58 protein-coding genes (1 of these 58 running past the window's edge) are annotated in these 55,976 nt (G+C 65.2%); 26 read left to right on the top strand and 32 right to left on the bottom strand.

Annotated elements, in window-relative coordinates; translation table 11 throughout:
* Positions 1-475 carry the 3' portion of a HEAT repeat domain-containing protein gene (locus tag QZ408_RS05540; RefSeq protein WP_292490224.1) on the top strand. The gene continues 308 nt to the left of window position 1, outside the view, so only the last 475 of its 783 coding nucleotides appear in the window; the start codon falls outside the window, past its left edge; its stop codon occupies positions 473-475.
* 951 nt (positions 476-1,426) lie between these two features.
* Entirely contained in the window at positions 1,427-2,353 is a 927-nt protein-coding gene (locus QZ408_RS05535; RefSeq protein WP_292490487.1) for a HEAT repeat domain-containing protein, read from the top strand.
* An 8-nt stretch (positions 2,354-2,361) separates the two neighbouring features.
* On the opposite strand, the gene hisD is transcribed toward QZ408_RS05535, so the two are convergent.
* Positions 2,362-3,612: a histidinol dehydrogenase gene (gene hisD / locus QZ408_RS05530; RefSeq protein ID WP_292490223.1), complete on the bottom strand. Its 1,251-nt coding sequence runs from the start codon at positions 3,610-3,612 to the stop codon at positions 2,362-2,364.
* A 165-nt stretch (positions 3,613-3,777) separates the two neighbouring features.
* Between hisD and QZ408_RS05525 the strand changes: the two genes are divergently transcribed.
* The 7 genes from QZ408_RS05525 (at position 3,778) to QZ408_RS05495 (ending at position 10,018) form a co-directional block, all read left to right on the top strand.
* Positions 3,778-4,764, top strand: coding sequence for a substrate-binding domain-containing protein (locus QZ408_RS05525; protein ID WP_292490222.1), 987 nt, complete (start codon positions 3,778-3,780; stop codon positions 4,762-4,764).
* A 218-nt stretch (positions 4,765-4,982) separates the two neighbouring features.
* Entirely contained in the window at positions 4,983-5,957 is a 975-nt protein-coding gene (locus QZ408_RS05520; RefSeq protein WP_292490221.1) for a substrate-binding domain-containing protein, read from the top strand.
* A gap of 72 nt (positions 5,958-6,029) precedes the next feature.
* The gene (locus tag QZ408_RS05515) at positions 6,030-6,725 is read left to right on the top strand and encodes an ABC transporter permease (RefSeq protein ID WP_292490220.1); all 696 of its coding nucleotides are present in this window, start codon (positions 6,030-6,032) and stop codon (positions 6,723-6,725) included.
* A gap of 4 nt (positions 6,726-6,729) precedes the next feature.
* On the top strand, positions 6,730-7,812 hold the full coding sequence (locus QZ408_RS05510; RefSeq protein WP_292490219.1) for an ABC transporter ATP-binding protein: 1,083 nt from the start codon (positions 6,730-6,732) through the stop codon (positions 7,810-7,812).
* Between the two features lie 60 nt (positions 7,813-7,872).
* Positions 7,873-8,046: a hypothetical protein gene (locus QZ408_RS05505; protein ID WP_292490218.1), complete on the top strand. Its 174-nt coding sequence runs from the start codon at positions 7,873-7,875 to the stop codon at positions 8,044-8,046.
* Positions 8,047-8,109: 63 nt separating this feature from the next.
* Positions 8,110-8,976, top strand: coding sequence for an ABC transporter permease (locus tag QZ408_RS05500; protein WP_292490217.1), 867 nt, complete (start codon positions 8,110-8,112; stop codon positions 8,974-8,976).
* Entirely contained in the window at positions 8,963-10,018 is a 1,056-nt protein-coding gene (locus tag QZ408_RS05495) for an ATP-binding cassette domain-containing protein (protein WP_292490216.1), read from the top strand. The genes QZ408_RS05500 and QZ408_RS05495 overlap by 14 nt, the downstream gene beginning before the upstream one ends.
* Here QZ408_RS05495 and QZ408_RS05490 read toward each other — a convergent pair.
* The 11 genes from QZ408_RS05490 to QZ408_RS05440 form a co-directional block, all read right to left on the bottom strand.
* Positions 9,999-10,253: a SemiSWEET transporter gene (locus QZ408_RS05490; protein WP_292490215.1), complete on the bottom strand. Its 255-nt coding sequence runs from the start codon at positions 10,251-10,253 to the stop codon at positions 9,999-10,001. The genes QZ408_RS05495 and QZ408_RS05490 overlap by 20 nt on opposite strands.
* A 69-nt stretch (positions 10,254-10,322) precedes the next feature.
* Positions 10,323-11,468 (bottom strand): putative sulfate/molybdate transporter, encoded by a 1,146-nt coding sequence (locus QZ408_RS05485; RefSeq protein ID WP_292490214.1) that lies wholly within the window; start codon positions 11,466-11,468, stop codon positions 10,323-10,325.
* A gap of 62 nt (positions 11,469-11,530) precedes the next feature.
* Positions 11,531-12,463: a mechanosensitive ion channel domain-containing protein gene (locus QZ408_RS05480; protein ID WP_292490213.1), complete on the bottom strand. Its 933-nt coding sequence runs from the start codon at positions 12,461-12,463 to the stop codon at positions 11,531-11,533.
* Between the two features lie 39 nt (positions 12,464-12,502).
* On the bottom strand, positions 12,503-13,387 hold the full coding sequence (locus QZ408_RS05475; RefSeq protein WP_292490212.1) for a mechanosensitive ion channel domain-containing protein: 885 nt from the start codon (positions 13,385-13,387) through the stop codon (positions 12,503-12,505).
* 295 nt (positions 13,388-13,682) lie between these two features.
* Positions 13,683-14,285 (bottom strand): CDP-alcohol phosphatidyltransferase family protein, encoded by a 603-nt coding sequence (locus QZ408_RS05470; RefSeq protein WP_292490211.1) that lies wholly within the window; start codon positions 14,283-14,285, stop codon positions 13,683-13,685.
* The gene (locus tag QZ408_RS05465) at positions 14,282-14,794 is read right to left on the bottom strand and encodes an adenylate kinase family protein (RefSeq protein ID WP_292490210.1); all 513 of its coding nucleotides are present in this window, start codon (positions 14,792-14,794) and stop codon (positions 14,282-14,284) included. Before QZ408_RS05465 ends, QZ408_RS05470 begins: the two co-directional genes overlap by 4 nt.
* Positions 14,791-15,849 (bottom strand): histidinol-phosphate transaminase, encoded by a 1,059-nt coding sequence (gene hisC, locus QZ408_RS05460; RefSeq protein ID WP_292490209.1) that lies wholly within the window; start codon positions 15,847-15,849, stop codon positions 14,791-14,793. The genes QZ408_RS05465 and hisC overlap by 4 nt, the downstream gene beginning before the upstream one ends.
* Positions 15,833-16,957 carry an acetylornithine/succinylornithine family transaminase gene (locus tag QZ408_RS05455; RefSeq protein ID WP_292490208.1) on the bottom strand — a complete coding sequence of 375 codons (1,125 nt, stop codon included), beginning with the start codon at positions 16,955-16,957 and terminating at the stop codon, positions 15,833-15,835. Before QZ408_RS05455 ends, hisC begins: the two co-directional genes overlap by 17 nt.
* Positions 16,958-16,961: 4 nt before the next feature.
* Positions 16,962-17,879, bottom strand: a complete 918-nt coding sequence (gene guaA / locus QZ408_RS05450; protein WP_292490207.1) for a glutamine-hydrolyzing GMP synthase — start codon at positions 17,877-17,879, stop codon at positions 16,962-16,964.
* Positions 17,880-17,889: 10 nt separating this feature from the next.
* Positions 17,890-19,479 (bottom strand): glutamine hydrolyzing CTP synthase, encoded by a 1,590-nt coding sequence (gene pyrG / locus QZ408_RS05445; RefSeq protein WP_292490206.1) that lies wholly within the window; start codon positions 19,477-19,479, stop codon positions 17,890-17,892.
* 140 nt (positions 19,480-19,619) lie between these two features.
* Positions 19,620-20,030 (bottom strand): PaaI family thioesterase, encoded by a 411-nt coding sequence (locus QZ408_RS05440; RefSeq protein WP_292490205.1) that lies wholly within the window; start codon positions 20,028-20,030, stop codon positions 19,620-19,622.
* A gap of 124 nt (positions 20,031-20,154) precedes the next feature.
* Here QZ408_RS05440 and QZ408_RS05435 point away from each other — a divergent pair, with 124 nt between their 5' ends.
* Together QZ408_RS05435 and QZ408_RS05430 are read left to right on the top strand one after the other, a co-directional pair.
* Positions 20,155-21,333, top strand: a complete 1,179-nt coding sequence (locus QZ408_RS05435) for a hypothetical protein (RefSeq protein WP_292490204.1) — start codon at positions 20,155-20,157, stop codon at positions 21,331-21,333.
* 217 nt (positions 21,334-21,550) lie between these two features.
* A complete protein-coding gene (locus QZ408_RS05430; protein ID WP_292490203.1) occupies positions 21,551-22,846 on the top strand; it encodes a PAS domain S-box protein in 1,296 nt (431 codons plus the stop codon).
* A gap of 16 nt (positions 22,847-22,862) precedes the next feature.
* Here the strand turns inward: QZ408_RS05430 and QZ408_RS05425 are convergent, their stop codons facing one another.
* On the bottom strand, positions 22,863-23,648 hold the full coding sequence (locus QZ408_RS05425; RefSeq protein WP_292490202.1) for an MBL fold metallo-hydrolase: 786 nt from the start codon (positions 23,646-23,648) through the stop codon (positions 22,863-22,865).
* Positions 23,649-23,745: 97 nt separating this feature from the next.
* Between QZ408_RS05425 and QZ408_RS05420 the strand changes: the two genes are divergently transcribed.
* Positions 23,746-25,122 carry a P-loop domain-containing protein gene (locus QZ408_RS05420; protein WP_292490201.1) on the top strand — a complete coding sequence of 459 codons (1,377 nt, stop codon included), beginning with the start codon at positions 23,746-23,748 and terminating at the stop codon, positions 25,120-25,122.
* A gap of 158 nt (positions 25,123-25,280) precedes the next feature.
* On the opposite strand, the gene QZ408_RS05415 is transcribed toward QZ408_RS05420, so the two are convergent.
* The 4 genes from QZ408_RS05415 to QZ408_RS05400 form a co-directional block, all read right to left on the bottom strand.
* On the bottom strand, positions 25,281-26,360 hold the full coding sequence (locus tag QZ408_RS05415) for an ABC transporter ATP-binding protein (protein ID WP_292490200.1): 1,080 nt from the start codon (positions 26,358-26,360) through the stop codon (positions 25,281-25,283).
* Positions 26,361-26,366: 6 nt separating this feature from the next.
* On the bottom strand, positions 26,367-27,068 hold the full coding sequence (locus tag QZ408_RS05410; protein WP_292490199.1) for an ABC transporter permease: 702 nt from the start codon (positions 27,066-27,068) through the stop codon (positions 26,367-26,369).
* Positions 27,069-27,132: 64 nt separating this feature from the next.
* Positions 27,133-28,065 (bottom strand): substrate-binding domain-containing protein, encoded by a 933-nt coding sequence (locus QZ408_RS05405; protein WP_292490198.1) that lies wholly within the window; start codon positions 28,063-28,065, stop codon positions 27,133-27,135.
* A gap of 265 nt (positions 28,066-28,330) precedes the next feature.
* Positions 28,331-29,137: a uridylate kinase gene (locus QZ408_RS05400; protein ID WP_292490197.1), complete on the bottom strand. Its 807-nt coding sequence runs from the start codon at positions 29,135-29,137 to the stop codon at positions 28,331-28,333.
* 92 nt (positions 29,138-29,229) lie between these two features.
* On the opposite strand from QZ408_RS05400, the gene QZ408_RS05395 reads away from it, so the two are divergent.
* Together QZ408_RS05395 and QZ408_RS05390 are read left to right on the top strand one after the other, a co-directional pair.
* Positions 29,230-29,463, top strand: coding sequence for a hypothetical protein (locus QZ408_RS05395; RefSeq protein WP_292490196.1), 234 nt, complete (start codon positions 29,230-29,232; stop codon positions 29,461-29,463).
* A 49-nt stretch (positions 29,464-29,512) separates the two neighbouring features.
* Positions 29,513-29,872 carry a hypothetical protein gene (locus QZ408_RS05390; RefSeq protein ID WP_292490195.1) on the top strand — a complete coding sequence of 120 codons (360 nt, stop codon included), beginning with the start codon at positions 29,513-29,515 and terminating at the stop codon, positions 29,870-29,872.
* Between the two features lie 1,136 nt (positions 29,873-31,008).
* Here QZ408_RS05390 and QZ408_RS05385 read toward each other — a convergent pair.
* From QZ408_RS05385 to nifS, 8 genes are all read right to left on the bottom strand, one after another.
* Positions 31,009-31,494: a TspO/MBR family protein gene (locus QZ408_RS05385; RefSeq protein ID WP_292490194.1), complete on the bottom strand. Its 486-nt coding sequence runs from the start codon at positions 31,492-31,494 to the stop codon at positions 31,009-31,011.
* Between the two features lie 116 nt (positions 31,495-31,610).
* The gene (locus QZ408_RS05380; RefSeq protein WP_292490193.1) at positions 31,611-33,977 is read right to left on the bottom strand and encodes a PAS domain S-box protein; all 2,367 of its coding nucleotides are present in this window, start codon (positions 33,975-33,977) and stop codon (positions 31,611-31,613) included.
* Positions 33,978-34,555: 578 nt separating this feature from the next.
* Positions 34,556-34,834: a DUF1894 domain-containing protein gene (locus QZ408_RS05375; protein ID WP_292490192.1), complete on the bottom strand. Its 279-nt coding sequence runs from the start codon at positions 34,832-34,834 to the stop codon at positions 34,556-34,558.
* Positions 34,813-35,286 carry a DUF1890 domain-containing protein gene (locus tag QZ408_RS05370; protein WP_292490191.1) on the bottom strand — a complete coding sequence of 158 codons (474 nt, stop codon included), beginning with the start codon at positions 35,284-35,286 and terminating at the stop codon, positions 34,813-34,815. The genes QZ408_RS05375 and QZ408_RS05370 overlap by 22 nt, the downstream gene beginning before the upstream one ends.
* A complete protein-coding gene (gene fdhD, locus QZ408_RS05365; RefSeq protein WP_292490190.1) occupies positions 35,283-36,032 on the bottom strand; it encodes a formate dehydrogenase accessory sulfurtransferase FdhD in 750 nt (249 codons plus the stop codon). Before fdhD ends, QZ408_RS05370 begins: the two co-directional genes overlap by 4 nt.
* Positions 36,032-36,349: a divalent-cation tolerance protein CutA gene (gene cutA / locus QZ408_RS05360; protein ID WP_292490189.1), complete on the bottom strand. Its 318-nt coding sequence runs from the start codon at positions 36,347-36,349 to the stop codon at positions 36,032-36,034. Before cutA ends, fdhD begins: the two co-directional genes overlap by 1 nt.
* 25 nt (positions 36,350-36,374) lie before the next feature.
* A complete protein-coding gene (locus QZ408_RS05355; RefSeq protein ID WP_292490187.1) occupies positions 36,375-36,566 on the bottom strand; it encodes a hypothetical protein in 192 nt (63 codons plus the stop codon).
* Positions 36,566-37,765 (bottom strand): cysteine desulfurase NifS, encoded by a 1,200-nt coding sequence (nifS, locus tag QZ408_RS05350; protein WP_292490186.1) that lies wholly within the window; start codon positions 37,763-37,765, stop codon positions 36,566-36,568. Before nifS ends, QZ408_RS05355 begins: the two co-directional genes overlap by 1 nt.
* Positions 37,766-37,880: 115 nt before the next feature.
* Between nifS and QZ408_RS05345 the strand changes: the two genes are divergently transcribed.
* The 5 genes from QZ408_RS05345 (at position 37,881) to QZ408_RS05325 (ending at position 43,385) form a co-directional block, all read left to right on the top strand.
* The gene (locus QZ408_RS05345) at positions 37,881-39,029 is read left to right on the top strand and encodes an LL-diaminopimelate aminotransferase (protein WP_292490185.1); all 1,149 of its coding nucleotides are present in this window, start codon (positions 37,881-37,883) and stop codon (positions 39,027-39,029) included.
* On the top strand, positions 39,026-40,318 hold the full coding sequence (gene lysA, locus QZ408_RS05340; RefSeq protein WP_292490184.1) for a diaminopimelate decarboxylase: 1,293 nt from the start codon (positions 39,026-39,028) through the stop codon (positions 40,316-40,318). The genes QZ408_RS05345 and lysA overlap by 4 nt, the downstream gene beginning before the upstream one ends.
* 2 nt (positions 40,319-40,320) lie before the next feature.
* Complete coding sequence (locus QZ408_RS05335) at positions 40,321-41,604, top strand: OB-fold nucleic acid binding domain-containing protein (protein WP_292490183.1); 1,284 nt, start codon at positions 40,321-40,323, stop codon at positions 41,602-41,604.
* 108 nt (positions 41,605-41,712) lie between these two features.
* On the top strand, positions 41,713-42,687 hold the full coding sequence (gene radA / locus QZ408_RS05330; protein ID WP_292490182.1) for a DNA repair and recombination protein RadA: 975 nt from the start codon (positions 41,713-41,715) through the stop codon (positions 42,685-42,687).
* Positions 42,681-43,385, top strand: coding sequence for a phosphoglycolate phosphatase (locus QZ408_RS05325; protein WP_292490181.1), 705 nt, complete (start codon positions 42,681-42,683; stop codon positions 43,383-43,385). The genes radA and QZ408_RS05325 overlap by 7 nt, the downstream gene beginning before the upstream one ends.
* Here the strand turns inward: QZ408_RS05325 and QZ408_RS05320 are convergent.
* From QZ408_RS05320 to QZ408_RS05310, 3 genes are all read right to left on the bottom strand, one after another.
* Positions 43,361-43,618 (bottom strand): PRC-barrel domain-containing protein, encoded by a 258-nt coding sequence (locus QZ408_RS05320; RefSeq protein ID WP_292490180.1) that lies wholly within the window; start codon positions 43,616-43,618, stop codon positions 43,361-43,363. The genes QZ408_RS05325 and QZ408_RS05320 overlap by 25 nt on opposite strands.
* A 1,041-nt stretch (positions 43,619-44,659) precedes the next feature.
* A complete protein-coding gene (locus tag QZ408_RS05315; protein ID WP_011844756.1) occupies positions 44,660-44,869 on the bottom strand; it encodes a histone family protein in 210 nt (69 codons plus the stop codon).
* 144 nt (positions 44,870-45,013) lie between these two features.
* Complete coding sequence (locus QZ408_RS05310; protein WP_292490178.1) at positions 45,014-45,892, bottom strand: CBS domain-containing protein; 879 nt, start codon at positions 45,890-45,892, stop codon at positions 45,014-45,016.
* Between the two features lie 48 nt (positions 45,893-45,940).
* On the opposite strand from QZ408_RS05310, the gene QZ408_RS05305 reads away from it, so the two are divergent.
* Entirely contained in the window at positions 45,941-46,921 is a 981-nt protein-coding gene (locus QZ408_RS05305; protein ID WP_292490177.1) for a GTPase, read from the top strand.
* Here the strand turns inward: QZ408_RS05305 and QZ408_RS05300 are convergent.
* A complete protein-coding gene (locus tag QZ408_RS05300) occupies positions 46,854-47,765 on the bottom strand; it encodes a presenilin family intramembrane aspartyl protease PSH (RefSeq protein ID WP_292490486.1) in 912 nt (303 codons plus the stop codon). The genes QZ408_RS05305 and QZ408_RS05300 overlap by 68 nt on opposite strands.
* 57 nt (positions 47,766-47,822) lie before the next feature.
* Between QZ408_RS05300 and QZ408_RS05295 the strand changes: the two genes are divergently transcribed.
* The 5 genes from QZ408_RS05295 to QZ408_RS05275 all read left to right on the top strand — a co-directional run bounded on the left by QZ408_RS05295 (position 47,823) and on the right by QZ408_RS05275 (position 52,137).
* The gene (locus tag QZ408_RS05295) at positions 47,823-48,137 is read left to right on the top strand and encodes a hypothetical protein (RefSeq protein ID WP_292490176.1); all 315 of its coding nucleotides are present in this window, start codon (positions 47,823-47,825) and stop codon (positions 48,135-48,137) included.
* A 48-nt stretch (positions 48,138-48,185) separates the two neighbouring features.
* Positions 48,186-49,187 carry a flap endonuclease-1 gene (gene fen, locus QZ408_RS05290; protein ID WP_292490175.1) on the top strand — a complete coding sequence of 334 codons (1,002 nt, stop codon included), beginning with the start codon at positions 48,186-48,188 and terminating at the stop codon, positions 49,185-49,187.
* A gap of 412 nt (positions 49,188-49,599) precedes the next feature.
* Positions 49,600-51,099: a DUF2193 domain-containing protein gene (locus tag QZ408_RS05285; RefSeq protein ID WP_292490174.1), complete on the top strand. Its 1,500-nt coding sequence runs from the start codon at positions 49,600-49,602 to the stop codon at positions 51,097-51,099.
* A 16-nt stretch (positions 51,100-51,115) separates the two neighbouring features.
* On the top strand, positions 51,116-51,325 hold the full coding sequence (locus QZ408_RS05280) for a DUF2180 family protein (RefSeq protein ID WP_292490173.1): 210 nt from the start codon (positions 51,116-51,118) through the stop codon (positions 51,323-51,325).
* A gap of 68 nt (positions 51,326-51,393) precedes the next feature.
* Positions 51,394-52,137, top strand: a complete 744-nt coding sequence (locus tag QZ408_RS05275) for an MIP/aquaporin family protein (RefSeq protein ID WP_292490172.1) — start codon at positions 51,394-51,396, stop codon at positions 52,135-52,137.
* On the opposite strand, the gene QZ408_RS05270 is transcribed toward QZ408_RS05275, so the two are convergent.
* Genes QZ408_RS05270 through QZ408_RS05260 form a run of 3 tightly spaced genes read right to left on the bottom strand, consistent with a single transcriptional unit; the run spans position 52,134 to position 55,021 of the window.
* On the bottom strand, positions 52,134-53,777 hold the full coding sequence (locus tag QZ408_RS05270; protein ID WP_292490171.1) for a thiamine pyrophosphate-dependent enzyme: 1,644 nt from the start codon (positions 53,775-53,777) through the stop codon (positions 52,134-52,136). The genes QZ408_RS05275 and QZ408_RS05270 overlap by 4 nt on opposite strands.
* On the bottom strand, positions 53,758-54,006 hold the full coding sequence (locus QZ408_RS05265; protein WP_292490170.1) for a rubredoxin: 249 nt from the start codon (positions 54,004-54,006) through the stop codon (positions 53,758-53,760). Before QZ408_RS05265 ends, QZ408_RS05270 begins: the two co-directional genes overlap by 20 nt.
* Positions 54,007-54,064: 58 nt before the next feature.
* Positions 54,065-55,021: a slipin family protein gene (locus QZ408_RS05260; protein ID WP_292490168.1), complete on the bottom strand. Its 957-nt coding sequence runs from the start codon at positions 55,019-55,021 to the stop codon at positions 54,065-54,067.
* Positions 55,022-55,119: 98 nt separating this feature from the next.
* Here QZ408_RS05260 and nfi point away from each other — a divergent pair, with 98 nt between their 5' ends.
* Positions 55,120-55,848 (top strand): deoxyribonuclease V, encoded by a 729-nt coding sequence (gene nfi, locus QZ408_RS05255; protein WP_292490167.1) that lies wholly within the window; start codon positions 55,120-55,122, stop codon positions 55,846-55,848.
* The last annotated feature ends 128 nt before the right edge of the window (positions 55,849-55,976 follow it).

Genomic DNA, 55,976 nt, shown 5'->3' with positions numbered 1-55,976 from the left:
GGTGCCCGGGGAAGAGGCCGGGGAGGGGCTGACACAGATTGACCTTCTCGCCGGTCCTGAGGGCATACCGCCTGAAAAGAGGACCCTCCGGCACAGGGGAGGCATTACGCAGCACGACCTCCTCGCCGGTCCTGAGGGGATTCCGCCCGAGAAGAGAACCCTCCAGCACAGGGTCCTGGCACAGCATGACCTCCTTGCCGGTCCGGAGGGTGTGAAGGAGCATGAGGCCCTCTTCCCCGAAGCCGGGAGAGCGGGTGTTGAGGAGGAGGCCCCACCGCCCGAGATGAGGCGGGAGTTACGACGTACGTATGCGGCAGCCATCCTCGGCGAGATCGCTGATCCCCGGGCGGAGGGTCCCCTCACCCGGTCGCTCTCAGACGACGACCCGGTCGTCCGGAAGGCGGCCGGGGATGCGCTCGTGAGGTTCCGCGAGAAGCGGGGTGAGGCAGCGCCCGTGCCGCCGGCGTCCCGGTGATGCCGGGGCACACTCCTGTTTTTTCGGGTGTGCGTGTGCTACGATACTGCGCGAGGGGAGTATTTCCAGACCCGATTGGCTCTGAAGAATCCTCGTGGAGAGGGTAGCGATAGATGGTATAATAAGGGAGCCCCTCATAAGTTAGACACCTTAGGCACCGGGGTGCAGCCATGACCCTGGACTCCTGTAGACCCATCGGCGGCGTGCCTGTGATATCTCCGATGCGGAGATTCTCGAATTCTTCAACGCACAAGAAAGCAGCCGCCGGGCGTAAGACCGATTCCGGGCGATACCGGTGACGGCGACTACGGGAGGCCGGGTCGACACCCCCACGACACCGGTCTGCCGTTCTCCTACGAATTTCGTCGGGATGGCGGCGGCTTGCCTATACAAAGCAGCGAACCCTGAGGAGGTCCTGGAGATCTCCGGATCTCCCTCCCGGGTTTGAGTGATTATACAATGATAGCAGAAACAGCAGAAAACCACGTCATCTTCTACTGTGGTCGATGTCAACACCGATGGACTGAAGAATTTACCAATGAACCGATCGGGTGCCCGATCTGTGGAAACTACAGCACAATTGGACGCACCGAACCGAGACATAGACGGAGGAGATGGTAATTGAAGTTGTCCGGGGCCCGGACGGCGATACCGTCAGAAAACAACCCGGATGCCTGAACCCCTACTACCTCTTTTGAAGATATCTCCCTGCAGCGCCCCCAACTCCGGGAGGGGCGGCAATCCTGGCAGCAGCGGATTGCTCGTCCTGTCCGTCGCCTCCATGCCGCCTGAAACCTCACAGATCCCACACTCCCCCCTTCACGTGAGGCAACCCGCGGTGCGTGAAATATGAGGTGTGTCTGAGTACGACCCCCTGTCGACCATCTCACAAAAGTTATTATATCGACCAACCGCCATACACCGGGCCCGGAGGCGAATTGGTTGCAGAGAGTGGGTAATCCAGCAGAAGAGAGACGGTTCAACATCGATCTCCTGAGGGCGGAAGAGAATATCGACGGCCTGATCGAGGCGCTCGGGAGCGAGGACAGCCTGACCCGCCAACGGGCCGCCCTGGCGCTCGGTGATGTCGGGACGGAAGCGGCGGCCGGCCCGCTCATCCGGGCGCTCGGGGACCCGCTGACGGCGGTGCGGGAGGCGGCGGCGGACTCGCTCGCCATGCTCGGCCCCCCGGCGGTCGGGCCGCTGGTCGAGCTCATCGAGGACCCGGGGGCGTCGGGGAAGTACGAGGAGACGGCGGCGGCCGGTGGCCCGGTGAGCGTAACCGGGCCCGGCGGCCGGACCTGGGAGGTCGAGACCCGGCGAGACCTCCGGCGGGTGTATGCCGCCGCTATCCTTGGCGAGATCGGCGACCCTGCCGCGGTAGGACCCCTCATCCGGGCGCTGCGTGACGCAAACGACGACCTCCGGTGCCAGGCGTCCGGGGCGCTCGCAAAGTTCGGGAGGGAGGCGGTGGAGCCGCTTGGCGCGGCGCTCGCTGACCCGGACCCGGATGTCAGGATCGTCGCGGCCGGCGTCCTCGGTGATACCGGGGAGGCGGCTGCGATCGAGCCCCTCGTCGGGGCGCTCCGTGACGAGAACGGCGACGTCAGGGGGGCGGCGGGAGGCGCCCTCGTCCGGCTGGGCGGCGCAGCGGTCGACCGGCTCATCGCCGCGACGAAGGACGCCGACCGCAATGTCCGGCTCTACGCGGCGGGGGCGCTCAAGTACATCGGCGACCCGCGGGCGATCGCTCCCCTCCGGGATCTCGCCCGCAGCGGCGATGCGGAGGAGAAGGGCGTCGCAGAGGACGCGATCGCAAAGATCCGGATGGTCCAGGGTGAGGCCGCGCCGGAGCCTTCAGCGCCGACGTCGCGGTGAGGTATCTCTTACCCCTTTCTCCTCACCCGCACCGACTCTGCGTGGGCGTGAAGCCCTTCCGCATCGGCGATCGTCTCCACGACGTCGCCGATGGCCTCAAGGCCCTCCCGCGTGATCACCTGGACCGTCGCGCGCCGGCAGAAGTGGTTCACGTCGAGGCCGGAGTACAAACCGGCATAACCTGCCGTCGGGAGGACGTGGTTTGTTCCCGAGGCGTAGTCGCCGCAGGCCACCGCCGCGTAGGGACCGACGAAGATCGACCCGGCGCTCCTGACCCGGGTGAGGACGGCGAGCGGGTCGGCCACCTGGATCGAGAGGTGCTCGGGGGCGATACCGTCGACCGTCGCCACCGCCTCGTCGATATCGGCGGTCACGATGTAGCCCGAGTGGTCGAGCGCCTGCGCGATGATATCGCGCCGCGCCGCACCCGCCGCCATCCGCTTCACCTCAGCCCCAACCGCACCGGCGAGGGCCGCGTCGGTCGTGACGAGGACGCAGGCGGCGTTCGGGTCGTGCTCCGCCTGGGCGAGGATATCGGCCGCGATGAACGTCGGGTTTGCCGTGCTGTCGGCAAGGATTGCGATCTCGCTCGGGCCCGCGGGGAAGTCGATCTCCGCCTCGTCCCGGAGGAGCATCTTCGCGGCGGTGACGTAGACGTTGCCCGGGCCGACGATCTTTTCCACCCTTGGAACCGTCTCCGTCCCGAGCGCCATCGCCGCGATCGCCTGGGCGCCGCCGACCCGGTAGATCTCGTCGACCCCGGCGATATCGAGCGCAACAAGCGTGATCGGGTTGACCGGCGGCGGGGTGCAGCAGCAGATCTCCCGAACGCCGGCGACCTTTGCCGGGATCGTGCACATCAGTGCCGTCGAGGGGTATGCCGCCCGCCCGCCGGGGATGTAGGCTCCCACCCGGGATAAGGGGGTCGTCCTGACGCCGAGGGTGATCCCGGGCTCCATCTCCTGCAGCCAGAGGTCGCGCCCGCGCTGCAGCTCGTGGAACCGGCTGATCCGCACCTCGGCCTCAGAGAGGCTCTCGATGAGTTGCGCGTCCACCTGGTCGTAGGCCGCCTCCCGCTCCTCGTCGGAGACGGCGAGCCCGGAAAGATCGATCTTATCAAACTTCTTTGTCAGGTCGATGAGGGCCGCGTCCCCCTCCGCCCGCACCCTCCCGATGATCTCGGAGACCGGTCCCTTCACCCTGTCGATGTCCGACCGCCGTCCGGCGATCCAGGTTTCGATATCCAGCGCCTGCCACATGAGGAAAAAGGTCGGCGGCCCGAAGCGTTAAGGTTTCGACACCCGGGCCCGTGAGGGCGAATGCCCCTTCCGCAGGCGGCAGGTACGCCGGGGATGCTTGACAATTTCTATTTGTCAATTATTATACAAAACAATAAATATAACTTCGGTCCATCCCGGCCCCGTATGCGATCGAGATCGTGGGTGCCCCTCGTGGGCATCATGGTAGTGTTGCTTGCCGCATGTGCCGTCTCTGTCCCGGCACAGGAGGCAGCAAACCCCGGCGTGCTCCGGATAGCGACGACGACGAGCCTGTACGACACCGGCCTCCTTGATGCACTTGAGATGATGTACGAGAACACGTCCGGCGTGGACGTGCAGATCACTGCCCAGGGCACAGGCCAGTCGCTCGACACCGCACGCCGCGGTGACGTCGATCTCGTGCTCGTCCACTCACCGTCGCTTGAGCAAAAGTTCATCGACGAAGGCTACGGCATCAACGAGCGGTGCTTCGCCTACAACAGTTTCCTGATCGTCGGGCCGGAGGCCGACCCGGCGGGCATCAAGAATATGACTCCTGAGGAAGCGTTCAAGGCGATCTACATCGCCGGCACGAACAAGACGCCGGACGTGTTCTTCGTCTCCCGCGGCGACAACTCGGGCACGCACAACCGGGAGCAGCAGATCTGGGCGGCCGCCGGCTACAACTACACAGACGACATCCAGGACTCCGGGCCCTGGTACGTCGAGACCGGGAGCGGCATGGGGGAGACCCTGACCATCGCGAACCAGAAGGGTGGCTACACGCTCACCGACATCGGGACGTACCTTGCCTTTAAGAGCCAGCTCAACCTTGTCGAACTCGTCACCGAGGGCGACCAGCTCCTCAACCGCTACAGCGCAATCGCGGTCAACCCCGCGAAGAACCCGGGCGTCAACATCGATGAGGCGAACAGGTTCATCGACTGGATAACCTCAAACGAGACCAAGGAGTTCATCGGGAACTTCGGCGTCGAGGAGTACGGCCAGCCGCTCTTCGTCCCGCTCTACCCGCCCGAGTGCACACAACCGCCGTTCAACTGCACCACCTGTTCAGGACCGGGGAACGTGACGACGACCGGAAACGTGACAACGACCGGAAACGTGACGACGACCGGAAACGCCACGGCGTGAACCGGGACCGTTCGTACCGTATTGCGGGATCCGGGGCGCGAGATCTCTGCCGCCTGCCGAAAGACTGATGCGGGCGGCTGATGCGCCTCGTTCTTCCGGGGGCAGGCGGCTTGCGGGCATGCAAAACACTTCTCCCCGCCCGGAGCCTCTACGGTCCCGGGGATGCGCCGGATGAGAGGATAACTATTTATGATCGGTGGTCGTGCTAACGCGCTGCTATGAAGACGAACGTTGCCATTCTATCGGCCGGTGCCGTCTCGATCCTGTTCATCCTCGCCCTCGCTATCGGATGCACGGGAACGGCGCCGGGCGGAAACGAGACGCCGAACGCCACGACGACCGCACCCGCCGCCGGGGCGAACGTCTTGAAGATCGCCACCACGACGAGCCTTGAGAACACCGGGCTCCTCGCGGAACTCGAACGGGTCTACGAGAACGAGACCGGGATGGACCTCCAGTTCATCGCCCAGGGGACGGGCCAGTCCCTCGACACCGCCAGGCGCGGTGATGTCGATCTCGTGCTCGTCCACGCCCCGGCGCTTGAGCAGCAGTTCATCGACGAAGGCTACGGCATCGACCCGCGCTGCATCGCCTACAACTACTTCATCATCGTCGGGCCGAAGGAGGATCCGGCAGGCATCAAGAACATGAGCGCGGTGGAAGCATTCAGGGCGATCTACATCGCCGGCACGAACAAGACGGCGGGCGTGGTCTTCGTCTCCCGCGGCGACAACTCGGGCACCCACGCCCAGGAGAAGGCGCTCTGGAAGGAGGCGGGCTACAACTACACAGAAGACATCCTTGACTCCGGGGCCTGGTACGTCGAGGCCGGCAAAGGTATGGGCGACACCCTGATCCTCGCAAACGAGAAGAAGGCTTACGTCCTCACCGATGAAGGGACCTACCTCTCGTTTGCGGACCGACTTAGCCTGGTGCCGGTCATCACTGAGAGCACTGAACTCATGAACCGCTACAGCGCAATCGCGGTCAATCCCGCGAAGTACCCGGGCGTGAACGCCAGGGGAGCCGCGGACTTCATCAACTGGCTCATATCCGACGAAGGGAAGCAGCTGATCGGCGACTTCGGGAAGGCCGAGTTCGGGAAACCGCTCTTTGTGCCGCTTTACGCGCCCGAGTGCACACAGCCGCCGTTCAACTGCACCTGTGCGGAGCCGGTGCCCACGCCCGCGTGAAGCCGGGTATCAGGGGAGGACAGGGGGAGACGTGGATGAGGTGATCGGCAGGGTGACGGAGGGTGAGGGGACGTGGTGAACGGGAGCCCGATCGTCGAAGGGTTCATCGAGGCCATCAACCTCATCGTCACCTTAAACCCGCAGGTGGTCGAGATCACCATCCGGTCGCTCTACGTCTCCCTCACCGCCACCTTCTTCGCGTCGCTAGTCGCCCTGCCGCTCGGGGCGCTGATCTACTTCTACGAGTTCCGGGGGAAGCACGCGCTCGTCTCCACGCTGCAGACGCTGTACGCGCTCCCGACAGTCATCGTCGGCCTGATCATGTTCCTCCTCCTCTCGAACATCGGCCCCTTCGGGTTCCTCCGCCTCCTCTACACTCCCGGAGGCATGATCGCCGCCCAGACGGTCCTCATCATTCCTCTCCTCATGGGGCTGACGGTCTCGGCGCTCTCCGGGATCGACCGCGACAAACGCTACACGATCACTGCGCTCGGCGCAAGCAGGCTCCAGACGGTCACGACCGTCATCGCAGAGGCCCGGTTCGCGGTCATGTCCGGCGTCCTCCTCGGGTTCGGGCGGGCGATCTCGGAGGTGGGGGCGGTGATGATCGTCGGCGGCAACATCCGGGGTGCCACCCGCGTCCTCACCACCGCGATCGCGCTCAACACATCGATGGCAAACTACTCCATGTCGATTGCGCTCGGGATCATCCTTCTTTCGGTGGCGCTCGGGGTGAACGTCGTTCTCTCCCTCGTGCAGCGGCGGTGATACCATGGCAGTCATTGAGGCACACAACATCCGGAAGTCGTACGGCGACCTGGAGGTCCTGCACGACGTCGACATCTCGGTGCGGGAAGGGGAGATCCTCGGGCTCATCGGCCCGAGCGGCTCGGGAAAGAGCACGCTTCTCCGGATCCTCGATCTGATCGAACCGCCGAGCGGCGGGGAGCTCTCGGTCTTCGGGATCGACGTGGTGGCGGAGCGTGACCGCTGGCTCGACCTCCGCCGCCGTATGGGGATGCTCTTCCAGAGGCCGATCGTCTTCAACGCATCGGTCTACGACAACGTCGCGATGGGGTTGCGCTACCGGGGGGCGTCGGGGGGCGATATCGACCGGAGAGTACAGGAGGCCCTCGAGGCCGTTGGGCTCTCCCGCTACATCAGGAGCCGGGCGGCCGATCTCTCGGGCGGCGAGCAGCAGCGGGTTGCTCTCTCCCGGGTGCTCGTGACGGACCCCGAGATCCTCTTCCTCGATGAACCGACGGCAAACCTGGACCCGACATCGACCGCCACCATCGAGAGGATCGTGGCCGATCTGAACCGCGAGGCCAAGACGACCGTCCTGATCAGCACGCACGATCTGGCGCAGGGGCAGCGGCTCGCCCACCGGATCGGGGTGATGATCGAGGGGACGGTCGCCCAGACGGGCTCACCCCATGCGATCTTCCACGAGCCCAGGAGCCAGAAGATCGCCCGGTTCGTGGGCGTCCAGAACATCATCCCCGGCCGGGTCGTCTCCCGGGAGGGGGGCCTCACCACGGTGGCGGTGAAAGAGCGGCGGCTCGTCTCGACGACACCGCCGCCCGGCGAGGAGGTGCTCGCGGTCATCCGGGGCGAAGACATCTCCCTGCACCGGCGGGAGCCGGGGTATGAGGAGGCGGAGAACCTCTTCCCCGCCAGGGTCGCGGCCATCGAGCCCATGGCGCCGTTTGTGAACGTGACCGTGGACTGCGGGTGCGACCTTGCCGCACTGGTGACGGCGCGGAGGGCGGAGGCCCTCGAACTCGCGGAGGGCATGCAGGTCTGGGTCTCCCTCCAGGCGAAGGCGGTCCACCTGATCCCCCGCGAAGGGTGAGGGTGTTCCCGGCACAGAGGGCCGATACCGTTACGTCGGGCTGCCGTTACCAACTCTGGTGTGAAACTGCGCGAGTTCAGTGGAAGGGCCGCTGCAGGGGTCCGGGTGCCGGTCCTCTGTGCCGGGAGCCTGACCGGGCCGTTTGAGGCGGAGCACCCCGGCGTCACCGCGGTCATCGAGCCCGGCAGGGATGCTGCTGCCGGGCTCAAGCCGCTCGTTCTGGTGAAAGCCTGAAAAGCCCGCTCCCTTTTGCGAAGCAGTTATTCACGGGCGCGTGCAACCCATATCCAGGAAGATATGGCGACGAAGACCGGGACGTTCTCCGGCGACGCGGAGATCGTCTCGTGGAGAGGGGACCGGGGACGGCAGGTAGACCGGTGCATCGCCTGGTTCTCCATCATGGGAGCGGCGATCGTCGGGCTCACGGTGCTTGCTATCGCAAACATCGCGATGGCGGAGCTCGCCGACCCCGCCCACCTCCTCGAGGTGGCGGCATCGCCCGTGGTGATCGGGTCCATCCTCCTCACGTTCCTTGCGGGGGCAAATGCCGTCCTCCTCCTCGTCCTCTTCGGGACGCCCCTCGCCTACGTCCTCGCCCGGTCCCGCCCCTCCCGCCTCAAGGGCATCGTCGAGAGCATCGTCGACCTCCCCCTCATCCTGCCGCACACCGTAGCGGGCCTGCTCGTCTACCTCCTCTTCATGCGCCGGGGATGGCTCGGCGCGCCGCTTGCGGAGATCGGACTCGCCTTCGAGGACGCTTACCCGGGCACGGTCGTCGCGATGCTCTTTGTCGCCTCCCCGTTCTTCATCAACACCATGCGGGAGGGGTTCGAGAAGGTGCCCGTCCACCTTGAGAACGTCGCCCGCACGCTCGGCGCCGGCACGTTCACCACCTTCCGGACGGTCACGCTCCCCTTAAGCCTCCGACACCTGTACAGCGGGGCTATCTTCGCCTGGGGACGGGCCATCGGGGAGTTTGCCGGGGTCGTCATGATCGCCTACTACCCGTTCATCATATCGACGCTGATCTACTACACGTTCACGACCGAAGGCATCCGCGTGAGCCGGAGCATCGCCTTTGTGGTTATCCTGGTCAGTCTCGCGGTCTTCTACCTCCTCCGGCGGATGACGCGGCTCATGGGGAGGTACGATGATCGCGTTTGACCGCGTCTCACTCACGCTCGGGTCGTTCCGCTTGAAGGATGTCAGCATGACGATCGGGCAGGGCGACTACTACTTCATCGTCGGGCCGTCGGGCGCGGGGAAGACGGTGCTCCTTGAGGCGATCGCGGGCCTTCATTTGCCCGAGCACGGCCGCATACTCCTCCGGGGCGAAGAGATCACCGCTCTCCCCCCGGAGAGGCGGGGGGTCGCCCTCGTCTACCAGGACTACTCGCTCTTCCCCCACATGACGGTCGCGGACAACGTCTCTTACGGCCTCCGGGTGCGGGGGATGGAGCGGGATGCCGCCCGGTGCGAGGTCGCCGGCCTCCTCGAACGGTTCGGGCTCGGCCATCTCGCCGACCGCTACCCCGGGACCCTCTCGGGCGGCGAGCAGCAGCGGGTGGCGCTCACCCGGGCCGTCGCCGTGAAGCCCGACATCCTCCTCCTCGACGAACCCCTCTCGGCCCTCGACCCTATAACACAGGAGAGGTTCATCGATGACCTCCGGCGCCTCCACCGGGAGGACGGTCTCACCATCGTGCAGGTGAGCCACTCCCGCCGGGAAACGCGCCTCCTTGCCACCCGGATGGCGGTGCTCATCGACGGGCGCCTCGTGGACGAAGGGCGGGCCGACGTCGTCCTGAACGCGCCGAAGAGCCGGGAGGTCGCAACGTTTGTCGGGATCGAGAACATCCTGGACGGGACCGTGACGGCAAACGAGGATGGGTACGCGGTGGTGGACGCCGGGGGGCGGACCTTCGAGGCGGTGACGGATGCGGCGGCGGGCGAAGCGGTCACGCTCTGCATCCGGGGCGACGACGTCGTCATCGGCGGCGGGGGCGGCGCCCGGAACACGATGGCCGGGACGGTCGTCGCCGTCGTGGAGGATGGCCCCGTCGCCGGGGTGAAGGTGGACTGCGGCGTGGAACTGACCGCGGTCCTCACAAGGCGGTCGGTGCAGGACCTCTCGCTCGCCCCGGGGACCCGGGTCACGGTCGCTGTCAGGGCGGCGGCGGTCCACGTCATCCGTTCTTTGTCTTGATCGAGAGGAGCGTGCCGATGAGGGCGGCGGTGACGGCGTTCGCCGCGATGATGGCGACGTCCCCTCTCACCACCCCGTAGGCGAGCCAGAGCAGGACGCCGGCGAGGAAGATGATGAGCATCGCAAGCGAGAGGTCGGCGGTCGACCGCGTGCGCCAGGCTCTCGCGACCTGCGGTGCAAACGAGAGCGTCGTGAGCGAGCCGGCGATGAGGCCGAGTGCGGTTACGGTGTCCATGAGCGGATCTCATCACCTATCGTCCGCCGGATCTCATGAACCCTTGGCCCGGTGCTCCCCGGGGTATCTTCAGGATCCAGGTTTTTGCCCGGTCCCCTGCCTTCCTTTCCAGCGCTCCAGGATGTAGGCGAGGATCATCCCGATGATGAACGCGACGGTGAGGCCGAGCGCGAGGGTGAGGACGGCGATGATCCCCGTGACCAGGTAGGACTCCGTCTTTATGCTGTGTTTCCCGAGTTCGATCGCGACAAAGACCAGGAGCGCGCCGAAGACCCCGAACGGTATGAGGGTCAGCACCTCCGGCGGGGCGAACGCGACCGCGAATATGAGGATGAAGAGGCCGGCGACGATGTTCGCCCCCCCGGTCCTTGCGCCGAACCGGTACATGGCGGCAAGCCCCCCGGCGCCGTGGCACATGGGGAACCCCCCAAGCGGCGTCGAGACGAGGTTCATCGCGCCGATGGTCCGCGAGAGCCGGTCAGGGTCGACGCCCTTCTTTGGGAAGAGGTCGTAGGTGAGGAGCGACGTGGCGAGGATGGCGTTTGCGAGCGTGAGCGGTATCTGCGGGAGCACGAGGTCCCAGGTGCCGGCGATGAAATCCGCGGGCGTCGGGATGACAAGCGCCGGGAGGGGTATGAGCCGGAACGGCGGCATCCCCTGCACGGCGATGCCGGCGGCAAGCCCGATGAGGAGGACCAGCAGCGCGGAGACGTCCGGCACCCGGGTGCGCTCCGATGCGATGAAGAAGATGACGATGATCGCAATAGAAAAGGCCGCAAAGAGGGCGTCGTCGACGATGTAGCCAAGCGACGTCCGGAGGAGGAGGAGTGCAAGCCCTGCCTGGACGCCGCGGATGACGCTCCGCGGGATCCGGTCCCCGATCCAGGTCATACCGCCGGCGAGGCCGAGGAGGAGGAAGAGCACGCCGACGGCGATTCCTGAGGCCACGATCTCGCCGCCGGAGAGCCCTTCGGCGATGACGATGGCGCCGATCGCCTTCATCGGCTCGATCGGGATCGGGAGGCGGTAATAGAGCCCGGCGATGATGAACCAGGCGGCGAGGAAGAGGAAGAAGTGGCTGACGTTCACGTCGGGGCAGACGATGGCGACGCCGAGCAGGATGGGGAAGATGGTGCCGAAGTCGCCGACGGCTCCGGCGATCTCTTCGAGGGTGATCCGGATGCCGTTCCCCTCACTCCCGGTGCTCTCCGCCATAGTTCCTCTCTGCCATATGTCCTCCTCCTTTTTCGTGGTTCCGGATGAGGCATACCGGTCCGTCATGCGGGCTGCGCGGCTTCCGGGAGCCCGGGCGCAGGTTCGCCCTTCGGTTTCTTCACGCCAAGGGGGTCTTCGGCCGCGAGCTGCCCGATGACGGCATCGAGGTACTCGGAAACGATCCGGTCCTTCCCGGGGATCTGCCGGATCCAGACCCGCACCGTCAGCCTGACCCATTCCTCCTTGATCGACGAGACCTGCACCTTCGGCTCGAAGAGCCGAAGTCCGGGGTGGGGGAGGTCGGACGAGAGGCGCCCGAGGTAGGGGAGATCGAAGAGGTTCTGGACGGCGGACCGTTCGGCCGGCTCGACGTGGGGGAGGATGAGGGGATGGTCGTGCGCGGCTGCGAGGGCGATCTCCTGCACCCGCACAAGGTCGGCGGTGACCGGGACGGCGAGCGGGATCGCGACCTCAAGCAGCCCGGCACGGGAGTAGTTGATGACTTTTGAGGTTATGATGCTCGAGTTCGGCGTGAGGACGAGGCCGCCGTCGAGCCCCTGCAGGATCGTCGTCGTGAAGGAGATGTCGCGTACCTTGCAGGGCCCGGTCTCCGGCCTGCCGCTGACGATCACCCACTCCTCAAGCTGGACCGGGCGGTTGATCGTGATCAGGATCCCCGCAACGGCGTTCTGGATGATCTGGCGCGACGAGAACGCGACGACGATCCCGAGGAGACCGAGCGACGCGATGAAGGCCGTCAGTTCAAACTCGAGGAAGTACCGGGCGCTTGCGTAGATCCCACCGACCATGACGGCGTACTGGAGGATGGCCGCCGCCCATTTGGCCTTTCCGCGGGAGACGTGCCCGTCAAGCACCCGCCGGAGGAGAAGGTAGGCGAGGTTGCCGAGAAAGAGGAACGCGATGAAGGCGAAGATGAACGCGAGGAACGCATCGAGGGGCACTCCGCCGATGAGGACCGGATTGCTCACCTGCATGTAGAGAGAGGTGAGCGGGGAGAGGATTAATCCTTTCCGTCACGATGTTTCGGCCTTGACCGGGATACCCTCGGCCGAAAGACGCTTGAGGACTTCCCGGAGGTAATGGGAGGCGATCTCATCTTTCTGCGGGATCTTCCGGATCCAGGCACGCACCATCAGTTTGACCCAGCCATCGCTGACCGATACGGTGTGGACGGCGGGTTCGAGGCCGATGAGATCGGGACGGTCGGAACGGAGCCGCTTGTTGTAGGGGAGATCGAAGAGGCCGTGGACGGCGGACCGCCCGGCCGTGCCAGGGGTCCGGATGATCCGGGGGTCGTCATGCGCCACCGCGAGCGCGATCTCGCGCACCCGTGCAAGGTCGGCAGAGACCGGGACGGAGAGTGCGACCCGGATCTCTAACAGCCCGTTCCGGGAGTAGTTGACGACCTTGGACGCTATGATGCTCGAGTTCGGCATGAGGACGAGGCCGCCGTCGAGCCCCTGGAGGATCGTCGTCGTGAAGGAGATGTCGCGCACTTTGCAGAGCCCCGTCGTCGGCATCTCCCCGACGACGATCCACTCCTCGAGCTGGACCGGGCGGTTGATCGTGATCAGGATGCCGGCAAGGATGTTCTGGGTGATCTGGGTCGACGAAACGGCGACGATGATCCCGAGGATACCGAGCGACGCGGCAACAGCTTTCGGGTCGAAGTCGAGGAGATAGCGGGCGCTCGTGTAGACCCCGCCGACCATGACGGTGTACTGGAGGGTGGCCGCCGCCCACTTGGCCGTCCCCGGGGAGACCCGGCCGTCGAGGGCCTGCCGGAGGAGCATGTAGGCAAGGTTGCCAAGGAAAAGGAACCCGATGAGGGCGAGGAGGAACGCGAAGAACGCATCAAGGGGCACCCCGCCGATGAGGACCGGATTGCTCACCTGCATGTGGGAAGAGGTGGGCGGGCAGGGAAGTTAACCTCTCCTCTATCCGCCGGCATCCTGCCCCGGGACACCCGATACTCCTGCCGCCCCGTGCCGACTCACGCGAAGATCCGGACCGCGCCTCCTCTTGTGCGTCCTTTGCGCCAGCGTGGGAGGCCGTACTGCTATTCGCACCAGTTAGATCACGCAAAGGCGTGAAGACCCATACGGCTCCGGGCCCTCTCCGCCGCGGCAACGCGCGGGATCGTGCTGTCCTCATGCGAAGGGAAGGTTTCCCCGCCCGGCGGCATCGGGCACTTCAGTCTTTCTCAATCTGCCGCCAGACGTGGGCGAACCGCTGGAACGCGGTGTAGTGCCCGAGGACGCCGAAGATGACAAGGAGCCACCCGAGGTAGTTCAACCCCCAGATCTCCCCGGGGATCAGGACCGTGAGCACGCCGGCGACGATGATCAGCACCAGGCGGTCCGCCCGGCCGAGGATGCCGCCGTAGAACCTGCCGACCCCGACCGCCTGCGCCTGGGTGCCGAGGTAGGAGGACATCAGGACCCCGGTCAGGGCAAAGACGCCGATCGGCCAGGACGCGGCCCCGCCCGCAAAGATCCCGGTGATGATGAATATGTCGGCGTAGCGGTCGATGACGTGGTCTAAGAAATCCCCCCGGGGGCTCGCGATCCCCATATCCCGGGCGAGCGCCCCGTCAAGCGCGTCGAAGACGGCGTTGAAGGCGACCATGACGACGCCGAGCACGACCCCCCCGGCATAGAACGCGAGACCCGCAAGTACCGATACGAAGAACGATGCAAGGGTGAGCCCGTTCGGGGTGAGCCCGAGTCTCCTCGCCAGGTCTACCACGGGCTGAACGATGCCCTGCACATGCGGCCGGAACTGGTCAAGTGTCATGCGCCGAAACCCAGGTAATCGGTCCAGTCGATGGACCCGTAGGATGATGGCCGTTCTCCCCGGATAAACTGCTCGATCCGGTCGGCGACCGCGCTGACAGAGAGCGCGGTCGCATCCACCTCCAGGACGTGCTCGCCCGGGTGTTCCTCCAGCGTCTCGATCAGGATGACGTCGAGCGCCTCCGCTTCGACGTTCTCCGCGATCTTCTCCTCAGGGTAGTTCCGGGATGCGAGGCGCGCAGCGAGGACGTCCGGGCGGCACCGGAGCACCACCACCCGGTCGCAGGGGAGGAGATGCGCGAGGTGGCCCTCGACGATCCCCTCGACCGGTTCGAACTCCGCCGCCCACCGGTCGACATCCACCACCAGCGTCTGCCGGGCGCGGTCCTCCTCGACGATGTAGGGCCGCACTGTCCCGGTCAGGCGGACGACCCGGTGGCCCCGCCGCTCGAGTTCAGCCGCAACGGCCGTCTTCCCGGTCCCGGGCGTCCCGGTGATGCCTGTCATCATATCCTGCGGATCGCCTCGATGAACCGAACGTTCTCCCAGTCTTCGCCGATGCTGACCCGGATATAGTGGTCGCCGAGCCCCGGGAAACTGGTGCACGACCGCACCAGGACGCCGTTTGCCGCGAGGCGTTCCACCGCCTCGTCACCCGTCAGGGGCTTGATATCGATCATCACGAAGTTCGCGTCCGAGGGAAAGACCGGGAACGGCACCTCCTCAGCGAACCGCTGCCGCCACCGCCGGACGTGGTCGCAGGCCTCGCGGACCGGCCCCGCGTCCGCGAGCGCCCCGGCGGCGGCCGCCGCCGAGACCGAGTTCAGGGCGAACGGCGTCGCCGCCCGGTGGTAGAAGGGTTCGAGCCACTCCGGGACAAAGGCGTAGCCGACCCGGAGCCCGGCGAGGGCGAAGATCTTTGACATCGTCCGCCCGATGACCAGGTTCTCGTGCCGCCGCATGAGGAGGCGGTAGTCGATCTCCGAAAAGTCGACGTAGGCGTTGTCGAGGAAGAGCAGCCCCTCCATGCGATCGAGGATCTCCTCGACCGCTTCGGGCGGGACCGAGTTCCCTGTCGGGTTGTTCGGGGAGCAGAGGAAGGCAAGTTTTGCCCCCCGGCATGCCCCGGCGAAGGCCGCCGGGTCGACCGAGAAGTCCTCCCGGCGGGGGACGTTGACGACCCGGGCGCCGTGTGCCAGGGCCGCGAGCCCGTAGAACGAGAAGGTCGGGGTCGAGACGACCACCGCTTCGCCGGGCTCGACAACCGTCCGGATCACCGTCTCGATGACACCGTCCATCCCCACGCCGGTGACGAACCGGTAATCGCCGTGGTAGCGGCGGAGCGCCTCGACGAGGGCCGATGCCCGCGTGTCCGGGTAGCGGTTCGCTTCCCGGAGAGCCGCCGTTGCCGCCTCGATCGCGGCGGACGAGGGCGGGCGGGGGTTTTCGTTGCTCGCGAGACGGGCCACCCGGTCGATGCCGTGCTCCCGCGCGACGTCGCCTGCCGACTTCGCGTAGGAGTAGCCCGCCGCGCCCGCATAGCACGCTCTAACCAAGCGCCGCATCGATGACACCGACAGCCGTATCGATCTCCGCATCCGTGATCACGAGCGGCGGGATCAGCCGGAGGTTCCCGTCGGCGGCGCAGTTGACGAGCACGCCGTTCTCGGCGCAGGTGCGCTGCACCTCCGGGCACCGGTCGCCCACCGAGACGCCGACCATCAGGCCGCGGCCCCGGGGGTTGTGGGGAGCAAGCCCCTTCATGAACCGCTCGCCTTTCGCCGCGACGCGGGGGAGGACCTCCTCGATGACGCCGATCGTCGCGAGTGCCGCCGCGCAGGCGAGCGGCCCGCCGGCAAACGTGCTCCCGTGCTCGCTCCTCCCGAACTCAAGCCCCTCGCGGGCGACGAGCGCGCCGATCGGAAACCCGCTCGCGAGCCCTTTTGCAAGCGTCACGACGTCGGGGACGACGCCGGTGTGCTGGATGGCGAGCCACTTCCCGGTCCGGCCCATCCCGGTCTGCACCTCGTCGACGATCATCAGCGCGCCGGCGTCGTCGCAGATATCCCGGACGCCCCGGAAGAAGTCGTCGGGCGGGATCAGGACGCCCGCCTCCCCCTGGATCGGCTCGACGAAGACCCCGGCGGTATCCCTGTCGACCGCCCCCGCAAGGGCGTCGAGGTCGCCGTAGTCCACGAAGGTGCAGGCGGGCGAGAGCGGCTCAAACGGCTCCCGGATCGCGGGTTTGTGGGTGACCGCAAGCGACCCGCAGGTCCTGCCGTGGAACCCGTGGGTGAACGCGACGAACTTCTTCCTCCCCGTCCGGACGCGGGCGAGTTTGATCGCGCCCTCGTTTGCCTCCGCGCCGGAGTTCGAGAGGAACGCTTTCGCAAGCCCCGTGATCCCGACGAGTTTCGCCGCGAGTTCAGCCTGGTTCGGGACGTAGTAGAGGTTCGAGCAGTGGATCAGGTCGTGGGCCTGGTTGCAGATCGCCTCAACCACCCTCGGGTGGCAGTGGCCCGTGCTGCAGACCGCAATACCGGCCACACAGTCGATGTACTCCCGTCCCTGGTCGTCCCAGACGCGCGACCCCGCACCCCGGACGATCTTCATCGTCCGGCTGAATGCGGGCATGTAGTAGCGAGCATCAAGCTCCCGTGAATCGTTTACCATATCATCACTCGTATTCGATCGTTGCAGGGGGTTTTGGGGTGATGTCGTAGACCACCCGGGAGACACCGGGGATCTCGGCGGTGATCCGCGACGCCATCCGGGAAAGGGCCTCGTAGGGCAGGAGCAGGGGGTCGGCGGTCATGCCGTCCCGCGACCGGACGGCCCGGACCGCGACGATCCAGCCGTGGAGCCGGACGTCTCCTTTCACCCCGGTCCCGAGGCCGAGGAGCGCGGCAAAACACTGCCAGGGGCGGAACTCCTCCACCAGGCACTCCTCGACGATGGCGTTTGCCTCACGGACGATCGCGATCTTCTCCTCCGTCACCTCGCCGAGCACCCTGACGGCGAGCCCCGGGCCCGGGAAGGGCATCCGGTGCTGGATCTCGGGCGGGAGCCCAAGGCCGCCCGCAACCGCGCGGACCTCGTCTTTGTAGAGGTCCGCAAGCGGCTCGATGACGCCTTTAAACTCGATGTCGAGGGGCATCCCGCCCACGTTGTGGTGGCTCTTGATGCCCCCTTCGCTCTCGATGCGGTCGGGGTAGATCGTCCCCTGGAGGAGCATCGTCGCCCCCGTCCGCTTCGCCTCCCGCTCAAAGACCCGGATGAACCTCTCACCGATGGCTTTGCGTTTCTCTTCGGGGTCGGTGATGCCCCGGAGTGCCGCAAAGAACTCGTCGCCCGCATCCACGACCCGGAGGTTTGTGTCGGCAAAGAGGGACCGTATCCGTTCGGTCTCTCCTTTGCGCATGAGGCCGGTATCCACGTAGATCGGGACCAGCGCATCGCCGATGGCCCGGGCTGCGAGCGCCGCGCAGACCGACGAGTCCACGCCGCCGGAGAGCGCCATCACGACCTTATCCTCACCGGCAGCGTCACGTATCTGCCGGACTGCCTGACCGATAAACTTCTCAACATCTACCATTGCTCTTCCCTCACCTGATCCCGGAGGTTGATCTGCTCTTCTTACATGCCTCCACAAACCCGATATAGGGCGGGGAGGGGTTGGTCGGGCTCGACCTGAACTCCGGGTGGAACTGTGTCGCGAGGTAGAAGGGATGGTCCGGGAGTTCGCAGACCTCCATCCGGCCTTTGCATGTGCCCGAGAAGACGAGCCCGGCATCTTCGAGGTCGCCGATGAAGGCCGGGTTCACCTCGTAGCGGTGGCGGTGCCGCTCCACGATCCCGGTCTTCCCGTAGAGGCCGGCCACCACCGTGTCCTCCCTGAGGATGACGTCGCAGTTCCCGAGGCGCATCGTGCCGCCGAGGTCAGAGACCCCTTCCTGTTCGGGGAGGAGGGCGATGACGTGCGTTCCCGGCCCCATCTCTTCGCTCGTGGCATCAGGGATGCCGAGGACGTGGCGCGCGTACTCGATCACCGCGAGCTGGAACCCGAGGCAGAGGCCGAGGAAGGGTTTGTTGTTCTCGCGGGCATACCGGATTGCCCGGATCTTGCCCTCGATCCCGCGCTGGCCGAACCCTCCCGGGACCAGGATGCCGTCGACGTCAGCGAGGTCGCGGAGGTCGAACGTCTCCGCGTCCAGCCAGCGTATGTTCACCTCGGTGGAGAGCGCTCTTCCCGCGTGCTTGAGCGACTCCTTGATGGACATGTAGACGTCCTCGATCCCGTATTTGCTCACGATGGCGACCGTCGTCCGGTTCGTGTACTCCTGCGAGATGAGCTGATACCACTTCGTGTCGGGCTCCCGGTTCTCAAGGGCGAGGTAACTGCAGACGACGTCCGCAAGCCCTTCCTTCTCCAGTTCCACCGGGATCTGGTAGATGTCAGGGACGTCCTTTGCGGAGATGACGGCCTTGGCCGGGACGTCGGTGAAGGCGGATATCTTCTTCTTCGTCTGCGGGCTGATCACCTCGCTGCTCCTGCCCACGATGATGTCGGGCTGCAGTCCGAGTTCGCGGAGCGCCTTGACCGAGTGCTGCGTGGGTTTGGTCTTGTGGTCGCCCATGGTGTCCACCGGGACCAGCGTGACGTGGACAAGGAGCATGTCCTGCGGCGCAAGTTCCCCGTGCATCTGGCGGACCGCTTCAAGGAACGGCATGCTCTCGATGTCCCCGACCGTCCCGCCGACCTCCACCAGGCAGACCTCCGCCGCCCTGCCGCCGTTGATCTCCTCCGCCGCCGCTCGATCGATGCAGTGCCGGATCTCGTCGGTGATGTGGGGGATGATCTGGACGGTCGCGCCGAGGAAGTCCCCGCGCCGCTCTTTTTCGATGACGTTCCTGTACACCTTCCCGGTCGTGATATTGTGGAGCGATTTCAGGTTGATGTCCAGGAACCGCTCGTAGTTGCCGAGATCGAGGTCGACTTCCCCGCCGTCGGAGAGGACGAAGACCTCCCCGTGCTGGGCGGGGTTCATGGTGCCGGCATCGATGTTGAGGTACGGGTCGATCTTGACCGCCGTCACCTCGTAGCCGCGGTTTTTTAAGAGGCGGCCGATCGATGCGGTGGTGATGCCTTTCCCGAGCCCGCTCATGACGCCGCCGGTTACAACGATATACTTCAAACTCTCGTTCCCCTCCGGTTGTTCCAGAGTCTCTTAACTCATGTATGTGATCTTTGGCATTGAGAATGTATTGTTCCGGCACTTCCCCGGGAATCCCTGCCCGGCGTAACGGGGGATTTCCCCGGGTGCACGCCGCGGCGCTATCTCCGGATGACCGCAAACGACGTCGACGTCCGGGAAAGGAGCGTGCCGTCCGCCGCGTCCCGGACCTCGCCGTCTGCAAACGCAACCCGGCGGCCTTTACGGACGATCCTGCCGGTCGCGGCGATCGTCCCCGCGCTGACGCCTTTTATGAAACTGGTGTGCTCGTCGATCGTGGCGATCTCCTCGTTATCGGCAAGAAGCGTGTAGAGCGCAAGCGCAATCGCCTCGTCTGCAAGCGCAACGTAGATCCCGCCCTGGAGCCACCCGGCGCCGTTGAGCATATCCGGCCGGACCTCCATCGTGAGACGGGCGCGCCCGTCGCCGAACTCGCCCACTTCTATCCCCATCAGCGTGAAAAAGGGATTTGCATCCCTTCCGACCCGTTTCAGTTCCTCTATGTAGCCCACGTGACCACACCATCCTCTGCGGGAAGATTCGGGGCCGGCCGGGATAAGGCTTGCCGGTACCCCGCCCGGGCGCCGGAGAGATATATAACAACAAATATCTTCCCGGATCTCCACCTGTAGATGCATGGAAGACGTGTGGCAGCCCGAAGCGCTCCGGAACAGGAGGCTTGAGCAGCTCCAGGCTACCATGAACGATTACGTCGAGAAGAACACCGCCCAGATAGAGGGGAACCTGCCGGTCTTCTTCGGGCACGTTGCCGCCACCCTCGACCGGACGTTCCCCGGCCTCGACGACCGGTCGTATGACGACTTCATCGACGGGATCACCTTCACGCTCCTCAACGCGACGCGCGAGGCCCCGACGGGGGAGTTCCTCGAGAAGACTCTGCGGCACGCGATGGGGAACAAGCGGCGGCGGAGAGGGCGGGCAACCCTCGACGTGGTTGTGGCGCTCAAACTGATCGATACCGGCAACTACCACCAGGCGATCGATTACCTTGTGCGTTACCGCAACTATGACGGCCGGGTCAATGCCGCGATCGCCTACTGCCATTACGTCCTCTCGCAGGGGGGAGGCCGGGAGCAGGGCCTTCGCCCCAACGACCGCGAACTCCACGCCCGCGAGGAGATGCTGAACCTTGCGCGGTCACGCGCACCGCTCGACCGGCTCGGGATCTTCGACCGCAAGGATGCCCGGTTAAACCAGATCTTCTGGTTCATGCTGGACCTGGCGTTCACCTGGTTCCCGGGCGAACCCGAGTTCTACCACACCGGGATCGTGCGGGCAAGGCACGAGGGGGATGTCGAACGCCGCCGGCACCTCCTCGATCTCGCGACGGAGCGGTTCCCGGATAACAAGTACTTCCTGGTCGAGGCGTTCAACGCCAACATCGAGCAGCGCAACGGGGGCGGTGCGGCTGCCATCGTCAAGCAGATGATGCAGCAGTACCCGGAGGACCATGAGCCGATCTACTTCGGGCTGAAACTCGCGATCCTCGGGTCGCAGCCGGGTTCCTATGCCAGTTTCCGGAAGCTCGCGATCCTGAAGCAGTTTCCCCGGCACCTGCTCCTGCTGCTCGACGCCGTCCTCGAGGTGATGTGCAACCACAAAAACGAGGCGTACCTCTGCTTTTTGGAGGCAAAGAAGGCCTCCTCCGGGCGGGAGCACTACATCACGGCGCTCGAGTACATCCTCCGCGACTTCGTCGAAGGTGATGAAGACCGGGCGAAACGGGCGAGAACCGCTTTCTTCACGAGCGTCGACCAGTACTGCATGCACGCCCTGAGGATCGGGGAGGCCTGAGCCGCTCCCGGGCCGTTGAGCAGGCGACCCCCGGCCGATCTCCTCACCTCCCGGGGCTATTTCATGCCAATCTCCCGGATATCCCGTTGAAACGGTCAATCTCGAAGATGGAAAGGAAAGATACAACGATGAGTTTATCAACGCTAACAGGTAAATTCCTCTACAGAGAGCGCCTACCGGCCAGGACATACGGATGCGCCGGGGAGGATTGGTAACCATGACGGGAAACAATACTGTTTGGGACACCGGCAGGCGAGCACCGGGTGCCGACGGCGCCCGGGAGCCCTGTCAGGCGCCACACCCGGGAGAGGGCGTCTGCCTCTCGATCCTCCGCGAAGTGCCGGATGGTCTCGTCCTGGTGGACAGTGAGGGGAGGTGCCGGTACCTGAACCCGGCGTTCACCCGGATCACCGGGTACACCCGGGCGGACGTCCCGACCCTGGAGGCGTGGTTCGAGCGTGCCCACCCGAACCCGGCATACCGGCGGGACATGCAGGAGATGGGGGAGAGACTTCTCCGGGGCGACCAGAGCACCCTTGTCGCGAGCGTGGTCTGCCGGAGCGGGAAGGTGCGTGACATCGAGTTCCGGCAGGCGCCGATCGGGGCGGGCTGCACCCTGATCGTCGCCCGTGACGTCACCGAGCGGGTCCTGGTCGAGGAACGCCTCCGGCAGGCGACGTCCGAACTGACGGCGGTGATCGAGGCGTTCCCCGACCTCTTCCTCCGCCTGAACGCCGACGGCACGATCCTGGACTCCCGGGCCGGGAGGCTCGCGGAGGTGCCGCTCGTCTCGCGGGCGCTGCTTGGTCGGCGGGTGCAGGAACTGCTCCCCGCCGGGGCCGTGGAGGCCCTCGGGAATGCGCTGCAGGAGGCCGTCCGGACGGATGCGCCGGCAGCGCCCCTGGAGTTCGCCTGCACGGGCCCCGGAAGGGTCCGGCACTACGAGATCCGGATCGTGCCGCTGTATGAGATGCACCTCCTTGCCGTCATCAGGGAGATCACGGACCGGAAAGAGGCGGAGGAGGAGCTGCATCGTCACCGTGAGCACCTGGAAGACCTTATCGCGGAGCGGACCGCGGAGCTCGAACGCGCGAACCAGCGGCTCGAGCACCTCCTCTACTGCATCGAGGTGACGGAACGCCGGGCCGCAACGGACTGGCTGGAGTCGTCGATCGAGCAGGGCGCCCTGGAGACGGCTGAACCCGATGCGGGGAGGATCACCACGGATGCCGCCGGGGCGATCGTCATCGTCGACGCTGCGGCCGAGCGCATGACCGGCTACGCCGGGGACGAGCTGGCCGGGAGACCGGTCTGGGACGTTCTTTCGGGCGGCGATGCCCGGGGGGTCCTCACCGCGAAGGTGCTCGGGGAGGGCAGGTCCGCAGGGTGCGCGGTAGGGGCGGCGCTCGTGAGAAACGACGGATCACGGCTCCCGGTCCGCGTCCTTGGCGACGCAATCGTCGACGCCGGGGGCGCCGTGATCGGCATGATCTGCACGTTCTGGAAGGCGTGAGGAACGGGGCGCGCGGTCAGAGCCGGAAACCGCAGGCCCCGGGGTGTACCGGGCCGGGGTCCTGGGGCGCCACGGTGACCGCGATCTGGTCGGAGTAGAGCCCGAGTTCTTCGAGTGCGGAGTTGAGCGCTCTCTCTTGTGTGTTGTTGATCTCGCTCAGGTGGGCGAGCATCGCCATGTGGATGTGGTCGGCGAGCCTCTGCAGGCACCGGGCGGCGTCGGGGTTTGAGAGGTGCCCGCGTTTTGACCGTATCCGGCTCTTGAGGTACGCGGGGTAGGGGCCGTTCTCAAGCATCTTCGGGCAGTGGTTGCTCTCGAGGAGGACGGCGTCGCAGGACGCGAGGTGGTCGAAGATGGAGGGGGTGATGGTGCCGGTGTCGGTGCAGCACCCGATGCGGAGGTCGCCTTCGGCGACAGAGAACCCGCAGGGCTCCCGGGCGTCGTGGGAGGCGGCGAAGGGTTCGACCGAGAAGTCGCCGACGGCGAACGCCTCACCGCACCGGCACCGCCGGATCTCCGCCGACGTCGGCCCATATTTCTCCGAGAACACCTCAAGCGTGCCGCCGGTCGCGTAGACGGGGACGCGGAGTCTCCGTGCGAGGACGTCGACTCCCCTGATGTGGTCGATGTGTTCGTGCGTGACGAGGATCCCTTCGATGAGCGATGCGTCGGCGCCGGCGTTTGCGAGGCGGCGGAGGGTCTCGCGTGCGGAGAGCCCCGCGTCGATGAGCAGCGCACCCCGCTCCCCCCGGAGATAGGTGCAGTTTCCTTTGCTCCCGCTCGCAAGGACGGTCAATTCCATTGTACATTGGTGGTCTGTGCGGCTATTTAAGAGCACGGCGGGGAGGGGTGTACAAAGAGCCTTGAGGTCCGGGGCACTATTACCTGATGAGAGGGAGATGAGCAGAACGGAGGGCTCGTGGCAGGGGGAGGTTCACCGGGTCGTCGCGGGTCTTGAAGGTGGCCGGGCACGCGTCGACCGGGGGGCAATGCGGGACCTCGTCAACACCTACGCCGTCCGGTCGCTCGATGGGACGGCGCTCCGGTTCAGCCTCCCGGTCCTCCTCCCGGCGCCGGCGGGTGCGTCCGGCCGGGGTGCCGACGGGGCTGCCGGGGTCCTCATCGAGGCGATCAAGGCGGCGGTTCCCGTCGAGCGGGACCTCGGCCCGGTGGCCGGGGCCGGGACGGAGCACCCCCGCCACTGTCTCCCGAACGTTGAGCCGGTCACGCTGATCGCGTCGAGGAGCGCCATCGGGACGGACCTCTGGTGGCCGGACGCCGGGAACCGGATCGACGGGGATGGCCTCCGGCTGGTCGTCAGGGGCGCTCTCCCGTACCCCGGCCCGCCGGTGCCGGGCGCGGTCGGGGAGGTCGCGGAACGCCTGGGGGCTCTCCTCGACGCCCTGGACCGGGTCGTGCGCCGGGTGCCGGACCGGGATCTCGCGGCCGCCCGCGACCTCTCCGTCGACCAGAAGGCCCTCCGGCGCGCCCTGCCCGGGATGGGGCTCGTCGCGTTCGTCGCCGACGGCACGCGCCCGGCCCGTAAATTCACCGATCTCCGGTGTCACCACCGGATCGCGGGGCCGAAGGAGGGGGTGCACGTCCCCTTCCGCTGCCCGCCGGACCTCGACCCCGTCGAGGTGGAGCTCGCCGGGAGCGGCCGGGTCGCAACAGGGCTCGGGGTCCGGCGGCGGGAGGTCTTCGCGGTCGCGGGCTCAAACGCGGAAGGGAAGAGCACCTTCCTCCACGCGCTCGTCGCGGGAGAGGACGACCACGCCGCCGGGGACGGGCGAGAGGGGCTGGTCAGCGTGAACGGGATCGCCCGGGCGGAGGCGGGCGAGCGGTACCTTGCGGGAGCCGACGTCAGCCTCTTCTTCTCCCGCCTGCCGCCCGGGATCGGCGGTGATCCCCGGGCGGCCTCCGGCCAGGGGAGCGGGTCGCTCGTGATGGCGCACGAGATCCAGACCGCGCTTTCAGCCGCCGTGCCGCTCCTCATCCTCGACGAGGATCGCGCCGCGACGAACCTGCTGGTGCCGGGCTGCCTCCAGGGCGACGGGGTGACACCGCTCTCGACCCTGCTTGCGACCCGGCGGGAGGCGCTCGGGGAGGCGACAATCCTCTTTGCGGCCTCGTCGCTGGATGTCCTGATCGCGCAAGCCGACCGGATTCTGCAACTCTCCGGCCACGAAGCGCTCTCGATCGATCCGGGGGAGTTCAGGCGGCAGCTCGACCGCTACCTTGCCGGGGTGCGGGAGCATCTCGCGGCGAGAGGGTGAGGGGCGCGGAAGTCGATGGGAAGGGTGTTGGTGACGCCCCTTTGCGCCTTCGCGCGAGGCACCAGGGGCTGTGATAGTATCTCGCGCAAAACCGCCGCGTGGCCTGACCGGGAGGCCTTGCGGGCCGCGACGGCTGCTCTGAAACGAGGTCCGGCCCGTCACCCCTGCCGGACGACGTGGACCGACTCCGGGGCAAACGAGGCCACAACGCGGCTCCCTTCCCCGATGCCGAGGCTGTCCGCCGCCTTCCAGGAGAGGACCGACGAGAGCATGAACCCGCAGTCGACCGTCACCCTGCTGAACGGGCCGCGCGGCACGACGGCGGCCACCGTGCCGGAGAGAGTGTTCCTCCCCGGAGCGGCGGCGCCCCCGTCCGCCGGGGCGATCCGGATATCCTCCGACCGGATGCAGAGAGAGACCGCCTCCCCCACCCCGAACGGCGACCGTGCCCGGACAGGGATACCGCCCGCATCGACGACGGAGGCGCCGTTCTCCCCGGCCACCACGACACCCTCGATGATGTTCTCGACGCCCACGAACCGGGCGACGTCCCGGCTCGCGGGCAGGGTGAAGACCTCCCGCGGCGTCCCCACCTGCGCAAACACGCCCTTCATCAGCACGCCGATCCGGTGGGCAAGCCGCTGCCCCTGGTACATATCGTGGGTGGAAAAGACGATCGTCGTCCCGAGGTCGCGGTTGATCCGGAGCACCAGGTCCTCGATCAGGGCGACCGAGACCGGGTCTAAGTTCGCGGTCGGCTCGTCCATCAGGAGGACGTCGGGATCGATCACCATCGCCCGGGCGAGAGCCACCCGCTGCATCTCCCCGCCCGAGAGCGTCCGCGCCCGCCGCTCCCCGTAACCGGCAAGACCGACCATACCAAGGACATCCTCGACCTTCTTTTGGATCGCCGCCTCCCCCACCCCCCGGAACCGGAGGCCGACGGCGATGTTCTCGTAGACCGTCGTGTTGAAGACGGCCGGTTTCTGGAAGACCATCCCCATCATCCGGCGGATGAGAAGACCCCTCTTCGGCTCCCTGTGGATGTCGGTGCCGTTGACCCGGATCGTCCCCCCCGTGGGTGTGTCGAGGAGGTCGATGAGGCGCAGCAGGGTCGACTTCCCCGACCCGCTCGGCCCGATGACGGCAAAGATCTCTCCCGCTTCGATCCGCGCCGTGACGCCGGCAAGCACTGCCGTGTCACCGAACCGTTTTGAGACGTCGATACATTCAATCATGGGTTTCTACCTGTGCTGCATTCTGGTTATGGCGAGGTTCACGCCGAGAGCGATGGCGAGCAGGATGATCCCGAGCGCGATCGAGGTGGGGATGTTGCCCATCGACGTCTCAAGCGATATTGCGGTCGTCAGGGTCCGGGTCGAACTCGCAAACGACGACGCCATGATGTTGCCGCCGACGAGGATCGCCGCCCCGACCTCGGATATCGCCCGGCCGAACCCGACCGCGACGGCCGTGAGGATGGCAAACCTTGCTTCTTTCATGATGTTTACGAGAAACTGGAGGCGCGTCGCCCCGAGCGAGTAGAGGGTGTCCCTGATGACCGGGTCGACCCCCGAGAGCGCCGAGATCGTAAGACCGGTCATGATCGGCAGGATGAGCACCGTCTGGGCGATGATCATCGCCGTCGGGGTGAAGAGCAGCCGGAGAAAGCCGAACGGCCCGACCCGGGATATGAGCAGGAAGATGAGGAGGCCGACGATGACCGTCGGCAGGGAGTAGAGCGTCTGGATCAGGTTGATGAGGCTCTTTCTTCCCGGGAACGTGCCGAAGTTGATCACGGCGCCGAACGGGACGGCGATCAGGGTGGCAATGATCGTCGCGGTGAACGAGACGATGATGCTCCGTGCGGCGATGGCCATCACGTCGGGGTCGAACGTGACGATGAGCCTCGCCGCCTCTATGAAGCCCTCGATGATCTCGTACATGCTCTCTCCAGTCGTGGGTCGCCAGAAGCAAAAAAGGGGTTGGAATCAGGGTCCATCTGCCGGATCACTTGATGGGATCCGTCACTTCAGCCTCGGTCACGCCGATCTTTGCCCAGTCGTTCTGGGCGGCGTAGAAGAGCGGCTGGCCGTACTTGTCGACGCCGAAGGAGGCGATCTCCTTCTGGACGTCGTCGGAGATCATGAAGTTGACCCAGTCCTTCGCGATCGTGCTGTTGATGTCGGGGTACTTCTCAGGGTTGATCTGCATGGCGCAGTAGACGTTGAGCAGGATGTCGCCCTCGTCCACGAGCGTCACGAGGTCGAGGTCGCCCTTGTAGGCAAGGTAGGTCCCGATGTCGGAGAGCGTGTAGGCCTGCTTCTCGTTTGCCATCGCAAGGGTTGCGCCCATGCCCTTCCCGGCCTCAAGGTACCAGTCGCCGGACCCCTGCACGTCCGTCGAGTAGTTGAGCCCGGCCTTCTTCCAGATGGCCTGCTCCTTTGAATGCGTTCCCGACGCGTCGCCGCGCGAGACAAAGGTCACGCCCGGCTCCCCGGCCATCCCCTTCTCCCGGAGGGCGGCAAACGCCTTCGTGGGCTCCATGCCCTTGATGCCGGCCGGGTCGGACTCGGGCCCGACGAGGATGAAGTAGTTGTAGGCGAATACGCGCCGGTTGATGCCGTAGCCGTCGGCGATGAAGGTGTCTTCACGCGCACGGTCGTGCACCATCAGGACGTCCACGTCGCCCCGCTGCCCGTACTCGAGCGCCTTGCCGGTTCCGGCGGAGACGACCAGCACTTCGGCGTTGTACTGCTTCTCGAAGATCGTGCTGAGGTGGTTGAGAAGTTTGGTGTCGTCAAGACTCGTCGTCGTAGCGATACGGAGCTGCTGCTTCTCCGTGCCGGTGCTTACCGGGTCGGAAGTCGTCCCGGTACAGCCGCAGATGAGCAGAAAAGCGACCATGACGGCCGCAACGGCAAATAGGGTTCGTCTTTGCATAATACTCAATTCAGAGTATTGGACTCCAGATAATTAAATGTGATAGTTTTATATCTATGGTTAACTAGTTAAACTAAATTAGTTGATTTATGGGAAAATTCAGGTAATTCTATTCTCGATGGCCGGGCCGATCGGTCCCGGCGGGGCAGGTGCCTCACGGGGACCCGGCGGTGTCACCCGACCACGAGATCGTGGCGGATCCCGCCGTCGGGCTCGATGAAGAGGCCCGCCTCTCCCCCGGTGAAGGCAGGCTCCGTGAATCTCCTCAGGCCCGGATCAGGGTGCCGACCCGCTCCCCGTTCATGGCTTTTGTGATGTTCCCGGGGACATGGGCGTTCACCACCTTGATCTCCTGCACGTGGACGGCATCGCGGAGCAGCTCGACCGCCATCGGTTCGAGCACCATATCCTCCATATCCATCTCCAGGAGTTCGTCGGCTGTGATCTCCGCGATGAACTCGGCGTCGGGGTTCAGGAACGGGTCTTCGGTGTAGAGGCCGTCCACGTTCTTCCCGAGGATGCAGTTCTTCCCGCCCACCACCTCGGCCATCAGGAACGCCCCGGTATCGGTCCGGTGCGGCGGGATGCTCCCGAGTTTCGGGGGATGCTCGTAGAGGCCGTAGGGCGGGGTGCCCTGCACGACGGGCAGCATCCCGAGCGATATGAGCGAGGGGAGGTTCAAGAGGTCCCCGGTGTGGATCCGGACGCCGTTGTACTTCGAGAAGAGGAGGGCAATCATGATGGCGTTCTGCTCGCTGATCTTGCCCGCGAGTTCCGCGAGCACCCCGGTCGGCATGCCGAGATCGATGCCGACGTCAAGGATATGCCGCACCCGGGCGCCGCCGCCGGTGGCGACCAGGATCTTATGGTCCCGGGAGAGCTCGCCGATCTCCTCGATCAGCGGGTAGATCACGTCCCGCCCGTAATCGATGACCCCGTGGCCGCCGATCTTGACCACGTTCAGGTCGGGCATGATCCTGATCTGCCGGACGCTTTCGGTCTCCCGGAGCAGGCCCCGCCGGACCAGGCTCTCACCCGCGAGTCGCGATCCCATCTCAAACCGTTTTGCCATGATAAAACCTCATCATAGGGTACACGGGGAAAGTATTAAGTATCTTCCCGGTATATCTGGTGGTATACCACCTGGTAGTGGATGTGGAAGCTATGAAGATCTATGCACGAGAGCGTCAGAAAGTCGGCACCGGCGTGAAACAGCCCCGTTTCCGTGTCGTCGCCGTCATCGAAGAGAAGGGAGACCAGAAGCACATGAAGGCCGAGGGGACGCACTTCCGGAAGGTCGAACTCGAACAGATCGCAAAGGACGCCGGAGCGGAGATCGTCTACCTCGAGGAGATGCCCGAAGAAGAGCGGGGTGAGATGAAGAAAGTAGAGGCGTAACCAGACCTACCCTATTTTTCCCCTCAAAGACCAGTACTTCTACGATCGCATGTCCACACGCGAACACGACGACATATTCGAGGCGGCTATCCGGATCCTCCTCGAAGAGGACCGGTGCGTAACCGTCGGTTTCTCCCCGGACGGCGTATCGATACGGTTCCCCACAACCCGGAAACTCGCCGAATTCCTCAGCATTCCCCATTACTACGTCCTTCCCCGGTTCGGGGCGATGGAGGATGACGGGCTGATCCGCCGGGCGGAGCGGGTCGGCATCTCCACCACGGCGGCGGGGACGGTGCGGCTCCTCGCGGTCATGGCGGAGCGCTACCACAACCGCGCAGAAGAGGTCCTCGGCACGGAGGTCTTTTCGGCGCTGCAGGCACGTGCCGGCGCGAGACTGGACGGGTAGTGCAACGATTCTCAATTACCGGCACTCTCAACAGAGAGATTATCGATCTTTTTTCGCACTGCCCGGGAGTTTGCATCCCGGGGCACGGTTTGTCCCGGGTATACGCCCGGGCACTGTCTCTGTCCCCGGGAGAGGGTTACAGGCGGATGGCAATCTGGAGGAATTGAGTCTGGACGCTGAAGATACGAGGCAGAGACAGGGGAGGGGGCGAGCCCCATAGGCGTTAACTTACCCGCTGAGTGTAATAAATTCTCGTTGCTACCGTCAAGTACCAGGCAATCGGCTGGTTCTCATCTATGCTCTAAGGCAGTCCTTTTCCAATGAGATTCCCGGTATCGATAGCGTTTTCAGGGTAGGAAGATTATTGCCGCACACCACCGGAGTCGTATGGCCAATATCCCACCAAATCGACCCCATTTTACGGAATCAGGCATTATACTCTCGAATCTTTATGGCTAAAGTTAGCGCATATGGGGGCGAGCCCCTCCCCGCGAGCCGCCACCCCCCGTGGCGATACCCCCACGGTCCACTCCATGGGAAGACCCCGGAGAAGAACCAGTTTCTGGCTCTCTCCCCCCCGGGGAAACTGACGTCAGCGCCGCTCCCCGGGCACGGCTTCCCACCGGATATCGCCATGACTGCCCTGCCCCCGGGAGGCGGGGAGGAGGCGCGAAGCGCGGGCAGGGTGGGGTTGCCGGAGAAGCGTATGAGTATCCCCTCCAGGAATGCCGGGCGGGGTGGGGTTGCCGGAGAGGAACGTGCGGATACCCACCTGCGGGGCGGGGAGACCCCTCCCGGTCCCCACCCCCCGGCGATATCCCCACGGTCTACTCCATGGGAAGATCCAGGGGAAGAACCGGATACGGCTTTCCAACAGATATCACCATGACTGCCCTCACCCCCGGGAGGGGACGGGGGTGTCGGAGAAGCGTATGGTATCCCACCTGCGCGAAGCGCGGGCGGGATGGGGGACGGAGGGGACGCTCCGTGGGGATGGGGCAAAGGTCAGATATGGTCTGTTAGTCTGGAACCGATGCAGCAGTTCATCCGGCAATTATGAGCGGTGATACGGCATCGTGCGTTGGCCTGCGTATAGGTGCCGGCACCTTCCCATCGCCGGCCGTTGCGGGCAACCTCTACGGATTGAGGATATATATGCCGTAGTTGAGGTATGCCGCGAAACTCACCCAGAGGATGTAGGGGACGAGGAGGGCCGCCGCCGGTGTCGAGACGCGATAAAAGGCGCCGATCGTCATGAGAATTGCAATCCAGAGGACCAGGATCCCGGCGAGGGCGAGTAAGGGTGACTGGAGCCCGAAGAAAAGGTACGACCAGAGGATGTTGAGGACGAGCTGGACGGAAAAGATCGCCATCCCGACCTTCACGTCCTTACGGCCCCACCCCTTGCTCCAGACGATGTAGAGGGCGATGCCCATGAGGATGTAGAGCACCGTCCAGACGGGGCCAAAGACCCACGCAGGCGGGTTCAGGGCGGGTTTGACGAGGGCGGCATACCAGGTCGGGATGGCGGGTGCCGTGAAGGCCGACCCGATCAGCGCCGCAAGCAGGCAGACTGCAATCGCCGCGAAGAACTGGATGACCCGGGTATACGCAGGCGTCACAAGAGTAACATAATGAATCCCGCTGCCTTAAACCTTGTGATCCCGAAAGAAGCGTCAGACCGGGCTCCGGCGGAGAGCCGGCGGCTACGCCCCGCGCGCCGGGGACGCGGAGGGCCTCACCCGCACTCCTCCTCCCCGCCGGGGCATTCGCCGTCGTCATCGTCGTCGGCGGTATGCAGGACCTCGCGGAGGGTAAACCTGAACGCCGCACCGAGGTCCGGCCGCCCCTCCACCCGGTCCTCCACCCGGATCGTACCGCCGTAACGCTCGATGAGGGTGCGGACGATGAAGAGCCCGAGCCCGTCCCCACATCCCTCGGCCCACCCCCGCTCGAACCGGTGGAAGATCGACTCCTTCATGGGGTCGGGGATGCCCGGGCCGGTATCCTCAACCGAGACGATCACGCTCTCGCCGTCGTAATCCTCCACCCGGATAGCGATCCTGACGTCCTGACCCCCGAACCTGACGGCGTTCCGGATGAGGTTCGAGAAGACCTCGCAGAGGAGATCATCCGCCCAGACCGGGCAGCGAGCGCCCAAAAACTCGATCGCGACGTCGGGGAAGGCGTCGACCTCTTCCCTGATGACCGCGTCGAGGTCGACCGGCCCGACATCGGGTGCATCGTGGTGGATCCGGCGGATCGTGGTGACGTTGCCGATGATCTCGGCGCTCTTGCGGATGCTGCTCTGGATCTTCTTCGCGTAGCGCGCGGCCTCGCCCTCCAGCATCTCGATGAGGAGATCGGCGTAGAGGCTCGATACGTTCTCGGCGTTCTTGATATCGTGCGTCATGATGTCGAGATACAGGTTCGCCTCCCGGTTTGCCGCCTCCAGCTTCTTGTGAAGCATGCCTTTCAGGATGCCGGAACCGATCTCTTTTCCGATCGACTCTAGAAGCGCCCTCTCCTCGCGGGAGAACGACCCTTTCTCCCTGCTGCCGGCGTACACCGCCCCGACAACGACCGACTCGGCGACAAGAGGGATGCAGGCGAGCGCCGAGACGTCGAACTCCTCAAGTATGGTCGCCTCGATAGAACTCAGGTCGGCCTGCCGTTCGATGTAGCGGGGTTGGCCGGCGATGAAGATGAAGTTGAACGGCCAGTGGTGGACCTTGATCACGCGGTTTTTGGGCATGCACGAGGGAGGCATCCCCCGCTGGTGCTGCAGCAGGGCCCGTTTACGCTCGGCGTCGAGCATGTAGACGATGCCGACGTGAAACCCCATGAGGTTGAGCGTCTTCTCAAGCGACTCCTCCAGGAGCTCGGCAAGAGAGAGCGAGGCGGCAGAGACGCTGATCACCTGGTTGAGGACCATGAGCTGCTCGTTCCGGATCCGGATCTCCTCTTCCACTCGTTTTCGCTCGGTGATATCCATCACACCGGCGATCGAGCCCTGGAACTCTCCGGCATCGTCCACGAACGGCGATGCGATCACCAGTGCGGTGATGGTGTCGCCTCCCTTCCGGGTGAACTCGCACTCGTACTGCTCCCGGACTCCATCCCGCCGGCGTTCCAGGCGGTCCCGCATCGCGGCCCTGTGGGAGGCGGGGAGAAACGAATGGATGGATCTCCCGGTCATCTCTTCGGGGGAGTAGCCGAGCATTTCCGCCATCCGGGGGTTGACAAACGACGTGCAGGCGTTCTGGTCGATCACCCATATCCCTTCGCTGAGGCTCTCGACGACCAGCCGGTACTTCTGCTCGTTCTGCCTGAGGGCCTCCTCGGCCTGTTTGCGGCCGGTGATGTCGAGCACCCCTGCAAGACACCCCCCAAAGGCGCCGGCGGCATCGACGATCGGCGACGTGACCACGAGTGCGTGGACGGGACTGCCGTCGTCCCGGAGGAAGTCCAGTTCGAACTCCTGCCTCTGGTCGGTCCGCCGGCAGAACGGGTTTTGGGCAGCCGGAACGGTGCCGCCGGCGCCGGCGATGAACCCGGCGATCGGCAGCCCGACCAGGCGTTCTGCAGGAAGGCCGAGGATCTCCTCCATGCGCGGGTTGGCGAAGGTGATGAACCCGGTCTCGTCCACCGCGATGACGCCTTCGTTGAGGTTCTCGACCAGCCTCCGGTAGGTCTCCTCCGAGTGCCGGAGCAAAACCTCCGCCCGCATCCGCTCCTGTGCGTACCTGACGGCCCGGCAGAGCAGGTCCGCGCCGGTCTTCCCTTTGACCAGGTAGTCCTGCGCACCGTGCTGCATCGCGCGGAGTGCCGCACGGTCGTTGCCCACCGCGGTGAGCGCGATGACCGGCACGTCGGGCGCCGTCCGGCGCAGGCGGTCGATGAGGGCGGTCCCCCCGCCGTCCGGGTGGTCGAGGTCGAGGAGCACCACCTCGACCCCGCCCTCCGAGACCAGGGCAAGCCCGTCCCCCGGGCGCTCACGGTGCATCAGCTCAACCTCGCGCCCGCACGCCCCGAGCATCTCGCGGATATTCCGCGCGTCGCCGGGGCTCTCCCCGATCAACAGCACTCTCAACGGTTCGCTCATCGTATCACTCGCCTGCAGAGCCTGGTGCCCCCATGTCAACTGGAATTCCCGCTACCCGGCACAGGCCGGTTGCCGCCGTGAGGATGCTTCCCGGGCGCCCGCCGCCCGTTACGGGGGATGGGCGGGACGGGGAGATCCCCGGCCGGCACGACCGCGTTCCGGGGAGACGCTCCTGCGGCTGTATTCCGTAAGGTACGTACCGCCTTCGCGGAATTTATATCTCATTATTCGCGTATGCCCCGTCTCCCGCTTCAGGCGATCGCGATCGCCGCCGTGGCCGCCCCGGCGCCGGTGGATGTGGATGCAGAACCCGGCGTTCGTCCGGAGCGCGATTCGTGCATCGGTTCCGGATTGTCGGGCCCTATCCCGTGCTCGTCTCGAACACCGCCCGCCGGTGCCCCCCGATGCGCCCTTCCGAAGCGGGCGGGGAGGGTGTCAGCGCTGGATACGCGAGAGCACTAGCCCCTTAGGGGGCGAAAGCGAGCCCGGGCAACGATAGGTGCGAGATGCGAAGGCCATGCCATCATCGGCGATCCGCCTCGCACGCGAGACCCCTCAAAGGGAGGGGATTTGATCGACTATTTTCCCTTCCTCTCCCGCAACCGCGCGATCTCCTCGCCGCCCGGGACCTTCACCACGAACGTCCCGTGGCAGGGTTTGGTGTAGGGGAAGATCAGGTGCTCGCCCTCCACCCCGATGTAGAGCGGCGGAACCCCGATGATGTGGACATCGAATATCCTGTAGCCCGGTTCGACCTCGTGGTACTCCCGGACATTCTTCCTGATGTACTCCCGCGCCTCCCGGAATGATGACTGGGAGAGAAGGATCTCGGGTTTCAGCGCTTCGAGACAGCCCATTGCATCACCTCGTCAAGTTTTCGCTTCAGCGGCATGGGGTTGTGCACGGCCTTCGCCGCGACGACCTCGCAGGGGAACTCGATCTCCGCGGCAAGGTCCTCTGCGTGCTCCCCGAAGATGAGCGCATACACCCGTGCCTTTGAGATATACGCCATGGTGCCGGCGTAGGCGACCCCTGAGTCGTTGTGGATGAAGACGAAGCAGAGGTCAAAGTCCCGCCGTTTTTCCGTGATCTCGTCGATAGCAGCGTCGATATCGGCCATCTCCGGAAGGTAGTGCCGGTCCGGGTCGGCCACCTCCATCAGTTTTCGTGCCGCTGGCGTCCCGGCAATCACCGGCCGGATACCCCGCTGCTTCAAGCTGTGCACCAGGTAGAGCGCCATGCTCGTCTGGACGGGCACCTGCGGGCACCCGAGCAGGATCAATGCGTTCTCGTTACTGTTCTCTGTCATGGTTGAGCCTTCTTTACTGCGGCGAGGATGTCAGGCACCCGTTCAGGATGCGTGTAGATGGTGAACCGCTCCCCTCGCGAGAAGCAGACCAGGGTGAGCCCCGCCTGCTCCGCCGTGAGGATGCCCCGATCGGTCGAGGCGGCGCGGGAGATGACGATGGGTATACCGGCGTTCGCCGCCTTTGCGACCATCCCTGCCGGCTGCCTGCCGGTGCACCCGAGGATGCAGGTCGACCGGTCGATCCCCCGGAGGGTCGCGTAGCCCACGACCTTATCGACGGTGTTGTGCCTCCCCACATCGCAGGCCCGGGTGACGAGTTTGCCGTCACAGAAGAGGACCGAACAGTGGACGCCCCCGGTCCTCCGCCAGGTATCGGACTCGATCGCCGCCGTGACCGCCCGGATGGTCTCCGCCGTGACGGTGATCGAAGAGGTGACCTTCCTGGGCTCGCCGAGCACGCGGTAGCCGCCGGATGACTCCATCTCAAGCCGGACGTCCCGCCCGAGCGGGGCCGTGACGTACACGTCCTTTCCGGAGACGTTCACCGAACTGACCGTGTCGGCCAGCCCTTCGCAGACGACGAACCCGGCCGCGAGGTCGTCGAGGCGGTCGGGGCTCGCCACCAGGGCCGCGAGGCACTCGCCGTTCAGGAAGAGCCGGACGTGATCCTCGACGATGATGTCGTCGTGGACGGTGCGTGCGCCCTCGCCCGTCACCTGGATCCCGGAGCGGCAGACGATATCCATCAGACCGTCTCCTCCCGTATCCAGTCGAGGTACGGGGCGTAGCCGCCGACGATGGGCATGGCTATGATCTCGGGGACGTCGTAACTGTGGAGCGCCTTGATCCGGGTGACGAGGGGGTCGAGCAGGCTGTACTGCGTCTTGACGACCAGGAGTTGCTCGGGCTCGTCGCGGACCGTGCCCTCCCACCGGAAGCAGGACCGCACGCCGGTGACGTTCACGCAGGCGGCGAGCCGGGCATCGACGAGGGCTTTTGCGAGCTCCTCCGCCTCTCCGGCCGGGGCCGTGCAGAAGACCACAACATATTCCGGGAGAACCATGGTTTTACCTTCGTATCGTCCGTATTTAATCGTTCGCCGGCCCGGAACCGCAGCCGGACCCGCCGCAGCACCCGGGGGATCCCGTCTCCCGGGGCTCAAGCCCCCGGCAGTGCGCCTTTACGGGCACGGGCGGGAGGCCGCCGGGAGCCTCCGCCACGCCGACATCCGCTAGCTCACCCACGTTCTCCGGGTTCGTGAACCCTGGTTCCGTACCCATCAGTCGGCCTCCTGCACCCTTCCCCCGGCAGGCGTCAGCGGCGATATCTGCCGCAGCCGCCCGATCACCTCCGGCAGCACCGACAGGACGTAGTCGACGTCGTCTTCCGTGTTCGCGTCGCCAAGCGTCAGGCGGAGCGACCCGTGCGCCTCCTCGTGGGGAAGTCCCGTCGCGAGGAGGACGTGCGACGGCTCAAGCGACGCCGAGGAGCAGGCGCTCCCTGTGGAGGCGCAGATCCCGTGAGCGTCGAGCAGGAGGAGGATCGATTCGCCCTCGACGTAGCGGAAACTGAAGTTCGCGTTGTTTGAAAGGCGCTCGGTCGGGTGGCCGTTTAAGCGGGTATCCGGGACCTCGGAGAGGACCTCCCGGATCAGCCGGTCCCGCATCGCGGCGATCCGGCGGTTGTGTCCCTCGATATCGGCGGTCGCAAGTTCAATCGCCCGCCCGAGCCCGACGATGCCGGGCACGTTCTCGGTCCCGGCACGCCGGCCCCGTTCCTGCCCCCCGCCGTGGACCAGGTTCTCGATCCGGGTCCCCCGCCGGATGTAGAGCGCCCCGGTCCCCTTCGGGCCGTAGAACTTGTGCCCCGAGAGCGAGAGGAGGTCGATCCCCATATCGTCCACGTCGATCGGGACCGCTCCCACCGCCTGGACGGCGTCGGTGTGGAAGAGGACGCCGTGGTCGTGCGCTACCCGGCCGATCGCCGCAACAGGCTGGATCGTCCCGATCTCGTTATTCGCCGTCATCACCGAGACGAGGATCGTCCTCTCGGTGATCGCGTCCTCGACGTCGCCCGGGTCCACCCGGCCGTACCGATCGACGGGCAGGTAGGTGACCGAGAACCCCTGCTTCTCGAGGGCCTCGCAGGGGTGGAGGACGGCGTGGTGCTCGATCGCGGAGGTGACGATATGGTCGCCCTTCTTTTTCGCGGCCGCCGCCACCCCCTTGATCGCCCAGTTGTCGGCCTCGCTGCCGCCGGCGCAAAAGTAGACCTCCTCCGGCTCCGCCCCGAGAGCCGCCGCCACCTGCGCTCTCGCCTCCTCCACGCCCTTCCGGGACTCACGGGCAAACCGGTAGAGGGACGAAGGGTTGCCGAAATGCCGGGAGAAGTACGGGGCCATCGCCGCAAGGACCTCGGGCTTCATGAATGTCGTCGCCGCATGATCCATGTACACGGGACGCTGATCCTGGTCGTTCATGTCCGAATAAAGCGTTGGCGCTAGAAGTGTATCAGCGTTACCGGCTCCCGGCCACAGAGAGGCCCGGTCGCCGCGAATAAGAAATTACATAGGGTTCCGTGCGCAAGATCTGGTAATGTACGCAAGACGCATGGACCACCTTCCCCCTTATCTCTTTGCACGCATCGACGAGATGAAAGAGGCGAAACAGCGCCAGGGTGTCGACGTCATCGACCTCGGCGTCGGCGACCCCGACCTCCCGACCCCGCCGCACATCGTGGAGGCGCTCTGCGCCGCGGCGCGCGACCCAAAGAACCACCATTACCCCTCGTACGCCGGGATGCCCGCCTACCGCGAGGCGGTGGCCGACTGGTACCGGAACCGGTTCGGGGTCGACCTGGATCCGAAGAAAGGGGTGCTCGCCCTCATCGGGTCAAAGGAAGGCATTGCGCACATCGCCGAGGCCTTTGTCAACCCGGGAGAGGTCGTCCTTGCCGCCGACCCCGGCTACCCGGTCTACAAAACCTCCACGCTCTTTGCCGAAGGAAAGGTCTACGAGATGCCCATCCGGGCCGAGAACGACTTCCTCCCGGTCCTCGACGAGATCCCCGCCGATGTCGTGAAGCAGGCGCGGCTGATGTTCATCAACTACCCAAACAACCCCACCGCGGCGACGGCGCCGCTCTCGTTTTTTGAGGAGGTCGTCGAGTTCGCGCGGGAGCACAACATCGTCGTCGTCCACGACAACGCCTACTCCGAGATCACCTTCGACGGCTACCGGGCACCCTCGTTCCTCGAGGTCGACGGCGCGATGGAGGTCGGCGTCGAGATGCACTCGCTCTCAAAGACCTACAACATGACCGGGTGGCGGATCGGGATGGCCTGCGGGAACCCCGAGATCATCGCCGGGCTCGGCCGGGTCAAGACAAACGTCGATTCTGGCGCGTTCAACGCCGTCCAGCACGCCGCGATAACGGCGCTCACCGGCCCCCAGGACTGCGTCGGGCAGGCCTGCTCGGTCTACCAGGAGCGCCGGGACGCCCTTGTCGCAGGGCTCTCCGAGATCGGGTTTGATGTCCGGGCGCCGAAGGCCACCTTCTACGTCTGGGTGCCGGTCGACGACTGCATGGCGTTTGCCGCACAACTCCTCGACCAGGCAGGGATCGTCGCGACCCCGGGCGTCGGGTTCGGCAGGAACGGCGAAGGGTTCGTCCGGTTCGCCATCACCCGGTCGATCGAGCGGATCCGTGAAGCGGTCGACCGGATGCGGGGGCTCGACCTGTGATCCTCCCCTCCCACCTCTCGGTCAGGGGCGGGCATCTCCACATCGGCGAGCACGACACGGTGGCCCTCGCGGAGCGGTTCGGCACCCCGCTCTACGTCACCGACGAGGACAGGGTCCGCGAGAACTTCCGGCGCCTCTCGGAGGCGCTCACCGCCCACTACCCGAAGGTCCGCATCCTCTACGCCGCAAAGGCGAACGGCAACCTCGCGATATTCCGGGCGCTCGCGTCCCTCGGCGCCGGAGCCGACGTCTTCTCTGCCGGGGAGCTCACCCTCGCCCTTGCCGCCGGAATGCAGCCCGACACCCTCCTCTTCAACGGGAGCTCGAAAGCGCCCGCCGACCTCGCCCTCGCGGTCGAGAAGGGCGTCCGGGTCTCGGTGGACTCGCTCGACGAGCTCCGGCAGCTCGACCATGCGGCCGGTGCGGCGGGCAAGACTGTCGAGATCGCCTTCCGGGTCAACCCTGCGATCGACGTCCCCACCCACCCAAAGATTGCGACGGGTCTTGCGACGAGCAAGTTCGGCATCCCGGCGAGTGAGATCCTCGACGCCTACCGCCACGCGCTTGCCGCCGAGCACATCAACCCCATCGGCATCCACTGCCACATCGGCTCACAGATCCTTGCCGTGGAGCCCTTCGCCCGCGAGGTCGAGGTGCTGATCGGGGTTGCACGCGACCTCATCGATATCGGGGTCGACCCCTCGTTCATCGATATCGGCGGCGGCCTCGGCATCCCCTACCGGCGGGAGACCGACCGGGCCCCGGCGCCGGAGGAGTACGCGGGAGCGGTCATGCCGGTCTTCCTCAAGGGCATCAAGGAACTCGGGATCGAGCCGGAACTCTGGGTCGAGCCCGGCCGGTGGCTCGTCGCCGACTCGACGGTCCTCCTCTCCCGGGTCAACTCGGTCAAGACCGCTCATAAGACGTTCGCGAACGTCGACGCCGGGTTCAACCTCCTCGTCCGCCCGACGATGTACGACTCCTACCACGAGGTCGTCGCGGCAAACAGGGCGGACGCCCCCGCGGTGCGGGAGTACTCGATCGCGGGGCCGATCTGCGAGACCGGGGATATTCTCGCAAAAGACAGGATGCTCCCCGAACTTCATGCCGGCGACATCATCGCGGTGCTGGACGCCGGGGCCTACGGGTTTGCCATGTCGTCGCAGTACAACAGCCGCCCCCGGTGCGCCGAAGTGCTCCTCTCAGGCGGAAAGGCGGCCCTGATGCGCCGGGCCGAGACGATCGAGGACCTGACTGCCCTGATGGCGACCCCGCCCTGGCAGGCATAGGCGTGAAGTTCCACTACCTCCTGGTCGACGACCTCATAGGGAGAGAGGAGTTCGAGCGCCGGGTTAGTGAGAAGGTGGCGGAGTCCGGCGACCTCCTTGATGAGCGGACGGCGGCGATGCTCGTCGTCAAAGACCTCGACCGGGCGCATGTCCGGATACGCGACCTCGCCGGGGCCTCAAGCCTTGCGTGCTTCTTTGCAAAGGTCCTCTCGGTCGAGGCGCCCCGGGAGTTTGAGCGGCCCGACGGCACAACGGGCATCGTCGCGAGCGTGATGGTCGGTGACGAAACCGGGAGGGCGAGGCTCGCCCTCTGGGACGAGAAGGCCGGCGGCGCCAGCGAGATCGAGGTCGGGGACGTGCTCGAGATCCTCGGCCGGCCGAAAGGCGGGGGGAAGGTCCCCGACGTCACCGCGGTCGCCCTCCAGGAGGCGGCGTGCGAGATCACGTGTAACGAGACCGGCGATTCCGCGCTCCCCGGGCCGGGGGGCGACCTCGAGGTCAGGCTGATCGCCGTCGAGAACCCGCGGGCGTTCACCCGGCGGGACGGGAGCCCGGGGGAGATGGTCGAGGCGGTGGTAGGAAACGAGGACGGCATCTTCCGGCTCGTCGCCTGGAATCCCTCTGTCCTTCTCGGGGTGGAAACGGGGGAGAACGTCGTCATCCGCGGCGCCGCCGCACGGGAGAGCGACCGCGGGATCGAGTACAGCCTCGGTGAGGCGGGGTCTATCTCGCCCTCCTGCCGGGAGATCGAACTCCCGATGGACGCAATCGCGGATGTGGCGGAGGGCGGGTCGTACTCGGTTGCCGGAACGGTGACGGCGGTGCAGCCGTCCCGGTCGTTTGTCACGAAGAGCGGGAGGCAGTCGTCCGTGAGGAACCTGGTCCTTGCCGACCGGACGGGGGAGGTCCCGGTCGTCATCTGGGGCGAGAAGGCGGAGGAGCGCCTGGTTTCCGGCGACCGCCTCGAGGTCTACAACGCGACCGCCCGGCGGGGGCGGTACGGCGATCTCGAACTGCACCTCTCCTGGGGAAGCGCTCTCGTCGTCCTTGCCGAAGAGGAGAAGGAGGTGGAAGTCGTTGGGACGGTCATCGCCACCGGGCAGGGCATCTGCATCGATACCGGCGACGCCTGCTACCTTCTTGCCGACCCGCTGCCGGTCGGGTACGATCTGCGCGTCCGGGGCACCCTGCACCGGGGCGTGATCACCGTCCGGCACGTCGAGGCCGCGATCCCCGATCCGGGAGATCTGCAGCGCCGCCTGGACCGGTTCTCCAGGCGGCCCTGATCCCTGACTTTCACTTTCACCCCGCACGGCAAGCGACCTTAATGTCTCCCGCTCAACACTCTTAGTGTATCACAGCAGAACAACACAAGAGATCAAGTGAGGATTGAGATGTCAGAGATTGATCTTGAAGATTTACCGGGCGTCGGGCCGACCACCGCCGAAAAACTCCGCGAGGCGGGATACGGGACCGTCGAGAGCATTGCAACGGCCACGACATCCGATCTCGCCGAGGCGGCTGAGATCGGTGAGGGGACCGCAAAGAAGGTGATCCTCGCCGCACGGAAGATGGCGGATATCGGCGGGTTCAAGACGGGCCGCGATATCCTGGACAAGAGAAAGGGCGTCAAGAAACTCAGGACCCTGGTCCCCGAGTTCGACGAACTTGTTGGCGGGGGGCTTGAGACGCAGGCGATAACCGAGGTGTACGGGGAGTTCGGGTCCGGGAAGAGCCAGCTCGTCCACCAGATGGCCGTCAACACCCAGCTCCCCGAAGACCTCGGCGGGCTGCACGGGAGCGTCATATACGTCGACACGGAGAACACGTTCCGCCCGGAGCGTATCGAGCAGATGGTCGGCGGACTCCCGGAGGATGTGGACCTCGGCTCGATGGAGGAGATCCTCGAGCGGATCCACGTCGCCCGGGCCCACAGCTCCGACCACCAGATGCTGCTCCTCGAGACCGCACGGGAACTCGCAAACGAACTGCGGACCTCCGACTATCCGGTCAGGCTCTTCGTCATCGATTCGCTGACGTCCCTCTTCCGTTCGGAGTACGCGGGGCGCGGGACCCTCGCCGCCCGGCAGCAGAAACTGAACCGCCATATGCACGACCTCTTGAAGCTGCTCGACGACCACAACGCGGTCGGTCTCGTGACCAACCAGGTGATGTCGAACCCGGCCATCCTCTTTGGCGACCCGACCAAACCGATCGGCGGCAACATCGTCGGGCACACCGCAACCTTCCGGCTCTACCTGCGTAAGAGCAAGGGCGGCAAGAGGGTTGCCCGCCTGGTGGACAGCCCCAACCTCCCCGAGGGCGAGGCGGCGTTCATGGTCGAGCAGGCGGGGCTCAAGTCGTGCTGAAGGCGCTCGTAACGGATGTCGACGGCACCATCACCGACCGGCGGCGACGGATCAACACCGCGGCCATCGAGGCCGTCCGGACGCTCGTCGACGCGGGTGTTCGAGTGGTGCTTGCAAGCGGCAACACCGTCTGTTTCATGGACGGGCTCTGTAAGATGGTCGGGACGGACGGGACCATCATCGGCGAGAACGGCGGCGTCTACCGGAGGGGGTTTTCCGGCCCTCTCCACATCCCCGGCGACCAGAAGATCTGCCTCGAAGCGTTTGAGGTCCTCAACGACCATTTCGCCGGGCGGGGCGTCGGGCTCGAGCTGCTCAGCGCGCAGTACCGGTTCGCCGACGTGGCCTTCGCCCGGAACATCGACCCTGATGAGGCACGAGCGGTCCTCCGCGACCACCATCTCCCTATCCGGGTGCTGGACACGGGGTTTGCCATCCACCTCCAGGCGCCCGGCGTGAACAAGGGGACGGCGATGCGGGAACTCGCTGCGGATATGGGGCTTTCCCCCGGCGAGATGCTGGCTATCGGGGACTCGGAGAACGATATCGAGATGCTCAGGGCTGCCGGGATTGGCGTTGCGGTCCAAAACGCTCCGGGACCGACCCGGGCGGCGGCGGACTGGGTCTCAGAGAGCGCGTACGGGGACGGGTTCGTGGAAGCGGTAAAAAAGTATTATCCCGATCTCTTCAGCAGGTAGCGGTCGACCACGATATAGTCTTTTATATCTTTCACCGCCTCAAACGGCACAAGCATCTTGTCCCCATCCATCCTGTAGCCGTCGGTCTTAAACGTATCGTCCGGCTTGACGATCAGGTCGACGACCTGCCCTGTGGTGAGGTCGACCATGATGTTCTTGATGGTTCCGATGAGCATGCCGTCATTACTCATCACTTTCTTCCTGGCAAGGGTGCGGCAGAAGGTTTTGCTCATAGAGAACGTGGGGTGGTTGTACTATATAAATATTCTAAATCCCTCAAAACTCTTCAAAAACGGCTCCCCTGGATCGTTGCCCCGGGAGGCCGGCGCACCCTCCGCCGCAACGCTTCCCGCGGTCCCGGTCCCCACCCCGCTGCTCTCACGAGGGGTACGGTGCCGCAAACGTTCGTGAAGGCAGGCCGGTATGGCTGTTGCCTGAGTTCCCGCAGGGCGTGAGGCTCGTGCCCCCCCCGCCAATGGCCCCCCCCCGTGGCGATAGCCACCACGGTCCACTGCACGGGGAGCCCGGGGAGGAGCCGGGTCCGCTCACTCCCTCTTCTCCCGGGAAACCACCGCCATACTGGCACGGCTTTCCACCGGGTCGCCATGACTGCCCTCGATATCCCCACGAAGCGCGCGGGGTGGGGGACGGAGAGGAACTTTCACATGAAAATCCCATCGAAATCGAAAACGGAGTCCTGGCTGTCGCGCTTCCAACCGCGACGTACCCGCGGTTATCACCCTTCGGGGATTTTCATCAGTTGAGCCTGTGGCCGAACGCGGCCTCATGAGCGTTTTGGGTGACATTTTGTCCGGGGCGGGGGAGGCCCCCTCCCCGGTCCCCACCCCTCGTGGCGATAGCCACCACGGTCCACTGCACGGGGAGATCCTGGGGAAGAACCAGATACGGTTTTCCACCGGATATCCCCACGCGGGGTGGGGGGACGAAGAGGAGCGCTCCGTGGGGGATGGGACGAAGGCCAGATGTGGTCTGTTCGTTTGGAATCGATGCACTCGTGGACGGGGATAACGAACAGCCTCGCGCGCGTCCGGGTGCTGCTCACGCCGTTGTACGTCGTCGCGCGAGGCTGCAGTCTCGACGGCGGACGGCAACATGAGTGAAGCACTGAAAGCCGCGGAGGGAAGTTGCCAGCATGTATCGCTCAGTCTTCGCGGCAACGTGAGAGGCCCGGAGTGCCCGGCCCGGCACGCGCCAAACATCGCTGAAATAAGAAGACACGGTGCAGCGGGCTGCAAAAAAGAGTCTGGGTTGGTTTACTTCACGGTCTCGGCCGCCATCCGGACATCAGTTGCCTTGACCGTCTTTCTGCCTGCGTGACCCGCGAGCTTGATCGCTTCTTTCGCGATCCTTGACGCGTACTGTTCCATGAGTTTTGCGAGCTCTTCATTGGCATCGGAACTCACTCGTTCCGCGCCGGACTTCTTCACGATTCTGCCAACAGGTGCCAGAGGTATATCTGTCATGATCTCATTTCCCCCTTTTCATTGAGCTCTGCGAAATGTACTCTCAAACAGAGCTCGTTTTACAGAAGCACCATAGGTATTCTCATATAAATACTTATCCCCCTCCAGAGGGGTTGAAGCGCCAAATTCAGAACGGGGAGGGTATCAAAGTGAGGGAAAGACCCGAATAATATCGGTCTGGGTAACGATACCGACGGGCTTGCCGCCCTCGACTACAATCAATCTCCCTATCTCCCGTTCCTTAAACCGGCCCACGAGTTCGTAGAGCCGGATCGACGACGGCGCCTCCACGACATCGGTGGTCATGACCCCCGCAACGGGCGCATCCAGCGTCTGGCCCTGGTCCAGGGCGCGGGCGACATCGCTCAGCGTCACGATGCCCGCAAGGTCGCCGCCCTCCATCACCGGCGCCCCGTGGATATGGTGCGTGTTAAAGAGATGGACTGCGTCGCGGAGGGTGGCGGACCGCGGCAGGGTCAGGAGCGGGGTGCTCATGTAGTGCTTGATCGGCTGCTTCGGGAGCGATATCATCTCCGATATGCTGATCAAGAGGGCCTGCTGGTTCTCGTCCATCCCGAAGACCTCCCCGCGGATGAGGAGTTTGTTCACCGGCGTGGGCCCGATCGAGACCATGTCACCTACCTTGAAGAGTTTCACGCTCCCGATGATCTTGATCATTGCGTGGCAGAGGTCCGGGTGGCAGAGCGTGGTGAACCCAACCTCCGCAACCCGGACGCCCTTCACCTTCTCGCCGTCGCGGAGGATCTGCACCTCGGACTGGTGCTCGAGATCGGCAAGGTTGAGCTCCTTGTATGCCCGTGCGGTCGGGCTGTAACCGCCCTTGGGGCCCGGCACGCCGTCCACAAGCCCGAGAGCTTTTAACGCCTGCATCTGGTTGCGGACGGTGCCGGGGTTGCGCTTCAGCACATCCGCGATCTCCTCACCTTTTATAGAGTGAGACGACTGATGATACAGGGTAATCAGGGTAATCAGGATATCCTTCTGAATCGGGGAGAGATCCATAATTATCAGTCATAATACGTTGTTTAAATAGATTAGGTTGTGCGTGCAGTGGAGTTTGAAACCATCCCGACTGTCCCGACTGCGGACGAAGTGCTCGACCGCAGCCTTCGCCGGGCGGCAGCCAAGAAGAAACAGAAGATCAACATCGACCGGGCAAACGAGGAGTTCGTGCGAGCGGTCGCGAGCGCCATCCACGACAAACTCAAGAGCGTGGTCGCATCGTTCCCGAGCTTCGAGCGCCTCCCGCCCTTTTACCAGGAGGTGGCCGACATCCTCGTCTCGGTCGACCGGCTGAAGAAGTCCCTCGGCGCCGTCACCTGGGCGGCCGACCAGGTCCGGACCATCGGTTCGGGCTACGCCCGGAGCATGCGGTCCGCAGAGGAGACCGACCGGGCCCGGCGGCAGGCCGTCGCCCGCATCGCCTCCGTCGTCCACCAGGTGGAAGACGACCTCCTCTTCCTCAACGAGGCGAGAAACATCCTCCGGAAACTCCCGCACGTGAACGAGGACGAGTTCACCGTGGTCGTGGCGGGATACCCCAACGTCGGCAAATCGTCGTTCATCAGGCTCGTCTCCACGGCGGAGCCCGAGATCGCCGCCTATCCGTTCACCACCAAAGGGGTCATCGTCGGCCACCGCGATGCCGGGCGGCGCGAACGGATCCAGTTCATCGATACGCCCGGGGTCCTCGAGCGCCCTGCCGACGAGAGGAACCCTATCGAGCGGCAGGCGGTGAGCGCCATCATCAACACGGCCGACGTCGTGCTCTTCATCCTGGACGCAAGCGAGCACTGCGGCTACACGCTCGACGACCAAGTCCGGCTCCTCGCAGAGGTACGCCGGCTCGTCGACGTCCCGGTGGTGGCGGTCGCAAACAAGGCGGATATCCGGGGGATCGAGGGTTACCCTGCGATGTCCACGCTCACCGGCGAGGGCGTGGAGGCGGCGCTCGATCTCCTCCTCAGATACAGAAAGGACACCACCCAAACGAACCTGCGAGAGCCGCCCCAACCAGAAACCCAAGGATAGCGCCGCCGTTTAAGGGCGGGAGGCCCGCCTGGGGGTTGCCCCGGTTGACGAAGTGGAGGAGGACGGCGAGGCCGGCGAGCGAGCCCGCCATCGCGCCGAGCGTCGGGGCGGAGAGGATCCAGAGGACGGCGGGCGCATCCACGAAGACGTGCGACGACGCAACGAGGATGGTGGGCATGATGAGGTCGCCCATGCCCATGACGAACGCGCCGCGCTCTTCGCCCTCCGCGATGTTGAGCCCTTCTTTTCGGAACGAGTAGTCCGCCCGTTTCGGGACCACGACCATGATCGGGGCTTTCGTCTCGAGGACGCCTTCCGCGAGCGTGATCATGTGTTTGGTCCGGTAGACCGATATGGCGTCATAGACGGCGAGCAGCACGAGCAGCACGAGGACCGGGAGGACGGCAAGGGAGACCCCGAAGATCGACGCGACCCCCGCGGATATCAGGATGCCGAGGATATCGATGACGTACCACTCCGGGTAGAGGTAGAGGAGCGCCGTCGCCGCCGCGGCAGCGATGAGCGTCCCGGCGACGGCGGCGTCGGTGGCCCCGAGCGCGAGGAGCGAGAGCGCCGAGAAGATGTAGAGGAACGTCATGAATATGGCAAATCCGATGAAGAGGGCGATGAAGCGCCGTCCCCCGAACCGGATCAGGAGGAGCAGGATCAGCGTGAAGACGAGCAGCATCCCTATGAATATCAGGGGATTTGCAACCGACTCAGGATCTTCGAACGCCACAAGCCCCGCCGCCTGCATGGGGAGCACGAGGATGACGGCAATCACCTGGACGGAGAGGAGCATAAGGGGCATTCCAAGGAGGGGCAGCCAGTCGCGTATCTGCATCATACATCTCCAATCATTTTAGGTAGGTTAATTAATGCATCCTCATCACTTTAAAATATGGAGATTCGCGAACTCATCGGCGACATCGTTCTCACCATCGTGATGGTGGTCTCCACCGTCGTGCTGGTGATGCGGTTCTGGCAGGACCTGGTCATAGCGGTTGCTGCAACGCTCATGATGCTCTCTCTCGGCGGGCTGCTCATCTCTCTTGGCATGAAGATCGTGAGCCTCGAGCGGAGTATCGCACAGCGGGAGCGCACCATGCGCGTGAACATCGAGGAGATGGGAAAGACGATGAGCGCCAAGTACGACAACACGGTCAGCCACATCGAGGAGATCGTCGACGGGCTCTCCCGCCGGATGTACCGCTGAACCGGACCGCCATCTTAATAGCGTCTCCCCCTCTCATGAGTAGATAGCATGGGCGTTGCTATTCGCGACATTCTCGCAGACTGCAAAGAGCCGCTGACGTGGAACGACCTCTCCGGCATCGCCGCCGTGGACGCCCACAACGCGCTCTACCAGTTTCTCTCCATCATCCGGCAGCCTGACGGCACCCCGCTGATGAACGGTGAGGGCCGGGTCACCTCGCACCTCTCCGGCATCCTCTTCCGGACGGTCAACTTCCTGGAGAAAGGCATCAGGCCGGTCTTCGTCTTCGATGGAAGACCGCCGGAGTTCAAGCAGGAGACGATAGAGGTGCGGCGGGAGATCCGCACCAGGGCCGACGAGGCATGGAAGGCCGCGCTCCGGGAAGGGGATATGGAGGAAGCGTACAAACAGGCGAGCGCGTCCTCCCGGATCGACAGCCATATCCTTGAATCGTCCCGCGAACTCCTCGACCTGCTCGGGATCCCCCGGGTGCAGGCGCCGAGCGAAGGCGAAGCGCAGGCTGCCCACATGGTGCGGAGGGCGAGCGTCGCCTACGCGGTCTCGCAGGACTACGACTCGCTCCTCTTCGGTTCCCCAATCCTGGTGCGGAACCTCACGGTCAGCGGGAGGCGGAAGTCCCGGGGACGAACGATCACGGTGAACCCTGAGAGGATCGTCCTCGCCTCCCTCCTCGACCGTCTCGGTGTCACCCGCGAGCAGCTCGTCGAGATCGGTATCCTTGTGGGCACGGACTTCAACCCGGGCGTCCGGGGCGTCGGGGGCAAAACAGCCCTGAAGATCGTGAAGAACGGCGAGTTTGAGTCTGTCATCGCCGATAAGCAGCCCGATTTTGACCCTGCTCCGGTCCGCGAGTTCTTCCTCGATCCGCCGGTCACCGACGACTACACCCTCGAGTGGAGGCCGCCGGACGTGGAAGGGGTCGTCTCCATGCTCTGCGGGCGTTACGACTTCTCCGAAGACCGGGTCAGGAGCGCTCTTGCCCGGGCCCCGGTGAAGGGAACGCAGAAGACGCTCGACGCCTGGTTCTGACGCGCCGCCGGAGAGGTCGTTTCCCGGTAAAATCCCGGGCGCCAGGCATCATTCGGGGTGAGGGCCCCGGAAAAGCCTCGGTTTCCGTGTTTGTCAACGACGCAATAGATATATGGTAGCGGAGCGCAGTATGCCATTGGAAAACCAGTACCAGGATTCTGGTGTGAGATGCAGGGTACGGGAACCAGCAACCGCGTCAGCGAGGTGTCCCGGCGATCCCCGGACACTCCTGACCCTTCCCCACACCGTTCTCCCGGCGGTGCCGACCTGTCCCGTTGGACACCGCCGTTACTTCCGTACCTCTCTCACCACTTGCGCTGCCAGACCCGGTGCGCTCAGGATAGGGCCACCGCAGGGATCGCTTTATGAACACCTGGACTCTAGCAGGAGACTGTATCAGAAGGTGATTGATATGAAAGAGCTCTACGAGAAGATGATAAACGAGGCCATGGCCGCCCAGCGAGCGGACGTGGATACCGTGAAGGCGAAACGCGGCCAGAAATTCGTCATAGCAGACGCAAAACCCTATGTCGATGTGGCCCGGAAGATGACGGCGATCGGCGACCAGAGCCAGGCGGTCATCGACCTCCACAAAAACTCGGTGATATCGCACCACGAGATCTTGAAGGGCCTCACAAAGACCGTCCGCCCCGAAGACGACCCCTTCGTCGAGCACTACCAGACGCCGGTTGTGCTTGAGATCCTCAAAAACCAGGATGAGGCGTTCGCAAAAAGTGTCGATGCCTTCGTTCAGGCAATCGCTGATGCAGAAGCACGAATTGGCCTTGAGGCGGTGCGGCATTACGGCGGGTTCTACGGGCCCACCTGCGTCGTCGACTTTGCGCTGATGCCGGGGAGCACGAGCAACGTGGTGAACCGCGTGCTGACGAAGACCGATATTCCGGTCGAGCACAAGCGGGCCATCCTCGCTGCCAAATCGTGGGGTATGAACACCTCCTACGGCTTCGGCGACGCCTTCGCCCACGCCCTTGAGGCAGGGGCCACCCCCGCCGAGGCGACGGCAAAAGAGATCGCGACGATGCAGAAGATCTACCGCGAACCGGTCGAGGCCCAGGCGGAACTGATGGACGAGGCCGGGATGACGTCATTTGATGCCCGGAAGTACATGAGCGAGTACGGGCGGCGGATGGAGGCGACCGTCAAGGCGGCCATCGATGACGGCGTCCACTACGGCAACATCCTGACCGTACCGGCCTACAGCGTCGGCGACGTCTCGCACCACATTGCGCAGTCGACCTTCAACATGTGCAAGGACGACGTCATCATGGCGGTGATCGAGGCGGTCACTGACGTGATGGAGTCCACGCTCCGAAAGTCGCTCGACTCGTACAAGAGTTACTGGGACGTCCTCTCGCTTGCGACCGGCGCTTCTGCGGCCGCGACCGAGTACATCCTCGAACTCGACGGATTCAACGCTCCCATGATCGTCGACCTGCTCACAAAGAGGTTCCACAATTACGTCCAGGTCTACCCGGCCAGGGGAGCGGCGGCAGAACTCCACAACTGCGACTTCATGGACACGATCTACCGCGGATGGAAGATCCTCGATAAGGCAGAGCGGGGCCGGAACGGGTCCGGTGAGGAACTGGTCCCCATGGTCGGCAAGTACCCGATCGACCTCTCGCCCATCCATGCAAACGAGGTGCTGATGAACCCGCAGTGGTATGCCTATGCGGCCTGCGCCATATCGGTCCGGTTCTCCGCCCTGATGCGGCTTGCCGACTACCCGTGCCTCCTCACAAGCGAGCCCGTGACCGCGACGATGATGACGAATATCATCGCCCTCGAGAAGGAGACGGCGGCAGCTCCGGTGCGGGCCTGCAAGAACTGTGCAGCGGCCTGCCTGGTCGACCTGCGGCACCCGTACTGCCAGTGGAAAGAGGCGGTCTGAAGGGAGGGGAGCCGGCATGAAGTGCTACTACTGCGCCCTTGAGGGGGGAGAGAGCGAGGCGGTGGCGATCTGCATCGTCTGCGGTATGGGGCTCTGCATGGAACACGCCATCAGAAAGGATGTCGACGTCTGGGAAGGCGGCTACCCGTTCCCGAGCAGGCGCGTGAAGGCGCCGCTGCCGCGGATCCTCTGCCCCGAGTGCTACGCGGCCCTGTACGGGAAGTGAGGCACTCCCCCGGACCATTTTAACAGAATCCTTATTCCGAAAAGGTGATGAGGAAATCAGGTGAAACCATGACTGTATCTCTTGGAAAGCGGTTCGTCGCCGAGGCCGTCGGGACGTTCATCCTGGTCTTCTTCGGGGCGGGTGCCGCGGCCGTCACGCTGATGCTCGCCGCGGGGACCACCCCGGCGACACCGTTCAACATCGGGATCGGGGCACTCGGGGGCCTTGGCGACTGGCTCGCTATAGGGCTCGCCTTCGGCATCGCGATTGCCGGGTCCATCTACGCCCTCGGAAGGGTATCGGGCTGCCACATCAACCCGGCGGTGACGATAGCCCTCTTTGCGACCGGGCGGTTCCCGGGCCGCGACGTGGGCCCGTACATCGTTGCGCAGCTCCTCGGTGCGGCGGCCGCAAGCCTCCTCTTTGCCTGGGCTGTCGGCCCGGACGCCGTCGCGATCGGGGGCCTCGGGGCAACGGCGCCCTTCCACGGTATCGGCTACGTGCAGGCGATCGTCATCGAGGCCGTCGGGACGTTCCTCCTCATGCTCGTCATCATGGGCGCCGCCGTCGACGAACGGGCCACGCCGGGCTTTGCCGGCCTCGCGGTCGGTCTCGCGGTCGCCGGGATCATCACGACGACCGGGAACCTGACCGGCGCGTCGCTGAATCCCGCGCGTACGTTCGGGCCGTACCTCGGGGATTGGCTGCTCGCGGGACAGAACCTCTGGGAGTTCTTCCCGATCTACATCATCGGGCCAATCGTCGGCGCGGTCCTCGCGGCGTTCCTCTACGACTACCTCACCGGCGATTAAGCCGGTCCCGCTCCTTTTTTCACCGGAAACCGCTCCGGGTCGGTCTCGACGTCGACGACGACGGGTTTGTTCATCTTCAGGGCCTCTTCGACCGCACGGGGGAGATCCTGCGGCTGGGTCACGCGGATCCCGGCGCCTCCCGAGGCCCGGGCAAACGCCGCGAAGTCGGGGTTCGTGAGGTCGACCCCATAGGGCGGGTAGCCCGCCTCCCGCTGCTCCTCCCGGATCATGGCAAGCTCGTGGTTGTTGAGGACCACCACGACGATGGGAAGATCGTACTTGACCGCCGTGGCGAAGTCGGCCATGACCATCGCAAAGCCGCCGTCCCCGGTGATGCAGGCGACGGTCGCATCAGGGTAGGCGAGTTTTGCCGCAATCGCCCCCGGGAGCCCGAACCCCATCGTCCCGAGGTAGCCGGACATCGCGAACCGCTGCCGTTTCATCCGGAAGTTCCGCCCGAACCACCACTGGTTGTCCCCGACGTCGAGGGAGATGACCGCATCCTCCGGCAGGAGGTCGGAGAGGACCTTCATGATGTAGGGCGGGCGGACCGGCACGGCCTCCGGGTCGGCCTCCCGGTCCAGCCGGTCGAACCACTCCCGTTTCTTGTCCGCGAGCCACCGCCTCTCGCCCCGGTCCTCCCGCGCCTGGACCTGCCCGGCGATCCGGGGGAGAGCAATGGCGCAGTCACCAAAGACTCCTGCCGCGAGCGGGTGTTTTCCGAGCTGGAGCGGGTCGATGTCGATCTGGACGGCCCGCTTACCCTGCGGTATCCCGGTGAGGTCGGAGAAACTCGCGCCGCAGGCGATCACGAGGTCAGACTTCAGGACAAGCGTCAGGGCGTGGGGCGTCCCGAGCTCGCCATGCACCCCGGCGACCCACTCGTTGTCGTCGGGGAGGATACCCTTTGCGCGGAAGGTGGTGACGATCGGCGCCTGGATCTTCGTTGCGAGGTCGAGGACCGCCCCGGCCGCATGCATGGCTCCGAACCCGGCGAGGATGACCGGGCGGGAGGCAGCATCGATCACTTCTGCCGCCGCCCGGACGGCCTCGTCGGTCGGCGCGGCGCTGACCGACGGAAGGCAGGTCTCGCGCTCGCAGTAGGCGGACTCGAGCGGTGCGGCCTGGATGTCGTTCGGGAGCGAGAGCTGGGCGACGCCGCGGGCGACGATGGCGTAGCGCAGCGCCCGGGTGAGGAGTTTGACCGCCGTCACCGGGTCGGCGACGGTGTTGTTGAAGACCGTGATGGGCCGGAAGAATGCGTCCTGGTCGATCTCCTGGATGCCGCCGGGACCGGCGTACTGCGTCTTCACCTGCCCGTTGAGCGAGAGCACGCTTGCCCGGTCCTCCTTTGCGTCGTAGAGCCCGGTGGCGAGGTTCGTCGCTCCCGGCCCGGCGATGGTCAGGCAGACCGCTATCCTCCCTGTGAACTTGTTGTAGGCGGACGCGGCCATCGCCGCGGTCTGCTCGTGCCGGACGACGATGTACCGGGCGTTCTGGTTCTTCCGGACCGCGTCCACGAGGGGGAGCGACGATGCGCCGGGGATGCCGAAGAAGAGGTCGATCCCCCATGCCGCGAGTTCCGCGACCAGGACGTCGGCCACGGTCGTTTCCGGCCCTTCAGAGGTTGTCTTCTTCATTCCTCTCCACCTCTTCCTCTTCATCGACCCGCACAAACGCTTCCTTCCCGACCCTGCAGCCGGGGCATCGCCATCCGGCGGGGAGGTCTTCAAATCGCGTTCCCGGAGGTATGCCGGCGGCGGGGTCCCCCGCCTCCTCGTTGTACTCGTAATCACAGACACTGCACGCCCATCGCGCCATACTGTTCACGTCCCGGAGGTGACACTCCGGGCCGTACCCGATCTTCACGTATAAAAATGCCTCGCCACCCCCGGTGATGGGGCCGGGCCACGGTCGGGCGACGCCGTCAGGAGGGCCCGGGTTCCGGCGCCGCGGGCGGATGGGGTTTTTCGTCACCGGCCGTGGCTCCCCGGCCGCCCCCATTACCCTCTATCGTGCTCTTCGCGAGCGCCGAGAGGCCGAGGGTGGTCCCGAGGTTCATCGTGTCGAGGACCGATGCCGGGACGAGGACGAGCGTCGCCTTCTCTTTGAGGCCTTCATAGAGCATATTCATCGCGCGGAGGTGGAGGGCGGTCGGGTTGTCCTGGTAGGTCTTCGCCGCCTCCTCGAACTTCTTTGCGACCTGCAGTTCGGAGTCGCCGAGGATCACCCGCGCCTGCCGCTCCCGCTCCGCCTGGGCCTGCATGGACATCGCGTCCTGCAGTTCGCGGGGGATCAGGATATCCCGGATCTCGACGGAACTGACATGGATCCCCCACTGTTCGGTTCGGACGTCGATGATCCGCTGGAGCTCCGCATCAAGCCTCTCCCGCCCCTCGAGCATATCCGCGAGGTTGGACTTCCCGATGACCTCCCGGAGCGCCGTCTGCGCCGCCCAGCTGATGGCGGAACGGTAGTCCTCAACCTCCAGCGCCGCTTTCTCCGGGTTCCTTACTCGCCAGAAGAGGACCGCCTCGACGTCGACGGGGACCGTATCCCGGGTGAGGGTTTTTTCCGCCCTAAACGACGTCGTGATCGTCCGGAGATCGATCCAGTAGGCCACCGTGTCGACGAGCGGAACGATGGCAAAGACGCCCGGGCCGCGGAGGCCCGAGAACCGGCCCAGGCGGAGCACGACGGCTTTCTCCCACTGGTCGGCGATCTGCATCGCGGCGGCGGCGAGCACCCCTGCGAGGACGACGACAGCGGCGACTCCTATGAAGAGCGAGAGGCCGGGTGTCGTGAAGGCGGCGTACGCGATCAGCGCTCCGGGGAGCGCTATCAGGAAGGCAATAGCATATCGAAGCGGGTTCTGCCTGCTCATAGGTTTCTGCCCGCGGTATGCTGTACATCCAAAGTATATAATAATGGTTATATAATAATCTTTGAACCCTCACCTGCCGCCGTGCGGCGGGAGCAGCCATGGAGATCCGAGAGACGCACCTGTTCAACCTGACGCCAGGCGAGGCCGCCCGCCTCCAGGAGGCGCTCCGGGCCAGGGTCCGCCTCTCCGGCGATATGGGGGAGGTTTCCCTCCTGGCCGGCGCCGACGCCTCCTACACGAAGGGCTCCGACGAGATCTACGCGGTTGCGGTCGCCCTCCGCTACCCCGACCTCACCGTCGTCGAACGGGTTTCTGCCTCCGCGAAGACGTCGTTTCCCTATATCCCTGGCCTCCTGACCTTCCGGGAAGGCCCCGCCCTCCTTGAGGCGTTCCGGAGGCTGCGGTCGGAACCTGACGTCATATTCTTTGACGGGCAGGGGATCGCCCACCCGAGGGGGCTCGGGATCGCAAGCCATATGGGCGTCCTCCTCGACCGGCCCGCGGTCGGGGTCGCAAAGAGCCTCCTTGTCGGCACGGCGGCGGAACCCGGGGCCGGCAGGGGGTCGGCGAGCCCCATACGCCACCACGGCGAGACGATCGGGATGGCGGTGCGGACAAAAGAGAGGACGAAACCGGTCTACGTCTCCGTGGGCCACCGGATCGCTCTTTCGCAGGCAGTCGACCTCGTCCTCGCGACCGCCCGGGGATACCGGCTCCCGGAGCCGACCCGGCAGGCTCACCTCTTTGCAAACGCCGCAAGGAGGGCGGGGAGCGGGGAGGACCGGCAGACCGACCTCCTCCCCCCGGATGCCCCGGGGGAGGAGTAGCACGTCGACTCCGGCGTCCATCCCCGGCGGGGTGCCGGGCCGGGAAACTCCATCCTACCCAGAGCGATACCCAGAACCTCTTCTCTCCGTCCCCCCACCCCGCCCGGGCTTCACAGAGGTGGAATACC

The sequence above is a fragment of the Methanoculleus sp. 10 genome (assembly GCF_913757945.1).
Lineage (GTDB): Archaea > Halobacteriota > Methanomicrobia > Methanomicrobiales > Methanoculleaceae > Methanoculleus.
This window is presented reverse-complemented; position numbering and strand designations above follow the sequence as displayed.

Excerpts from the sequence above, each read along its gene's own strand:
- hisD (WP_292490223.1), bottom strand. The coding sequence starts at position 3,612 with ATGTGGCAGGCGCTGGATATCGAAACCTGGATCGCCGGACGGCGGTCG.
- QZ408_RS05525 (WP_292490222.1), top strand. The coding sequence starts at position 3,778 with ATGCGATCGAGATCGTGGGTGCCCCTCGTGGGCATCATGGTAGTGTTG.
- QZ408_RS05520 (WP_292490221.1), top strand. The coding sequence starts at position 4,983 with ATGAAGACGAACGTTGCCATTCTATCGGCCGGTGCCGTCTCGATCCTG.
- QZ408_RS05510 (WP_292490219.1), top strand. The coding sequence starts at position 6,730 with ATGGCAGTCATTGAGGCACACAACATCCGGAAGTCGTACGGCGACCTG.
- QZ408_RS05500 (WP_292490217.1), top strand. The coding sequence starts at position 8,110 with ATGGCGACGAAGACCGGGACGTTCTCCGGCGACGCGGAGATCGTCTCG.
- QZ408_RS05495 (WP_292490216.1), top strand. The coding sequence starts at position 8,963 with ATGATCGCGTTTGACCGCGTCTCACTCACGCTCGGGTCGTTCCGCTTG.
- QZ408_RS05490 (WP_292490215.1), bottom strand. The coding sequence starts at position 10,253 with ATGGACACCGTAACCGCACTCGGCCTCATCGCCGGCTCGCTCACGACG.
- QZ408_RS05485 (WP_292490214.1), bottom strand. The coding sequence starts at position 11,468 with ATGGCGGAGAGCACCGGGAGTGAGGGGAACGGCATCCGGATCACCCTC.
- QZ408_RS05480 (WP_292490213.1), bottom strand. The coding sequence starts at position 12,463 with ATGCAGGTGAGCAATCCGGTCCTCATCGGCGGAGTGCCCCTCGATGCG.
- QZ408_RS05475 (WP_292490212.1), bottom strand. The coding sequence starts at position 13,387 with ATGCAGGTGAGCAATCCGGTCCTCATCGGCGGGGTGCCCCTTGATGCG.
- QZ408_RS05470 (WP_292490211.1), bottom strand. The coding sequence starts at position 14,285 with ATGACACTTGACCAGTTCCGGCCGCATGTGCAGGGCATCGTTCAGCCC.
- QZ408_RS05465 (WP_292490210.1), bottom strand. The coding sequence starts at position 14,794 with ATGATGACAGGCATCACCGGGACGCCCGGGACCGGGAAGACGGCCGTT.
- hisC (WP_292490209.1), bottom strand. The coding sequence starts at position 15,849 with ATGCGGCGCTTGGTTAGAGCGTGCTATGCGGGCGCGGCGGGCTACTCC.
- QZ408_RS05455 (WP_292490208.1), bottom strand. The coding sequence starts at position 16,957 with ATGGTAAACGATTCACGGGAGCTTGATGCTCGCTACTACATGCCCGCA.
- guaA (WP_292490207.1), bottom strand. The coding sequence starts at position 17,879 with ATGGTAGATGTTGAGAAGTTTATCGGTCAGGCAGTCCGGCAGATACGT.
- QZ408_RS05435 (WP_292490204.1), top strand. The coding sequence starts at position 20,155 with ATGGAAGACGTGTGGCAGCCCGAAGCGCTCCGGAACAGGAGGCTTGAG.
- QZ408_RS05430 (WP_292490203.1), top strand. The coding sequence starts at position 21,551 with ATGACGGGAAACAATACTGTTTGGGACACCGGCAGGCGAGCACCGGGT.
- QZ408_RS05425 (WP_292490202.1), bottom strand. The coding sequence starts at position 23,648 with ATGGAATTGACCGTCCTTGCGAGCGGGAGCAAAGGAAACTGCACCTAT.
- QZ408_RS05420 (WP_292490201.1), top strand. The coding sequence starts at position 23,746 with ATGAGCAGAACGGAGGGCTCGTGGCAGGGGGAGGTTCACCGGGTCGTC.
- QZ408_RS05415 (WP_292490200.1), bottom strand. The coding sequence starts at position 26,360 with ATGATTGAATGTATCGACGTCTCAAAACGGTTCGGTGACACGGCAGTG.
- QZ408_RS05410 (WP_292490199.1), bottom strand. The coding sequence starts at position 27,068 with ATGTACGAGATCATCGAGGGCTTCATAGAGGCGGCGAGGCTCATCGTC.
- QZ408_RS05405 (WP_292490198.1), bottom strand. The coding sequence starts at position 28,065 with ATGCAAAGACGAACCCTATTTGCCGTTGCGGCCGTCATGGTCGCTTTT.
- QZ408_RS05400 (WP_292490197.1), bottom strand. The coding sequence starts at position 29,137 with ATGGCAAAACGGTTTGAGATGGGATCGCGACTCGCGGGTGAGAGCCTG.
- QZ408_RS05395 (WP_292490196.1), top strand. The coding sequence starts at position 29,230 with ATGAAGATCTATGCACGAGAGCGTCAGAAAGTCGGCACCGGCGTGAAA.
- QZ408_RS05390 (WP_292490195.1), top strand. The coding sequence starts at position 29,513 with ATGTCCACACGCGAACACGACGACATATTCGAGGCGGCTATCCGGATC.
- QZ408_RS05380 (WP_292490193.1), bottom strand. The coding sequence starts at position 33,977 with ATGAGCGAACCGTTGAGAGTGCTGTTGATCGGGGAGAGCCCCGGCGAC.
- QZ408_RS05375 (WP_292490192.1), bottom strand. The coding sequence starts at position 34,834 with ATGGGCTGTCTCGAAGCGCTGAAACCCGAGATCCTTCTCTCCCAGTCA.
- QZ408_RS05370 (WP_292490191.1), bottom strand. The coding sequence starts at position 35,286 with ATGACAGAGAACAGTAACGAGAACGCATTGATCCTGCTCGGGTGCCCG.
- fdhD (WP_292490190.1), bottom strand. The coding sequence starts at position 36,032 with ATGGATATCGTCTGCCGCTCCGGGATCCAGGTGACGGGCGAGGGCGCA.
- cutA (WP_292490189.1), bottom strand. The coding sequence starts at position 36,349 with ATGGTTCTCCCGGAATATGTTGTGGTCTTCTGCACGGCCCCGGCCGGA.
- QZ408_RS05355 (WP_292490187.1), bottom strand. The coding sequence starts at position 36,566 with ATGGGTACGGAACCAGGGTTCACGAACCCGGAGAACGTGGGTGAGCTA.
- nifS (WP_292490186.1), bottom strand. The coding sequence starts at position 37,765 with ATGAACGACCAGGATCAGCGTCCCGTGTACATGGATCATGCGGCGACG.
- QZ408_RS05345 (WP_292490185.1), top strand. The coding sequence starts at position 37,881 with ATGTACGCAAGACGCATGGACCACCTTCCCCCTTATCTCTTTGCACGC.
- radA (WP_292490182.1), top strand. The coding sequence starts at position 41,713 with ATGTCAGAGATTGATCTTGAAGATTTACCGGGCGTCGGGCCGACCACC.
- QZ408_RS05320 (WP_292490180.1), bottom strand. The coding sequence starts at position 43,618 with ATGAGCAAAACCTTCTGCCGCACCCTTGCCAGGAAGAAAGTGATGAGT.
- QZ408_RS05315 (WP_011844756.1), bottom strand. The coding sequence starts at position 44,869 with ATGACAGATATACCTCTGGCACCTGTTGGCAGAATCGTGAAGAAGTCC.
- QZ408_RS05310 (WP_292490178.1), bottom strand. The coding sequence starts at position 45,892 with ATGGATCTCTCCCCGATTCAGAAGGATATCCTGATTACCCTGATTACC.
- QZ408_RS05300 (WP_292490486.1), bottom strand. The coding sequence starts at position 47,765 with ATGCAGATACGCGACTGGCTGCCCCTCCTTGGAATGCCCCTTATGCTC.
- QZ408_RS05295 (WP_292490176.1), top strand. The coding sequence starts at position 47,823 with ATGGAGATTCGCGAACTCATCGGCGACATCGTTCTCACCATCGTGATG.
- fen (WP_292490175.1), top strand. The coding sequence starts at position 48,186 with ATGGGCGTTGCTATTCGCGACATTCTCGCAGACTGCAAAGAGCCGCTG.
- QZ408_RS05285 (WP_292490174.1), top strand. The coding sequence starts at position 49,600 with ATGAAAGAGCTCTACGAGAAGATGATAAACGAGGCCATGGCCGCCCAG.
- QZ408_RS05280 (WP_292490173.1), top strand. The coding sequence starts at position 51,116 with ATGAAGTGCTACTACTGCGCCCTTGAGGGGGGAGAGAGCGAGGCGGTG.
- QZ408_RS05275 (WP_292490172.1), top strand. The coding sequence starts at position 51,394 with ATGACTGTATCTCTTGGAAAGCGGTTCGTCGCCGAGGCCGTCGGGACG.
- QZ408_RS05270 (WP_292490171.1), bottom strand. The coding sequence starts at position 53,777 with ATGAAGAAGACAACCTCTGAAGGGCCGGAAACGACCGTGGCCGACGTC.
- QZ408_RS05260 (WP_292490168.1), bottom strand. The coding sequence starts at position 55,021 with ATGAGCAGGCAGAACCCGCTTCGATATGCTATTGCCTTCCTGATAGCG.
- nfi (WP_292490167.1), top strand. The coding sequence starts at position 55,120 with ATGGAGATCCGAGAGACGCACCTGTTCAACCTGACGCCAGGCGAGGCC.